This window comes from Cupriavidus sp. 2TAF22, from assembly GCF_052115045.1.
GTDB lineage: Bacteria > Pseudomonadota > Gammaproteobacteria > Burkholderiales > Burkholderiaceae > Cupriavidus.
In genome coordinates this window covers 57,047-111,107 of sequence record NZ_JBFRFX010000025.1, presented here as the reverse complement: position 1 = coordinate 111,107, position 54,061 = coordinate 57,047, and the positions used below count along the sequence as shown (strand labels likewise).

The following is a 54,061-nucleotide window of genomic DNA, read 5'->3' as shown; positions in this document are numbered from 1 at the left end:
AGTAATGCCATGACCCAATCCCAATACAGCCAAGCCCCCCGCCAGGCCCTGAGCGACCTCATCATCGACGCCAAGATCCGCAAGGGCCTGACGTTCGAGCAGATCAACGAAGGCACCGGCCTGAGCGTGGCCTTTGTCACCGCCGCGCTGCTGGGCCAGCACCCGCTGCCCGCGGACGCCGCCAAGGTGGTGGCCGCCAAGCTGGACCTGGACGACGACGCCGTGCGCCAGCTGCAGACCGTCCCCGTGCGCGGCAGCATCCCCGGCGGCGTGCCGACCGACCCGACCATCTACCGCTTCTACGAAATCGTGCAGATCTACGGCTCCACGCTCAAGGCGCTGGTGCACGAGCAGTTTGGCGACGGCATCATCAGCGCGATCAACTTCAAGCTCGACATCAAGAAAGTGGACGACCCCGAAGGCGGCCAGCGCGCGGTCATCACGCTCGATGGCAAGTACCTGCCGACCAAGCCGTTCTGAACGGCACGCCGGTGGCGGGATGGCCGCGGCACAAGCGGCATCCGTCCACCGCCCCCGGCGGCGCCCAGCGTAGTCGCCGGCCGGCGCCGCGATGCCCGGCACGCGAAGCGGCTAGCCTGCCGCGACGCGGGGGTCGAAGTCGAACTCGATGCGGATGCCGCCAGGCTCGCAGAGCATGGTGTGCCGCTTTGGCCCGGCGCCCAGCTGCTCGGGCGAAAACTCCACGACCACACCCGGCCATTTCGAGACACGCTCGAATACCTCGTTGAATTTTTCTTCCGTGGCGACGCGCAGCGCAAGGTGGTGCAGGCCCACGTTAGTCTTGCGGTCGAAACCGGTGAAGCTCGCTACATCGGCGACCTGCCACAGCGTCACCAGGACCTTGCCGTCCGAGACAAACGCCGCAGGGTAGTCCGGTTTCTCGCCGACCTGTTTCCATCCCAGGCACTGGATGAAGAAGTCTCGGGTACGCGCCAGATCCGGCACGCTCAGCCCAATATGGTCGATGCCAACGGTCATGGATTCTTCGTTCATGGTTTCGCCTTTTCAGGATGGTCGGAATCCCCCGGGGGGGACCTCTACATCCTGTCGCGCTGACGGGGAGGCGTCAAGGTGCATCAATGGCATTTCCGGAACTGACGAAAGCCTCCCCGCAGGCAATGAAGCCGATACCGCGCACCTGCCGGCGCAGCGCGGCGACGCTCAGTCCAGCGTGATCTTCAGGTCGCGGATCAGCTTGTGCCAGCGCAAGGTCTCGCTGCGCAGCAGGTCGGCATATTGCGCGGGCGTGCTGCCGACCGGCTCCACGCCGAAGTCCACCAGCCGCTTGTTGACGGCCGGCTCCCTGATGGCCGCCACGACCTGCTTGTTCAGCGTGGCGATTACCTCGCCCGGCGTGGCGGCCGGCGCCACCATTCCCACCAGCGCGGCAGCCTCCACGTTCTTGTAGCCGGCTTCGGCAAAGGTCGGCACATCCGGCAACTGCGGCAGGCGGGTCGGGCTGGCCACCGCCAGGGGCTTGACCTTGCCGCCCTTGATGAAGCCGGCGCCCGAGGCCAGGTCGACCATCATGGCCGGCACCTGACCGCCTGCCACGTCGGCCAGTGCGGGCGCCGCGCCACGGTAGGGCGCGTGGACCATGTTCAGCCCGGCCTCCACCTTGAGCAACTCCATTGCCAGGTGGTGCGGGCTGCCGGCGCCGGCGGAGGCGTAGTCGATGCCGCCCGCGCCGGATTTTGCCTTGGCCCTGGCGATGAATTCCTGCACGTTGTTGACCGGCATGCCCGGGCCGACCACGAGGATCATCGGGAACTTGCCCAGCAGCGTGACCGGCGCCAGGTCCTTGACCGGGTTGTAGGAAAGCGTCTTGTACAGCGCCGGGTTGAAAACCAGCGTGCCGTTGTCCGCCGACAGCACCGTGTAGCCATCGGCCGGTGCGCGCGCGGTCTCTGCCGCGGCGATCGCGGTGTTGCCACCCGGCTTGTTGTCGACCAGCACCGGCTGGCCCAGCTTGGCGGACAGCGCCTGGCCGATCGAGCGCGCCAGGAAGTCCGAGCCGCCGCCGGCCGGGTAGGGCACGATCCAGCGCACCGGCTTGGCCGGGAAGGGGGATTCGGCCGCAAGCGCGAAGGACGCCCAGGGCAGGACTGCCAGGCCGAGTCCGACGGCCAGGAATTTGCGGGTGGTGTTCATGTCTGTCTCCGGTTTCTAGTCATTTTTGGTTTCCTGCATCGCGCGGTGCCACGCCTGCGGTCAGTGCCGGAGCGGCCCCGCGGCGGCGGGCGGGGGTGCGCCAGCGCCCCCCGCCCGCCGGCCTCATACGCTCACGTGCCGCAGGTCGAGCACGCGTTGCGCCTTGCCGGTGGCGGTCGTCTTGATCTCACCGGCATTGAGCACGCGCACCGTCGTGGACACGCCGACGATCGTCTTCACCCGCTGCTGCAATTCCCTCGCAAGCTGGGCACGCTCGCTCTCGGCGAGGGCGTCGCAGAGTTCCGCCCGCGCTTCCACCGACACGGAGAGCGCATCCAGGTGGCCGTCGCGCGTGACGCACAGCTGGTAGTTCCCGCTGAGCCGCGCGATGCCGAGGATCAGCTCCTCGATCTGGCTGGGGAAGACGTTGACGCCACGGATGATCAGCATGTCGTCCGAGCGTCCCGTGATCTTCGCCAGCCTGCGCATCGAACGCGAGGTGGGCGGTAGCAGCGAAGTGAGGTCGCGCGTGCGGTAGCGGATCATCGGCATGGCTTCCTTCGACAGCGACGTGAACACCAGTTCGCCGTGGCTGCCGTCGGGCAATACCTCGCCGGTGATGGGGTCGATGATCTCCGGGTAGAAGTGATCCTCCCAGATGACCGGGCCATCCTTGCTTTCGATGCATTCGCACGCTACGCCGGGGCCCATGATCTCCGACAGGCCATAGATATCGAGCGCCTGGATGCCCGCACGCGTCTCGATCTCGCTGCGCATGCCCTGTGACCACGGCTCGGCGCCGAAGATGCCGAGCTTGAGCGAAGACGTCGCCGGATCCATGCCCTGGCGCGTCATCTCGTCGATCAGGTTGAGCATGTAGGAGGGCGTGACGAGAATGATGGACGGCTCGAAGTCGCGGATCAGCTGGACCTGCTTTTCGGTCTGCCCGCCGGACATCGGCACCACCATGCAGCCGAGCCGCTCCGCTCCGTAGTGGATGCCGAGGCCGCCGGTGAAGAGGCCGTAGCCGAAGGCGTTGTGCAGCGTGTCGCCGCGGCGCCCGCCCGCGGCCCGGATCGACCGTGCCGTCACGTTGGCCCAGGTGTCGATGTCGTTCGCGGTATAGCCCACCACGGTCGGCTTGCCGGTGGTGCCGCTGGAGGTGTGCACGCGCACCACCTCGTCGCGCGGCACCGCAAACAGTCCGAAGGGATAGTTGTCGCGCAGGTCCTTCTTCGTCGTGGTCGGAAATTTCGCCAGGTCCGAGAGCTGGCGCAGGTCGTCAGGGTGGACGCCGGCCGCGTCGAAGGCGCGGCGGTAGTGCGCCACGTTGTCGTAGGCGTGGCGGAGCGACCATTTGAGCCGCTCCAGTTGCAGCGCCTGGATCTCGTCGCGGCTGGCTAGTTCGATGGGGTCGAGTTCGCTCGGATGGGGAATGGGCTGGACCACGGTTGTCTCCTGGATATGACGCTACTGAATAGGATCGGACGGTGGCGGAGATGGGGGCGCCACGCAGCGGCCTGCCTCCTGGCGATGCGAGGCGACGGTCTGTGCCGTCGTCCGTCGCCAGGCTGGCAAGCGTCCGGTAGTACTTGTATCGATGGTTGGCGGACCGAAGCCGCTCAGGCGCCCGTAGCGGGCGCGCTGGCGGGCACGCTATGCAGGCGAGCGCTGCGCAACATGGCGGCGGCTCTGCACGACGCGGAACCGGTTGGCGACGAACGCCGAGTCGGCGAGGCTGGCGTTGGCCGCGGGATTCGCCCCGGTGGCATGGAAGTCGGAAAACGCTGCCGACTGGTTCACGAACACGCCGCCCGCGAGGTTCACCGACAAGGCGACACCGCCCGTCACCGCAGCCTCTTCGGCCGCTTCGAGCACCTGCTCATCGGTGCTGTAGACGGATAGCGTCAGCGCGCCGCGCGTGCGGGCGATGCGTGCGGCGAGTGCCAGCGAATGCGCGGTGGAGTCGGTGGCGACCACGAACGCGATCGGGCCGAACCATTCCTGCGTGAACGCGGCTTCGTCGCCGCTGGCGTCGAGCTTGCGCAGCAGCGGTGTGCTGACACGGGCTTCCGGATAGGCCGGATGCGCCAGGCTGCGGCTGTCGAGCAGCGGCGTGCCAAGCCGGGCTGCCTGTCCGATGCGGTCGAGCACGCCCTGGTTCTGGATCGCGCCCGTCAGTTCGACGGCCTTGGCCGGATCGGCGGTCAGCTTCTGCACGGCGTCGGCGATGGAGCGGGCGACGTCGTCGAACGACACCGTGCCTTCGGCCGTGCGGATGCCGTCGCGCGGCACATAGATATTCTGGGGCGCGGTGCACATCTGGCCGGAGTACAGCGCGAGCGAGAATGCGATATTGCGCGACACGGCCTTCAGGTCTTCGGCCGAGTCGATCACGATCTGGTTGACACCCGCCTTCTCCGTGTAGACCTGCGCCTGGCGGGCATGCGCTTCCAGCCAGTCTCCGTTGGCGGTGCTGCCGGTGAAATCGATCACGCGGATCTCGTCGCGCGTGGCCAGCGATTGCACGAGGGGCCCGTCGTTGGGGGCGGTCGCCAGCAGGGTCACCACGTTGGGGTCGAAGCCGGCCTCCGCCAGCACCTGGCGCGCGATGCGCACGGTGATGGCGAGCGGCAGGATCGCGGCGGGATGGGGTTTGACGATGACGGCATTGCCGGTGGCGAGATCGGCGAACATGCCGGGATAGCTGTTCCAGGTCGGGAAGGTGCAGCAGCCGATCACCAGCCCGATGCCGCGCGGCACGATGGTGAAGCGCTTTTCCATGGCCAGCGGCGGGTTCTTGCCTTGCGGCTTTTCCCAGTAGGCCGACTCGGGGACAGCGCGCATTGCGTCCCAGGCGTAGGCGATCGCCTCGAGCGCGCGGTCTTGCGCATGCGGGCCGCCGGCCTGGAACGCCATCATGAAGGCCTGCCCCGTGGTGTGCATGACGCTGTGCGCGATCTCGAAGCTGGCGCGGTTCAGCCGCTCGAGGATTTCCAGGCTCACGCCGATCCAGGCCTTCGGGCCTGCCTTGCGGTACTGCGCCTGCGCCTGCTGCACCGCCGGGATCAGTGCATCCGGGTCGGCCTTGGGATAGCCGATGTCCAGTGCGAAGCCGAACGGCGAGTGTTCCTGGCCAACGGTGCCGCTGCCGCCATGGCTGCCGGCCTGGTCGAGCGCGAAGGGCTGCCCGAGTTGCGCCTTGAATGCCGCTTCGCCGTCAGCCGCGGCGGTCTCGCCGTAGGCGCGCGGGCTGGGCATCTCGTTGAAGGGACTCCAGTAGCCGCGCGTGCGGATGGCTTCCAGGGCGTGTTCGAGGGTCTTTTCGTGTTTGGTAAACAGGGAGTGGTTCATCGCTGGGGGCCGCTTTTTCTGGTAGGTTGCAGTGATCGGATTACCGTTCGTCGTAGCTCACGACAACCCGGTCCGACACCGGATGGCATTGGCAGGTGAGCACGAAGCCATCGTCGATTTCATGCTGTTCGAGCGTGTAGTTCTTTTCCATCTTCACTTCGCCTTCGAGGACCTTCGCCCGGCACGTGCAGCACACGCCGCCCTTGCAGGCATAGGGCAGGGCGAGGCCGGCCTTGAGGCCGACATCGAGCACGCTGATTCCCTGGTACGGCAGGCGCAGCTTGCGCTTCTTGCCGTCGATGATCAGTTCCAGGTCAGCGGCCGGCATGTCGTCGGTGATCTCGACCGGTGGCACGCCGGCCTGGGGCAGCGGCGTGCCGAAGCGCTCGACGTGCACCTTCTCCGGCGCCACGCCGGCAGCCTTCAGGGCCGCTTCGGCGGCGTCCATCATCGGTCCGGGACCGCAGATGAATGCCTCGTCGATCTCCGTGGCCGGCGTGAGCGTCTGCAGGAAAGCGCGGCACTTGTCCTGGTCCAGCACGCCGTTGAACAGTTCGACTTCCTGCAGGTCGTCGGACAGCACGTGATACAGCGAGAACCGGCTCATGAAGCGGTTCTTGAGGTCTTCGAGTTCCTCGGCGAACATGATCGCGTCGACGCTGCGGTTGCCATACACCAGCGTGAAGCGGCTGGTCGGCTCGGTCTCGAGGGTGGTCTTGATGATGGCAAGGACGGGCGTGATGCCGGAGCCGCCGGAGAAGGCGACGTACGACCTTGACAGGTCGGCGTTCAGGTGCGTGAAGAAGCGGCCGTCGGGGGTCATCACTTCGATCTCGTGCCCGGGGCGCAGCGTATCGAACGCAAAGTTCGAGAATCGCCCGCCGCGCACCCGCTTGATGCCGATGCGCAGTTCGCCGTCGCGGTCGTAATCGGTGACGCCGACACAGATCGAGTACGAGCGGCGCGTCTCCTCGCCGTCAAGGTGGGTCTTCAGCGTGACGAACTGCCCTTGCGTGAAGCGGTACGCGTCGCGCAGCTCGTCGGGCACTTCGAACGAGACCGTGACGGCATCGGCGGTTTCGGGCCGTACCTCGCGGATACGCAGCGGATGGAATTGCGGAGTCGCCATGATGTCGGTCCAGGTCAGTACGGTTTGAAATAGTCGAACGGCTCGCGGCAGTCGATGCAGCGGTATAGGGCCTTGCACGCCGTCGAGCCGAATTGCGCCAGGCGCTCGGTGTGGTGCGAGCCGCATTGCGGGCAGGCCGGCGTGGCGCTGGCGGCGCGCGCCACGAAGCGGATCGTCGTTTCCCGGGGCGCCTGGTGGCTGCCGCAGTTGCCCATCGGTGGCGCGATGCCGTAGCGGCGCAGCTTCTCGCGCGCATCGGCGGTGATCCAGTCGGTGGTCCATGCCGGCGCGAGCACGGTGGCAATCCGGTGCGGCACGATGCCGGCCGCGCTGAGCGCCTGGCCGATGTCCTCCGCGATCTGCGACATCGCCGGGCAGCCCGAGTAGGTCGGCGTGATCACAACCTCGACGGCGCCGTCCGCGCCGCGCCGCACGTCGCGCAGGATTCCCAGTTCGCGCAGCGACACCACTGGGATCTCCGGGTCCGGCACCGCTTCCAGCACGGCCCAGGCGTGTTCCAGCGTGGCGTCCGGCGTCATCATGGCGTTGGCGTTCATCATGTCCTACCAGGTTGCACCAGGATGCTGGCGTGCCAGCGACTGCATTTCGGCCAGCAGGTAGCCCATGTGCTCGGAATGCTCGCCGTGCTTGCCGGTGGTGATGTACTGCACCGCGGCGGGGGCACTGAGCGTTGCCTCGGCCAGCGTCGCGGCGACGTCAGCCTGCCATGCGGGCTCGAGGTCCGCCATCAGCGGGCCGATGCCGGCCGCCGCGATCGCGGTTTCCACGGCGTCGGTCGCGAAGAACTCCTGTGTGTACGGCATCAGGTAATCGAGTGCCGCCTGCGCCCGCCGGTGCGATTCGTCGGTGCCGTCGCCCAGGCGGACCAGCCAGTCGCTTGCGTGTTGCAGGTGATAGCGCGTCTCCTTCAGCGACTTGGCCGCGATCGCCGCCAGTTGCGTGTCGGCGGACGACTCCAGGGCGGCCCACAGGTGGATCATCAGCGCCGAATAGAGGAAGTTGCGCGCGATCGTCACGGCGTAGTCGCGATCGGTGCGCACCGTGCCGGCAAGCGGGCCGGCGTGCGGCAGCTCGGCGATGGTGTAGTTGGCGAACTCGCGCTCGGTGCGGAAGTACGCGTAGCTGTCTTCGGTCTTCGTTGCGCCGCCGGCGGCTTCGTCGAGGGCCGCGGCATGCGAGTACAGCAGGCGGGACTGGCCGATCAGGTCCAGGCTGATATTGGCCTGCGCGATGTCTTCCTCGAGTGCCGGGCCCTGGCCGCACCACTCGCTGTTGCGCTGGCCGAGGATCAGGGCATTGTCTGCCAGCCGGAGCACATAGGAGAGGTGGGCGGACGCATGGGGGGAAGTATGGGGTGACGTAGTCATGGTCATGTCCCGCCTCACATGTGGTCGACTTCGGCCGGCAGCACGAAGAAGGTCGGATGGCGGTAGATCTTGTCGCCGGCCGGCTCGAAGAATGCCTCCTTGTCCGCCGGGTCGGACGCCGTGATCGCGGCCGACGGCACCACCCAGATGCTGACGCCTTCCTGCCGGCGCGTGTAGACATCGCGCGCCATGCGCAGCGCGGTGCTTGCATCGGACGCATGCAGGCTGCCGCAATGCTTGTGGTCCAGGCCCTGCTTGCTGCGTACGAATACTTCCCAGATCGGCCATTCCTTGCTCATCTTCGTCTCCTGTTCAAGCGGCTTGTTTGTGTGCGCGCGCCGCCTGCTTGGCGGCATGGGCGAGGGCGGCTTCGCGTACCCAGGCGCCGTCGTCGTGTGCCTTCACGCGGGTGGCGAGGCGTTCCTTGTTGCACGGCCCGTCGCCGTTCACCACGCGCCAGAACTCTTCCCAGTCGATCGCGCCGTAGTCGTGCGCCTTGCGCTCCTCGTTCCACTTAAGGTCCGGATCGGGCAACGTCACGCCGAGGATCTTGGCTTGCTCGACAGTCGCATCGACGAATTTCTGCCGCAGGTCGTCGTTGGAGATACGCTTGATGCCCCACTGGAACGACTGCCCGCTGTGGATCGAATCCTTGTCGCTCGGGCCGAACATCATCAGCACCGGCCACCACCAGCGATTCACCGCCTGCTGCACCATGTCCTTCTGCGCCTGCGTGCCCTTCATCATCGAGAGCAGGGCGTCGAAGCCCTGGCGCTGGTGGAACGACTCCTCCTTGCAGATGCGGATCATTGCCCGTGCGTACGGGCCGTAGGTGCAGCGGCACAGCGGGATCTGATTCATGATCGCCGCGCCATCGACCAGCCAGCCGATCACGCCGACATCCGCCCAGGTGGGCGTGGGGTAATTGAAGATGCTCGAGTACTTGGCCTTGCCGGCATGCAGTGCATCGACCAGCTGGTCGCGCGAGACGCCCATCGTTTCGGCCGCGCTATACAGGTAGAGGCCGTGGCCGCCTTCGTCCTGCACCTTGGCCAGCAGGATCGCCTTGCGCTTGAGGCTTGGCGCGCGGCTGATCCAGTTGCCTTCGGGCTGCATGCCGATGATCTCGGAGTGCGCGTGCTGCGAAATCTGCCGGATCAGCGTCTTGCGATATGCGTCTGGCATCCAGTCCTGCGCCTCGACCTTGCCGTCGGCCCGCATCAGCGCGTCGAAGCGGGCTTGCTCGGGAGAGACGTCGGCGTTCGCCGTATCGATGGGCTGGAGGCCGCCTGGGATATCAAGTGACTGGGTGTACATGAGATTTTCCTGGGGGATCTGGAGACTGAGTATATTAATAAACCGACCGGCCGGTCGATGAATTATAAGAATCGATTCGAAGATTTCAATAGGATTAGATTTGCGGGTGATGCCGGCGATGTTCGCGAGATCGGCAAGCGGACGGAAGGCCGCCAAATGCAGGTCGCGCATGGGACGCCGCTGACGCTTCGCGATGCCCTTGGCGCACATGCCGATGCGCGCCCGCGCGTATCAGGCACCCGGCGCGGGCATCTGCATCCGCGATGGCGGGATCGCGATACGCCATTTTGCAAGGGACCGCGAGCCAGTCACCATGGGAAAAGAGGTCGCTGCCGCCGCGAAGCACGCTGCCGGCGACCCTTTCCACCAAAGGAGACAAGGACATGGCACCACGGAAACTCTTGCAGGCCTGCCTCGCGTTCAGCGTGGCGACAACGGCGTTCGCCCAGGATCCCTATCCGTACAAGCCGGTGGCCGTCGTGGTCCCGCAGACGCCAGGCGGCGCCAACGACGCCATTGCCCGCATCGTCACGCAGAAGCTGTCGGAGCAGTTCGGGCGGCAGTTCATCGTGGAGAACCGGCCCGGTGCCGGCGGCAACATCGGCACGGCCTACGTCGGCAAGGCCGCCGCCGATGGCTATACGCTCCTGTTTACCGTAAGCAGCGCGCACCTTATCAATCCGGCGCTGTACAAGCGCACGGGCTTCGATCCGGTCCGCGATTTCGTGCCGGTGGGCAGTGTCGCGACGGCAGGGTATGTGCTCGTTGCCAATCCCGCCTTCGGGCCGAACAACGTCAGAGAACTGGTCGAAGCGGCGCGCGCGAAGCCGGACACGATCATGTATGCGTCCGCCGGCAACGGCACCTTGAACCACCTGATCGGCGAAATGCTCCAGCACAGCGCCAACATCAAGCTTGTCCATGTTCCTTACAAGGGCGCTTCGGCTGCCGTGGCGGACGTGGTGGGCGGACAAGTGCCGCTATCGGTGCAGAGCCTGCCGTCGGCGCTGCCCTTTATCCGCGCGGGCAAGCTCAAGGTGCTCGGCGTCACCAATGAAAAGCGGTTGCCCTCCATGCCGCAGGTACCCACCGTGGGGGAGACGCTGCCGGGCTTCGGAGCCACCCCCTGGTACGGGCTTTTCGCCCCCGCGCATACGCCCGGCGCGGTGGTCGGCCGCCTTCAGGCGGCCCTGAACAAGGTCATCGACAGCCCCGACGTGCGCGACACCCTCGCCCGGCAGGGATGCCAGCCCTTCGTGTCGGGCACGCCGCAGTTCGAGGCGCTGATCCGCGACGAGTTGCCGCGCTGGGCCGCCATCGTCAAGGCAGCCGGCGCGACCGTCGACTAAGCCCGGCGCGGCTGGCCGCTTGCGCTATGCGCGCAAGGCGGCCAGCGCGCGGGCCGACGGGCACAGGTGGTCTACCAGCAGCCGCGCCGCCACCGGCAGGCTGTCGTAGGAGCGGATGCACAGATTGAGCTTGCGCCGCGCCCATGGCTCCTTCAGCCCGACCGGCCGGATCTTCAGCACCCTGGCGTATCGTTGCGCCAGGCTCTTGGGAAGAATGCCGATGCCCATCCTGGACTCGACCATCAGGCAGACCGCGTCGTAGCTGTTGACCTGCATGCGGAATCTCACCGGCACGCCGAGCTCGCCGGCAGCGCGCATGAGCTGCAGGTTGATGAAGCTGCCGGTCTGCAGACCGATCAGGTAGTGCTCCAGCAGTTCGGCGCTGGTCAGCCATTTGCGGCCGCCCAGGGGATGGCCGGCAGGGACCACCACGACCAGTTGATCCTCGCGGTAGGGCAGCGTGAGGACATTCTGCGGCTGGCTGCCCAGGTCTGCATAGAAGCCCACATCCGCTGCGTTCTCGGCCACCCCGTGCAGGATGGCGCTGCTGATGCGTTCCTCCAGCTGGAGCTGCACGTGCGGGTATTTCTCGACAAAACCCTGCAGGTCGGCCGGCAGGAACTGTGCGATCGAGGACACGTTGGCGAAGATGCGCACCAACCCGCGAGTGCCGCTCGAATAGTCATGCATCAACGTGAAGATATTGTCGAGGTCGTTGATGATGCCGCGCGACAGGTTTTGCAGGGCGACACCCGCCGGGGTGGGGGAGATGCCCTTGTTGCTGCGCTCCAGCAATTGCGTATTGAGGACGTCTTCGAGATCGCTGATCCGCTTGCTGACCGCGGAGGCGGCGATATGCTCGCGCTCCGCGGCAGCGGCGATGGTGCCAAGCTCGGCTACCGCGAGGAACAGCTTGAGCGAAACCGGGTCGATTTTCATGGGCGGGGAGGAGTCTCCGGAACGGGGCCAGCCGCGACCGCACGGACCGCGCGGCACACGCGCCGCGCCAGGATCGTGCCCCGGGGTAGCTGCGGGCTTTGTCCTGCCGCAGCCAACAGGCGGCAAGCCGGTGTGGCGAGCCCGCCATCGTGCGTGGCGATGGCTATATTACGCTCCTGGCCACGCCATGGCGCGATGCCCGGCGCGGCGCCAGAGACACGGGCATGCCCGTGGCGGCGGTCGCTTCAGGGCCGGGCTGGCCACACCGGCCGCCGTGGCGGCCGGCGCAATCAGGGCCGCCAGGCGAGCGACAGGATCGCGCGCAGATCCGCCGCGGTCCTGATCGGGCGGATGTTGTTGCGCGTCACCATCGGGTGGGCCAGCGCGGGCGCGATCATATCGTCGACCTGCTGTCGCGTGAGACCGAGGTCGTCGAGCGTCGTCGGCATGCCCAGTCGCTCGAGGAGATTGCCGAGAATCGCGTGGAAGGGCCGGTCCGGCTGCCCCAGCGCGGCGCGAATCCGGTCGTGCTGTGGCACCGCCCAGCCCTCGAGCCACCTGGCCTGGGCCAGCATCAGCACACAGGCCGCATCGCTGTGCGGAACCCCGCCGCGGGGCCCCACGATGTGAACCATCCAGTGGCTGAAGCCATGGGGCACCGACATTTGCCCCATCCCCGTGTACCACGTCGCCAGCTGGCACTGGGTGAAGGCATCGAGCACGCCCCGCGCGAGCAGAGGCAGGTTTTCCATGTAAAGCGTGATGGCTTTCTCGGCCAGCACGCTCGCAAACGGATGCGTCGATGACGAACACGCCGTGTTGATGGCGTGGTCGAGGCCGCGGATTCCCGTCGACATCAGCAAGCGCACGGGCGTCTGGAGAAGGAGCGCGGGGTCGTAGATGATTGCCTGCGGCGAGCCGTCGGGCACGACAAAGCGCGCCTTCAGCCGGGTCTCGTCGTCGATCGGCGTGCTCACCGGTGTCCACTCCGACGTGGCCAGCGTGGTGGGGATCGCGATCTGGCGGATCGCCGCCGGCGCTTGCGAGGTCGTCAGCATCTCGGTGCCGTCGTCCGACAGGACGAACTGCAGCTCGAGCAGCCGCGCCCTGTCATACACGTTCTCGGAGAGGCAAAGTTGCATCGCCTTGCACATATCCATGACCGAGCCGCCGCCGACCGAGACAATCACGTCCGCGCGCGCATCCCTTGCCTGCCTTGCCGCCCTGAGCACATTGGACAGCGGGGAGTGCTCGCCGACGTCGTCGGTCAGGCCGACCAGGCGCTCGCCAAGGCATGCCCTGATCTGCCCGATGAACTCTGTCTTCGTGTTGATCGACCGCGAGCAGACGACGAACACGCGTCGATACCCGAACAGCGACAAGACGTCCGGCAGCGCCTCGGCTGCCGACACGTTGTGGAATACGCGCTCGTGTCCCGTGAAGCGGTAGCGAAACGCCCTGTGTCCGATGCTTTCCATCCTGGTTTCCTTGTGATCCCGGCGCGCGACGGAGCGCGGCGCCTGCAGGTCACCGAATCATGGCGCCAGGGTGTCGGCCCGAAAACAAGTGGTTCGCGAGCCTGCCATCGTGAATGGAGATGGCGGCAGCCGGGGCGCATGCCGGGGCTGCCTTGGATGCCTTATGGCATGGACCGCAGGACGGATCGCTTCGGGCGCGAGGACAGCCGGTCCACGGCCCTTCGTACTTCAGGAACGGTGCGGAAATGTCCAGTCGCTTTCCGGAGAGGATTTGGCCAGAAATGAGAACGATGTGTTCTCATCCGGCATGTTTATTCCCTGCGCCCGATTCCCTAGACTCTTGTCATGTCCATTGAGTCGAGAATAAGGACTCAATAAATAGGCAAAAACCAAGGCATCTGGGATGTTCCGAGAATTAATTTCCATAGTGTTGGCCGGATCGATTGTTGGCCATTCTCTGCCGGCCGTGGCCGGACCCGACTTCTACGTCATCGAGAGGGCCAGGGCGGAAAAGCGAGCCCTGGCGAAAAAGAGGGCGGATACGACGAAGGCATCCAGCCCTGGAGCCGGTGTTTCCATGCTTACGCCGCGTGGCGTCGAATACAGACCGGAGAGCAAGATGTCCGGTGGATAGGCGACTAGCGGCAGGCGCGAACCGGCAGCTGCCAGGCGGGTGGCGGGCTACCCCCTCGGATGGGGAGGGCGGTTGAAAACCATGGGGAAAGGCGCAAGATGACCGGCGTGATTGGATTAATCAGTTTTTTCCTGCCGGAGATTTAATTATGAAGCGCACATCCCTGTTTGTCTTGTCTCTTTCCTTTGTCGCGGGTATTGCCGCAGCACAGGCACAGAGGACGCCAGACCCATACACAGACGGCGCGCGCACCGGAAGCCGGGACCCGTACACGGAGGGCGCGAATTCCGGCAAGTTCGATCCGTACACCAGCGGCGCGAGGCAGTCCACCGCCGAAAAACTGAATCCGTCGCAAGCTACGGGGCCGGACAAGCCGAGCCGCGATCCCTATGGCAGCGGGGCCAGGAACGGCGCACGCGACCCCTACACCGACGGCGCCAGGAACGGCCCGCGTGACCCCTACACCGATGGTGCGCGCTCGGGCAAGYCCGACCCCTTTACGGACGGCGCGAAGTCGAAATAGGCGCGCAGTCGTGCCGTCCGTGTGATCAGTATCCGCTGGGGCACCTGGCCATGCATGATGAATCTGCAGTCCCGGCGGGTACATTTCCGGCTGGCAAGGTATTCTGGATCGGCCTGATCCGACAACCTATACTTGCGGTGATAATCACCAGGCAGCGTGGGGCTTCGGAAAATTAGCGGTGTGACCACGCGCCGGCCCCGCGCCCGGCGGTGACTTGCCACGGCGACGATCATGAGTCCGACTGGTTCCCGAGGAGCAATACGAGCGAGATGACGCAAGCCCAGACGCTACCCGGCCCGGCCTCGGCCCGCGACGCGAAATGGAGGCCAGCGCTGATCCGCACCAAGCTGGTTCCGCCATACACGCGCCATCAGATTGCCCGTCACAATGCGCTCCAGCTCCTGTCACGCGGCACCGAATGCAAGCTCACAGCCCTGGTTGCCCCCGCAGGCTTCGGCAAGACCACGCTTCTTTGCGAGTGGCGCAATGCACTTCTCGAGCAAGCGTACGCGGTGGCATGGCTGAGCATCGATCGCGAGGATGACGACCTGGTCCAGTTTACGGCCTACCTGCTGGCCGCAGTCCAGCAGGCGAGCGCCGAGGTAGGCGACCGCATGCAGCAACTCCTGCGCAATGACTATCTCGCACCCGTGGAGGCGCTTCTCGCTGAGCTGCTCAACGAGGTGGCGGCATGGGAGGGGAAGCTCGTCCTCATTCTCGACGACTTCGATCGCCTTCGCTCCGGCGATATCCATGAAGCCGTGTTCCGGCTCCTGCGCTATGCACCGGAGAACCTCCATATCGCTATAGCGGGGCGAAGCGAGCCACCAATACCGCTGAGTTATTTTGCGTCCCGGGGCCAGCTGCTGCGCCTGGGGCCGGAAGACCTGCGTTTCGATCCCGCGGAAACGCAGGCCTTCTTCTCGAAGACGGCAGGGGTGACGCTGGACGGCGAACAGACCCGGAAGCTTCTGAGCGCCACCGAGGGTTGGGTCGCAGGGTTGCAACTCGCGTCGCTGGCGCTCAAGCAAGGCGGGGAGGGCGAGGATCTTGCGGCACAGTTGCCGCGCGCCCGGCGCGACATCGCTTCCTACCTGAGCGAGAACGTCATGGCGCACGTGCCTGGCGAGATGCTGGACTTCCTGCTGGACATATCGATCCTGGACCGGCTCTCGGCGGCCCTGTGCAACGCCGTGACCGGCAGGGACGATGCGCGCAAGAACCTCGAGTGGTTGCTGGCCGGCAATATGTTCCTGCGCCCGCTTGACGCGGAATGGGAGTGGTACCGGTTTCATGCGCTGTTCACGGATTACCTGCGCAAGCGCCTGCAGGAGGAACGGGCGGAGGATATCGCCGGCCTGCATCGCAGGGCCAGTGCATGGTATGCCGGCCAGTCCCTGTGGCCGGAGGCCGTCAAGCATGCGCTCGCCGCGGGCGATGTGGACCAGGCCGCGAGCTGGGTCGAGCGCTGCGCCATGACGCTGGTCGAAGCCAGCGATGTACGAACAGTACTGACCTGGCTGGCCAAGCTTCCGCACGAGGCAATACAAGGCCGGCTGCGCCTGCGCCTGGTTCATGCCTGGGCGCTCGCGCTTTCGCTGCAGACGGTGCTGGCGCAGCGGGAACTGCGCGCGGTCGAAGCCGACATCGCTCGCGACCGCTCCGTTGCCGACAGCATCGGCGTGGAACTGGCCGCCGTGAAAGCGTTGATTGCTGGCCTGTCCGATGCGAGCCGGGATTCTCTCGAGCTCGGACGGAGTGTGCTGGACATGCGGCCGGAACCGAACTCGTGGGAGGAGGGCATAGGGCTGACCACGCTCGTGTTCGGGTTGGCATATGCGTCCGAGTTCGACGAAGTGCAGCGCCTGCGCGACCGTGTCTCCCATGGTGCCGAGCGGGGTGCGCCCCTCTATGCCACCGTCTATCGGCAGAGCATGGTCGGCCTGAGCCTCTTTGTGGAGGGCAGACTGGAAGAGGCCGTGACCACCCTGGAGCACGCGCTTGGCCAAGCCAACGCAAGCGCCGGCAGCCAGTCCGCGGCCGCCGTACTGCCGGTTGGCTACCTTGCCGCGATCCGCTATGAGTGGAATCATCTCGAGCGGGTCGCCGAGATCCTGCGTGGGCGGCTCGATATCGCGCTCCAGGCCTGTTCCCTGGGTCCCCTGGCGGGCTTCTGCATCACGCTGGCGCGGCTGGCGTTCCTGAACGGCGACGTGGATGAAGCGAACGGGATCGTGGAACGCGCCGAAGCCGTCGCGAAGGAACGCGGCTGGCTCCGCCTGCAGGTGGCCTGCAAGGCCGAGGCCATCCGGCTGGCCATTCGCGCCGGCAATCTCGGGCGCGCCGCCAGCATGGGGCATGCGCTTGAGACGCTGCTGCCAGGCGAGAATCCACAGGCACTGTCAGGCAGCCAGCGCGAGACATGGCAGCGGCGCGAAGCCGCACTGTGCCGGTTGCTGATTGCGCGTGGGCGCGCCACGGAGGCGCTGCCACGTCTGCGCGCCATGCAAGCGGAGGCGCGCGTCGCGGGCATGCGCTATGTCCTGTCCCAGGTGACCGTGCTGCTGGCCGTGGCCACCCTGAGCGCGGGCCAGCCCGAGGACGCTGCCGCGGCGATCGGGGAAGCGGTGATCTATGGCCAGGACAACGGGCTGTGCAGGGTGTTCCTCGACGAAGGCGAACCGGCGCGCGAGATCCTTCACGCGTTGCGCAAGCGCCCCGACGCCTTTCCAGGTGTCGAGTCCTGGTATATCGAGAAGGTTCTCGCCGGGCTGGACGCGACGGGAAACGCCGCGGCCGCGCCGGTGCGGCCCGCCGCGGAGCGCCCGCCCGAGCGAACGGCGGCCAGCAGGCTGAGCGCCCGCGAAGTCGAGATCCTCGACTACGTCGCCCGCGGCCTTTCGAACAAGGAAATCGCCCGGGCGCTCCGGGTAGCCCCCGAGACCATCAAATGGCATCTCAAGAACATCTATGAGAAGCTGAGCGTGACGTCCCGCATTCAGGCCATCCAGAGCGGACTGGGCATGGATCTGCCCCGCCACGACCGGCCGAAGGGGCATGCCTGACGCAGGCGTTCAAACGCCGCCTCTCCGGCGGCGCTTTATCTCGTCGGACACCGCGCCGGACACCTCGCTCGCGCCGGCCATGATACGCGCGCGGTGTTCAGCCGGAGCGGGCTCCGGCTGAACATGCATACCCGCGGATACGGGCAAGCTGCTAGGCAGATGGCGTCAGAACGATCTTCCCGATATGCGTACCGGAGTCCATCAGTTCATGCGCCTGCGCGGCGTTCTCGAGCGGGAAGGTCCTGTCGACGAGCGGCTTGATCGTGCCGCCTGCCATCAGGGGCCAGACATGTTCCTCCAGTTCGCGGATGATCTGCGACTTCTCGGCTGCGGTGCGGGAGCGCAGCGTCGAGCCGATATGGGTCAGGCGCTTGGTCAGCATCGGGAAGAAGTCCACGTTCTGCGCCGCCCCCTTGATGACACCGATCTGCAGGATGCGCCCGTTCAATGCGGCCGCGGCGTAGTTGCGCGCTACGTAGTCGCCCGCGATGATATCGACAATCACGTCCACGCCGTTGCCGTCGGTGTGGCGCATCACCGCCTCGACAAAATCCTCTTCGAGGTAGTTGACCGCGTGGTCGGCGCCGAGCCGTAGACTGGCGTCGCGTTGCGCCGCGGAACCGACCGTCGTGATGATCTTGCTTGCGCCGAAGGCTCTGCTCAGCATGGTGGCGGTGGTGCCGATGCCCGATGCGCCGCCGTGGATCAATACGGTATCGCCCTTTGCGAACTTGCCGCGCTGGAACAGGTTCAGCCACACCGTCATGAAGGTTTCCGGCATCGCCGCCGCCTCGATCAGCGTCAGGCCGGGCGGAATGCGCAAGGTGTTGCTCTCGTTGGCGACAGCAAACTCCGCGTAGCCGCCGCCGGGGATCAGGGCGCACACCAGATCGCCCGTCTTGAATTGCGTGACGCGGTCTCCCAGTGCGACGATTTCGCCTGCCACCTCGAGTCCGGGGATATCGGATGCACCCGGTGGCGGGTCATACAGCCCTTTGCGCTGGAAGACGTCCGGGCCGTTGACGCCGGCCGCAATGATGCGAATCAGCACTTCGTCGGGTTTCGGCCGGGGAACGGGACGCTGTGTCGGGACGAGAACCTCCGGACCGCCCGGACGGACGATTTCGACCGCGATCATGGAATCACGAAGGGTTGACGGATTGATGGACATGAAAAATCTAAAATAAACCTAAAGGATTGATGAATTTTCGTTTAATCATATTTCAATGAGAAATTGAAAAAACGATAAGAGAAAGTATAGGTTCTTCCGAATATTCCATGTGATGCGCTTGCTCAGTGCACGAATGCGAAAATGCATCAGTGGGAGGCGCAGTGGGACTTGCCGCGTGATGTCTTGTGCCGATACGCACTACGCGCCACGCGCGCGCGGGCACTTCTCTGCCCATAAGCCGCGCGCCGGAACGCATTGTGCGTGCGTTGTCACCTTCGAGTTGCGTTCATTCCCGATGCCCCCCGGATGGGGAGGCGGCTTGCATGGCCGTGGCAGATCCGGATGATGCTTGCTGTCGGTGGCAGGCTGGCCGCGCGTGAAGCGTGATGCCGACCGCAACTTCATGAATCGCGATAGCCGGCAGGCCCGTCGCCAGAGGTCGACCCACCTGACGTTGCGGCGGGGGCGCCGTTATCGGCGGCCGCCGCCGCGTTGTATCTCGTGTCCCCCGCGGCCGATGCGCGATCAGACGCACACGCTGGCGCGATGCCGGAGCGGGTTGTGCATGACTATCTGGCGTAAGGCGCGTGTGCGCGCCATACGTCGCTGAGAAAGGCGCCTCGCGGCCATGCACCGGCGGCGGGTGCGCACGTAGATGCCATGAAACTGATTGACTGGAAGGATTGGGAAGTGTTTTGCCGCGTGGTCGAGGGGGCTGGCTTTACCGCCGGCGCCACCTTGATGGGAATCCGCAAGTCCGCGGCGAGCGCCGCCGTTTCCCGGCTGGAGGCCGAACTCGGCGTGCGCCTGCTGGAGCGCACGACCCGCAGGGTCAGGGTGACGGATGCCGGCCGGCAATTCTATGACCGTATCGCCCCGCTTTTCGGGGAGCTGCGGGAGATTGGCTCCGACTTGTCGTTGGCCAACAGGGTGGTGCACGGCACGCTGAAGATCGCAACGCCCTACGAGGTGGGTGCGCAATACCTTTCTTCCAGCCTGGCGCGGTTGATGTCAATGCATCCCGGGCTCGAAGTGCAGGTCGATGTCACCTGGGACCAGCCGGATCTGGTGCGCGATGACTACGACGTGGCTTTCGTCATGACCAGTGATTCCCTTCCCGACAGCTCCCTGGCGGGAAAGCGCGTACTGCGCATGGAGCGAGGCTTCTATGCCGCGCCAGTCCTGGCCGACAGGCTGGGCCCGGCGCGCACGCCGGACGAGCTTGTGGCGTGGCCGGCCATCGGGGCTCCGGACGAGAAGAACTGGGAGTTCGTGGCGGCGGGCACGCTCGAGGACAGGCGCCTGGCCGTAGCGCCCCGCCTGCGCACGGATAACGCCGAGATCCGCAAGCGGGCCGCGCAGGACGGCCTTGGCGTGGCGCGCTTCACTTGTCCGTTCGTTCATGACGAAGTAAGGAACGGTACGCTGGTGCGGGTACTCCCCGACTATGCGTCCGCTCCCGTGAAGGTGTACGCCCTGATGTCGACGCGAAAACACCGGACCGCCAACGTGCATGCATTTCTCGGCCTCCTTGAAGCGGAACTTGGTGCGGCAGGCGCCGCGTTGCAGGGAAGCCCCGCGGCCGCGCATGCCCTCGCAGCCCGTCGGAAGGCCTAGCAGGCCAGGGGCGGGCATCGCGCATGGTGCGGTCCAGCCGCGGTTCCTTCCCGCCCGGAGCCGTCACCGGCGCGCCGGGCGTCGGCGCCCCGATCAGTGCCGGCTCGCTTCGGCCGCGCCGAAACCGGTCTGCGCGCGCACGAACTGAGCGTCGAAGGCCTGCCGTTCCGCCGTCGCGCGGGCACTGCCGTCCAGCCTGGAAGCCGCCCAGGTCACGAGGAACGCCAGTGGCATGGAGAACAGTGCAGGGTGGTCATAGGGGAAGATTGCCGCGGGATGGCCCAGTACGGATTTCCAGACCGCCGGGCCCAGCACCACCAGGCCGACGGACGATACCAGGCCGGTCAGCCCGCCCCACACAGCCCCGCGCGTGGTCAGCCCCCGCCAGTACATCGAGAGGAACAGCAGCGGGAAGTTGGCTGACGCAGCGATATTGAATGCCAGCGCCACCAGGAAAGCGAGGTTCTGGCCCTTGAACAGCATCCCCAGCGCAACGGCGATGGCACCGATCACGAGCGTTGCCCGCTTGGTGACCGATACCTCCTCGGCTTCGGTCGCGCGGCCGCGGCGTATCACGCTGGCGTAGAGATCGTGCGAGATGGCGCACGCGCCCGACAGGGCGAGACCAGACACCACCGCGAGAATCGTGGCGAAGGCTACCGCGGCAAGGAAGCCAAGGAACAGGCTGCCGCCGGTGGCGTTCGCCAGGTGCATGGCGACCATGTTGCCGCCGCCGAGGAGCTTTCCTCCCACCTTGCCCGCTTCGAAGAAGCGAGGATCGGTTCCCACGATGACCATGGCGGCCAGGCCGATCACGAACATCGCCACGAACATGTACCCGATGAAAGTGCTGGCAACCAGGACACTGCGGCGTGCCTGCCTTGCATCGGGCACCGTGAAGAACCGCATCAGGATGTGCGGCAGGCCGGAGAGGCCGAAGATGGTCGCCAGAGACAGCGACAACGCGGAAACGGGGTCCGCGAACAGGCTGGCCGGGGACAGCAGGGCGATGCCGCTCGGGTGGACGGAGACGGCCCTGGCAGCCAGGCTTTCGAAGCTGAAGCCGAAGCGCGCGAAGGCGAGCGCGGCAAGCAGTGTGCCGCCCAGCATCAGGAGCACGGCCTTGATGATCTGCACCCAGGTGGTGGCGATCATGCCGCCAAACGTGACGTAGACGATCATCAGGCAGCCGACGCCGATCACGGCGTAGTGGTAGTCGATCCCGAACAGCAGCTGGATCAGCTCCCCGGCCCCCACCATCTGGACGACCAGGTAGAAGAAGACAACGATCAGCGAGCTGATCGCCGCCACCCACCGCGTACTGACCGGATCGAGCCGGTGGGAGACGATATCCACGAACGTAAACTTGCCGAGATTGCGCAGGCGTTCGGCCATGAGGAAGAGCATGACGGGCCAGCCGATAAAGAACCCCACGATGTAGAGCAGGCCGTCGAAGCCGCGCGCGTAGACCAGGCTGACGACGCCCAGCAAGGTGGCCGCCGACATATAGTCCCCGGCCACTGCCAGTCCGTTCTGGAGGCCGGTGATGCCGCCGCCGGCCGTGAAGAAATCGCTGGCCGTCCTCGTGCGCTTCGCGGCCCAGTATGTGATGCACAGGGTGATGGCGACAAACACCAGGAACATCGCAATGGCGACCGGGTTGAGCGGCTGGCGGGCGGCGGGCTCGACAGCAGGACCGGCCCAGGCGGGTCCCGCTGTCGCGGCAAGCTTGGTGGCGAGGGCGGCAGCCAGCAGGCGCAGGCGAGCGTATCCGGTCACGAGAGCACCTCCTGCAGGATCTGGCTGGCAAGCCTGTCCAGGCCGCGATTGGCACGCGCCACGTAGATGCATGTCGCGGCCCAGCCGATCACGATCACGGCGATCGCCAGGACGATGCCGAGATTCGTCATCGCGCCCGCCGCGATGGGCCTGGCCAGCACGGCCGGCCGCATCGTCACCATCGCCATCAGCAGCAGGTAGGCGCAGAGGACAATGCATAGCAGCGTCCAGGATAGCCTGGCCCGGCGTGCCGCCAGTTCCCTGAAGCCCGGGTGTTCTTGTATGCGGCGTGTAGCCGACGCAGTGGTCATCGTTGTCTCCTCGTGGGTTGTCCGCCTGGGCGGACCTTGGTTTTGCCGTTCGTGCGGCGGCATTGGTGCATGGGCTTGCGGTGGGCTACTGGTACTTGTCGCGCAGCAGGCGCTTGTTGATCTTCCCGACGCTGGTCTTCTCGATGGCATCGACGAAGACGACCCGCTCCGGCACCGCGTACTTCGAGATCACGCCGCGGCGCGCGCAGTCCCCCAGGTGCTCCCGTATGGTTGCTTCGTCGGCGCTTTCACCCGGCTTGAGCACGACCAGGGGCAAGGGACGCTCGCCCCATTTGGGGTCCTTCACGCCAATGACCGCGACTTCGCGCACCGAGGCGTGGCGCGAGATCAGGTCCTCCAGTTCGAGCGACGAGACCCATTCGCCGCCCGTCTTGATCACGTCCTTGATGCGGTCGGTGACCTGGAGGTAGCCGTCGCTGTCAATCGTGCCGATGTCATTGGTATGCAGGTAACCGCGCGCCCACAGTGCCCGGGATGCCTCGGGGTCCTTGTCATATCCCTGCGTCAGCCACGGCGCGCGCACCACGATCTCCCCGCTTGCCTTGCCGTCGTGCGCGACATCGCGCATTTCCTCGTCGACGATGCGCAAGTCGACCAGGGGAATCGGCAGGCCGGTCTTGGTCCGTATGTCGAGCTCGCGCGACGCTTCGCCCGCCATCGACGTCTTGACCTGGGCGAGCGTGAGGATCGGGCAGGTCTCTGACATGCCGTAGCCGGTGAAGACATCGATGCCCCGGTCGATGGCCGCTTGCGCGAGGCCGCGCGGCAGCGCCGAGCCTCCGACGATGACCTTCCAGCCCGCCAGGTCCGCCGCTTGCGCGGCGGGACAGGAGAGCACCATCTGCAGGATGGTGGGCACGCCGTGCGAGAACGTGACCTTCTCCCGCCCGAGCAGCGCGAGGAGCGTTTCAGGCGCGTAGCGTCCGGGGTAGACCTGCTTCATCCCCATCGCCGTGGCGACGAACGGCATGCCCCACGCATGCACGTGGAACATCGGCGTCATCGGCATGTACACGTCGTCGCGGTGCACCCGTCCCTGCGCCGGCGCGCTTGCGAGAGCGGCCATCGTGGCCAGCGTATGCAACACGATCTGGCGATGGCTGAAGTACACCCCCTTTGGCTGCCCGGTGGTGCCGGTGGTGTAGAAGGTGGTCGCCCTGGTGTTCTCGTCGAAATCGGGAAACGGGTAGTCGGGCGAGGCCGAAGACAGCAACGACTCGTACTCGTCGGCGAATCCGTCGGGCGGGTCGGTGGCCTGCGGGCTACCCTGGGCGTCTTCGAGCAGGACGAAGGTGTCGACGGTGAGAAGGTGGGAGCGGATGAGCGCCAGCACCGGCAGGAAGTCGGCGTGGATCAGCAGGGTCTTGGCGCCGGAATGATTCAGGGTGTAGATGATCTGTTCCGGCGCAAGCCTGACGTTGACGGTGAGCAGCACCGCGCCCATCATCGGCACGCTGAAGTAGGTTTCCAGGTAGCGATGGYTGTCCCAGTCCATGACCGCCACCGTATCGCCGGGGACGACGCCGATGGAACCCAGGCCGCTTGCCAGCAGGCCGATCCGGTGGCGCATGGTCCAGTAGCTGTGCCGGGTCTGGTCGCGATAGACGATCTCTTGCTCGGGGTGCACGGCGAGCGGCGCGTGCAGCAGTTGCTTGATGAGGAGCGGGTAGGCGTAAGCAGACGACGTACGCTCGTTCGGGGAAGGCATGGGCACGGTTTTCCTTTGTTGTCCTGGCGGCAGAATCAATGCGAGTCTTGATGGAAGGCGAGGGTGCCGGCCGCGCCCGCCATGACGGTCTGGCCGAGCCCGGTGACCTGTGCCAGCAGGTGATCGGCATAGAAGCGGGCCGTGGCGCGCTTTGCCTGCAGGAACGCGGCATCGCCTTCGCCGCGCAGGAGCCGGCCCTGCGCGATGCGCAGCGCGCGGGCCATCTGCCAGCCGCCGCAGACGAGCCCTGCGAGCTTGAGGAAAGGAGTCGCGCCGGCGTACACGGCTTGCACGTCTACGCTGTGATTGCGCACCACCCATTCGACGCAAGCCTCCAGCACGCCGACGGCCGCGGTCACTTGCTCATGTACCACCCGCACATCGTCCTGACTGCCGAGTTCAGCAAGCAGTGCGAGATCGGAGCGCATCATCGCGACCACGGCGCGTGCCGTGCGCCCATTGTCCCTGGCGATCTTCCTGCCGACCAGATCGTTGGCCTGGATGCCCGTGGTTCCCTCGTAGATCGTGGTGATCCGGGCATCGCGCAGGTGTTGCGCGACGCCGGTCTCCTCTATGTATCCCATGCCACCGTGGACCTGAAGCGCGGTGTTGGTGACTTCGACAGTCATTTCGGTGGCCCAGCCCTTGTTGATCGGGGTGAGGAAATCCACGAGGGCCTGCTGGCGGGCACGCTCTTCAGGGTCGCTGGCGGCATGCAACATGTCGCCCGCGGCGGCCAGGACGTAGGCAACCGCCCGGGCCGCTTCGGTCAGGGCCCGCATGGTCATCAGCATGCGGCGGACGTCAGGGTGGCGGATGATGGCCGCGGCGCCGGTCTCGCGGTCGCCGACCGGCCTGCCCTGGGTGCGTTCACGCGCGTAGCGCACGGCTTGCTGGTAGGCGCGTGCGGCGATGCCGATGCCCTGCAACCCGACTGCGCCACGCGCTTCATTCATCATGACGAACATGGACTCGAGTCCGCGGTTTGCCTCGCCGACCAGGTATCCCACCGCGCCTTGCGCATCGCCATAGGCCATCACGGCAGTCGGGCTGGCGTGAATTCCGAGCTTGTGCTCGATGGACACGCACCTGACATCATTGCGTGCGCCTAGCGTGCCGTCAGGCATCACCAGGAACTTCGGGACCAGGAACAAGGAAATGCCCTTGACGCCAGGGGGCGCATCGGGCATCCGCGCCAGCACGAGATGCACGATGTTCTCGGACAGGTCATGTTCACCGTGGGTGATGAAGATCTTCTGCCCGTAGATGCGGAAGTGATCGCCTTCGGGGACGGCTCGGGTGCGCACCGCGGCGAGATCGGAACCGGCCTGCGGTTCGGTCAGGTTCATGGTGCCGGTCCAGCGTCCCTCGATCAGCGGTGGCAGGTAGCGCTGCTTCTGTGCATCGGAGCCACACAGCATCAGTGCCTCGATGGCGCCGCCGGTCAGCATCGGGCAAAGCGAAAAGCCCATGTTCGCCGCGGCGAGCATCTCGAAGACCGCAGCCGCGACCACCCTCGGCAGGCCTTGGCCGCCGTACTCCTGCGGAAAGCGCAGTCCATTCCATCCCGCGGCTACGAACTGGCGATACGCTTGCTTCACCCCGGGTGGTGTGGTGACCTTTCCGTCGGCGAGCGTACAGCCGACCACGTCACCCTCGCGGTTGATCGGCGCGAGCACTTCGCCGCTGAACTCCGCGGCGGCGTCGAGGATGGACGCGACCGTATCCGCCGTGGCGTCCCCGAAGCCGGGCAGGGCGGCGATATCAGCCAGCCCGGCCAGTTCGGTGAGGACAAAATTCATGTCGCGCAGTGGCGCGCTGTAGTGACTCATGGTGTCTGATGGTCTGGCAATGCCGCGAGGGACTGGTGGAGGGAATTGCGTCAAGCGTAGGCGTCCTTCCTTGCGCTTTCAGCCCCTCCGCCGGGGAGCCCGGCGCAGGCGCCACGCCTCCCCATCCGAGGGGCTGGCACGTGCGGGGAACGCCCTTAGTCTTCTGCAGGCTGATGCACGGGCGCTGGCGCCCAGCAGCGTTCGTGCGCAATAGGAGCGCCGGCCCGGCTAGACCCCTGAGGAGACATATTCATGGCAGTCACGCATTCCATCCCGCAACCGTTTTCCGACCTGGAGGGGAAAGTCGCACTGGTGACCGGGGCTTTCAGCGGCCTGGGACGTCATTTCGCACTCACGCTCGCCCGTGCCGGCTGTCGCGTCGCGCTGGCCGGGCGGCGGCTGGCAGCGGGCGAGTTGCTGCTGTCGGAGATCCGGGAGGGCGGTGGCGAAGGCTGTGTCGTACCACTCGACGTGTGCGAATGGAGGTCGGTATTCGCGGCGTTCGATATCGCCAGCCAGGCGCTGGGCCCGATAGATATCGTGGTGAACAATGCCGGCATTGCGACGACAGGGCCGGCCATGGAGACCACGGAGGACGAGTGGCAACAGGTCATTGAAACCAACCTGAACGGCGCCTGGCGGGTCGCCCTGAGCGCGGCGCGCCATATGCGCGATGCGGGTAGCGGAGGAAGCATTGTGAATATCGCATCCATCCTCGGCATGCGCGTTGCACAACAGGTGCCGGCCTATTCCGCCGCCAAGGCGGGCCTGATCCACCTGACCCGCTCGCTGGCGCTCGAGTGGGCGCGCTACGGCGTGCGCGTCAACGCCCTGGCTCCAGGCTACTTCGAAACGGATATCAATCGCGAGTTCTTCGAGACGCAAAGCGGCTCGGCGCTGATCCGGCGCATCCCCCAGCGCCGCCTCGGCCAGGCTGGCCAGCTTGACGGGGCGCTGCTGCTGCTGGCTTCCGATGCCTCGGACTACATCACCGGAACGATCCTCCCGGTGGACGGCGGACACATGGTCAGCTCGCTCTGAACGGGCGTGGCCCGGCGAGATGACCCCGATGGGCGGTTCCCCAAGGAATCAGGAGCATTTCAAGCAATGAACACAACAAATCCGGACCTGGATATCCACGTCCTGGCCGAACTGCTGCATGGCGTCGGCCTGACAGACTACCGGTGCCTGAAGGCGCACCGCCTGACCGGCGGCCAGTCCAACCCGACCTACCGCATATCGTGCGGCCCTCGCCAGTATGTCCTGCGCACAAAGCCGCCCGGGCAATTGCTGGCCTCGGCGCATGCGATCGACCGCGAGTACCGCGTGCTGCAAGCCTTGCAGAACAGCGAGGTGCCGGTTCCACGTGTCCACTTCTACAGCGACGATACCTCGGTCGCGGGAAGCCCGTTCTACATCATGGATTACCTCGATGGCCGGGTCATGGTCGATCAGTCGCTGCCGGGCCTGGCTGCTACGGAACGCAGTGCCATCTACGCGGAGATGAATCGCATCATTTCCACGCTGCACATGGTCGACTATGCCAGCCTGGGGCTGGGCGACTTCGGCAAGACCGGAGACTACCTGGCGCGCCAGATTGCCCGCTGGACCCGCCAGTACCGGCAGTCGGAGCAAAGCATCCGGGCGATGGACGCGCTGGCCGACTGGTTGCCGGGCCATGTTCCGCCGGAACATCTCGCTTGCCTGGTGCATGGGGACTTCCGGCTCGACAACCTGGTCTTCCACCCCACGCAGCCGCGCGTGATCGGCGTGCTGGACTGGGAACTGTCGACGCTGGGCAATCCCCTGGCGGACTTCGCATATCACTGCATGAGCTGGCATATCCCGCCGCAGCTCTGGCGCGGCATCGCGGGTCTCGACCTGGCAGCGCTCGGCATTCCCGATGAGCTGTCCTACGCCAGGTCGTACTTCGGCGCCACGGGGAACGACGCAACGGAGCACTGGACCTTCTATCTCGCGTACAACTTCTTTCGCCTCGGCGCAATCATGAGCGGCATCGCACAGCGCGCGCAAGCTGGCAATGCCGCCTCGGCAGACGCGGTGGAGACCGGCCGCAAGGCCGGGCCGATCGCCGAGATCGGCTGGGCATACGCACAGCGCAATCACTTGCCAGGGCGGTAGCGCCGAGGCTCCCATCGAGTGCCTGCGGGCACTCGCCTGCGTTGCGCGGGCAGATCACGCGCAGCTTGCGGGGGGATCACGTGTGGACCGCGCGCCTTGATTGCCTGCAGGACCGGTGGTGAGCAGAAATGACGCGCGCCGCGGGCCAGATCCTGGGCCGCGGCGCGTCCGGCCGCATGGCTCGCGCCATGCCGCGGGTTTATCCGTTGAGAGTCACATCGTTGCCAGAGTCGGTGCGCGCCCCATCCGTGAAGGGATCGCGCTTGCCGAGGCCGGCGACGACAGACGTGCCGGACAGGCTATTGATTTCGGCGCCATGCGCTCCATCCGTGAAGGGRTCGCGCTTGCCGAGGCCGGCGACGACAGACGTGCCGGACRGGTTATTGATTTCGGCGCCATGCGCACCGTCCGTGAAGGGGTCACGCTTGCCGAGGCCGGCGACGATGACGATCGCAGGGAGTCGCCCGTGAGCGGAGCCCAACAGTCGTGCGGCAGCGGGGGCGCGCTGGCTGGTCTTGGCCGCATGGGCTGACTGGAACGGCAGCCGCGTCGTGGCGGGCCCGGCATTGCCCGCGAACACGGGGGAGGCAGCGAACGTGGCGGTCAGGGCCATCGCCACGCCGGCGATGGTGGAACGAGTAACGGTCTTCATGTTGGTACGTCCTTTGAACAATCAGAACACGGGGGTATCCGCCGCACCTCGCGAAACGGATAGCGTGTTCGGTGATCTGATGTTAGTAGTCACCCTGTACGGGATAAATACCTACATGAGGAACAGATTGTTCTCTGATACGTGCCAATCGGTCGGGGCTCGGTATCCGCGGGCTTCAGCCCGGTGCCGGTCGAGCCCGTCCTGGCCTCAATGGCGCGGCTCGCCCTTTGGCACGCCCAGCCACATCGCCGCGCCGCTGGCCAGCAGCAATGCCGCGAGCAGATAGAGCGCATTGTCCATGCTGCCGGTGTGCGTCTTGATCTGGCCGATGACCCAGGGGCTGACAATGCCGCTGGTGATGCCGATGCTGCTGATGAAGGCAATGCCGGCCGCGGCCGTATGCGCCGGCAGATGGCTCGGCGGCAAGGACCAGAAGATGGGCAGCGCGGCGAAGATCAATACCGTTGCGGCGGACAGCAGCGCGAGCATCGCCGGAAAGCTCGGCAGGTGCAGGGTCAGCAGCGCCAGTGCCAGCGCCCCGCCGGCCGTGCAGGCAATGAAATGGCGGTGCCGCTCGCCGCGCCGGTCCGAGTTGCGGGCGATCAGGATCAGGCCCACCGCACCGATGGCGTTGGGGATGACCGAATACAGGCTGATCGACATCACGTCGGTGATGCCGAAGTCCCGGATCATCAGCGGCATCCAGAAGCTCAGCGTCAACGAGCCGCAGGTCAGCGCGAAGTAGATAAAGGCGAACAGATAGATGCGGGGATTGCGCAGGGCCTGCATCAGCGCGGCGAAGGAGTGCGCATGGGTGCCCCGTTCGCTCTCGCCGTTGTGCGCGGCCAGGTAGGTTTTCTCCTGGTCGGTGAGCCAGCTGGCCTGTTGCGGCTTGTCGACCAGGAATGCTGCGGCCACCAGTCCCAGGACGACCGCGGGCGCGCCTTCGATGGCGAACATCCACTTCCAGCCCTGCAGGCCGAGCACGCCGGCCATGTCCCGCATGATCCAGCCCGATACCAGTCCGCCCAGCACGCCGGCCACGGCCACCCCCGCAAAGAAGATGGCCATGACCGCCGCGCGCCGGCGCGCCGGAAACCAGTAGGTCAGGTACAGCACGATGCCCGGGAAGAATCCGGCCTCGAATACGCCCAGCAGGAAACGCAGCGTATAGAAATGGGCGGGGGTCGACACCATCATCATGCCGACCGAGGCCAGTCCCCACAGCACCATGATGCGGGTAAAGGTGCGGCGCGCGCCAAAGCGGGCCAGCAGCATGTTGCTGGGCACTTCGCACAGCACGTAGCCGACATAGAACACCGCGGCGCCCAGACCGTACATCGCATCGCTGAAGCCGAGATCCTGCTTCATCTGCAACTGGGCGAAGCCGATATTGATGCGGTCCAGGAAGGAAATGACGTAGCAGACAAAGAGGAAGGGAATGATGCGCAGCCATATCTTCCGGTAGAGTGCGTCTTCTTCGCGCGCAGCGGTACCTTGGGGCGCAATGGCCCCCGCATAGGATTGGGTCATGGAATGTCTCCGGGAACGCGGGCCTGGCGGGCCCTGGATGCCGACGTCTTTTGGGTCTTGCGTATGTGAGCGTCTTGGCAAAGAGTGGATGCGCGAGCGGGCCGGGCCCGCTGCGCTCAGGGTTGCGCGACGCGGCCTGGTGCCGTGCCGTCGCGCGCCATCTCCATGGCCGCGAGCAGCGTGCCATGGTCGCCGATATGGTTGGCGAGCAACAGGATCAGTTGCGCGTTGACGGCCTGACTCTGGCTGTCGTCCAGATCGCGGTGCATCTCGATCAGGGCTTCGTAGAAGTCGTCGGGGCGTGCCAGGTTAGGCTGGGTATTGAGGGTCATCGCTCTGCCTCCTTTTATCGGGATGTCGCCTTGAGATTCATGCCGGCACCAGGCCAGCGGGAGCCGGATCCGAAACCACCGCGGCTGGCCGCTGCGCGCCGGGCGCGTTGCCGGTCGCGCGCGCCATGGCCGCCGCGACGCCGGCGGCATCGATTCCCCGCCAGCGCGCGCAGACATGCTGGTCCGGGCGGATCAGGTACAGCGTGCCGGGTTGCGCGTCATAGCGCCGCGTGGCCAGCCCCTCGGTGTCTTGCAGTACCGTCACGCCGGCCGGCTGGCCGGCCTGGTCCGTGAGGCCCGTATCGAGCAGGACCACCCTGAGCGGCAAGCTGCCTTGCTGCAGGCGGAGCAGCGCCTGCAAGGCCTTGCCATCGGGCGCGCCGAACACCAGTGCGGTGAACTGCCCGCCCAGGTGCGGCAGCAGCCAGCCGGGGCCTTGCTCGCCGATGACCGGGGCGTCCACGCAGGCAGCGCCCGGCAGCATGTCGCCGGCAAAGTCGCCTGCATCGGCAGTGTTCAACGGCGAATCGCGCAGTACCGAGGGCACGGAAAGCCGCCCGCTGTTGACCAGCCGGCGCGCGAACGCATGCTGCTTCGACAGGTTGAGCACGGCGTCGCGGAACACCTTGCTGACGGCGCTCTTCGGCGTGATGAAATCGGTGGAGCGCGTCGAGTTGCGGATGTTCTCGTCGGCGGCGTACTCGCGTTCGCTCGCATAGGTATCGAGCAGGCTGTCCGGCGCATGGCCGCCGATCACGTAGGCCAGTTTCCAGGCAAGGTTCTCCGCATCCTGCACGCCGCTGTTGGCGCCGCGCGCCCCGAACGGCGACACGCCATGGGCCGAATCGCCGGCGAACAACACGTTGCCGTGGCGGAAGCTGTCCATGCGCAGGCAGGAGAAGGTATAGACGCTGACCCATTCCAGCTCGAACTTCACGTCCGCCCCGAGCAGCGCCTGCACGCGCGGGATGACGCGCTCGGGCGCTCTCTCCAGCACGGGATCGGCGTCCCAGCCGAGCTGGAAGTCGATGCGCCAGACATTGTCGGGCTGGCGATGCAGCAGCACGGACTGGTTCGGGTGGAAGGGCGGATCGAACCAGAACCAGCGCTCGGTCGGAAACTCCGCCTCCATCTTCACGTCGGCAATCAGGAAGCGATCCTTGAAGGTGCGGCCCTTGCTGTCGAGGCCGAGCAGGTTGCGCAGCGGGCTGCGCGAGCCGTCGGCGGCCACCACGTAGCGCCCGGCAAGGGCATAGGGGCCGTCGGGCGTGTCGATGGTCAGCACGACAGACGCATCGGCTGCGCCGGCATGGCGCTGCTCGATGCCGGTGACCTTGTGCTTCCAGCGGATGTCCAGGTTCGGCAACTGGCGTGCGCGGTCGAGCAGGAAACCCTCGACGTAGTACTGCTGCAGGTTGATGAAGGCGGGGCGCTGGTGGCCCGCCTCCGGCAGCAGGTCGAAGGCGTAGACCTGTTCGTCGCGCACGAATACCTTGCCGACGTTCCAGCACACGCCCTTGTCCACCATGCGCCCGCCGCACCCCAGGCGGTCGAAGATGTCCAGGGTGCGCTTGGCGAAGCAGATCGCGCGCGACCCGCTCGACAGCGTGCAGTCGTCGTCCACCAGCACGACCGGCACGCCATGCTGGGCCAGGTCGATCGCGGTGGCCAGGCCGACAGGGCCGGCGCCGACGACGATGACCGGGTGAGGGTTGCCGGCGTGCCCCTGTCGCTGCTCGGGACAGGGCTGATACTCAAATGACAGGTTCTGGTAGTCGTTGTTCATGCGTGTGTCTCCATCCACTCTTCCCGGCTGTTCCCGCTCGCTACGGTTCGCGCTTATTCCTGCAGCGCGGCCCACATTTCCTTGTCGCGCTGGGCGGTCCAGATGCGCGGATGGGCGATGCCACTGGCTTCGTCGAAAGCGCGCGACACGTCGAACGGCAGGCAGTGTTCGTAGATGAAGACATGGCCGAACTTCGGGTCCATCGACTCGCGCGTATGGGCCATGGCGCGCTTCAGGTCCAGGCGATCGGCCACGGCCTCCTTGCCGGCCTGGAACAGCGTGCTGACGAAGTCCTTCGTATAGGCGATGCCTTGCCTGACCTCTTCCGGGTTGGTAAGGGCGGGGCCGCGGCCCGGCACCAGCTTTTCGGCGCCCAGCGCCTGCAGGGCGTCGAGCGTGGCCGGCCATTGCGCGAGCTGCGCGTCGCCGCAGTAGCAGGCCGCGTCGTATTCGACCAGGTCGCCGGAGAACAGCACCTTCTGCGACGGCAGCCAGACCACCGTATCACCCTTGGTGTGCCCGGAACCCAGGTGCGCGATGCGGACTTCCAGCTTGCCCAGGTACAGCGTGATCTCCTTCTCGAACACCAGCGTCGGCCAGGTCAGGCCGGGCACGGTCTCGACGCCGGCGAACAGGCGCGGGAAGCGCTCGATCTCGGACTTCATGTCGGCCTCACCGCGCTCCACGATCATCTCGTAGGTGCCGCGGCTGGCGATGACCTGCTCTGCGCCCTCGGCAAAGTACGCCGAGGCACCCAGCACGCGCACCGCGTGGTAGTGCGAAAGCACGACGTACTTGATCGGCTTGTCGGTGACCGAGCGGATCCTGGCGATCAGATCCTGGGCCATGGCAGGGGTGGCCGTGGTATCGACGATCAGCACGCCGTCGTCGCCGATGATCACACCCGAGTTGGGGTCGCCCTCGGCGGTGTACGCGTAGGCGTTCTCGGAGAGCTGGGTAAAGGTGACTTTCTTGGCTTCCAGGTCGGCCTGGGATGCGAATGCCTTGCTCATGCTTGCCTCTTTGCTTGTCTGTCGTTTTGTGGGGGGACGAGACGGCGCAAGCCATGGCGATCGGCTGCAATGGTGGAGGCTGTCTCGCCCCGTCTTGACTCTGTGCTCTGTGGTTGCACCGGTTGCGGGGTAAGGCCATCTTAGGAATGCCGGTTAAATTAGTCAAGAGCAAAACATATTGCCATTGACTAATCTTGAGGCGAGCAATGAATGGGGCACCGAATCTAGGGGAAAACCCGATATCTTCTAGGGCGCATGAGGCCCGTCCATTACCATCTGGTCTTTCAAAGGAAAACGAATGGCACGATCAGCGGACGCCACGCCGGATGAAGGCGCGGCGGAGAAGGCGCAGCGCGGTATCCAGAGTGTCGAGGTCGGCGGGCGCTTCCTGCGGGCGCTGGCCGATGTGCGCGCGCCGATGACGCTGGTCGACCTCGCCGCCAGCGTGCAGATCGCGCCCGCGCAGGCTCACACTTACCTGGTCAGTCTGGTGCGGCTCGGGCTGATCAAGCGGGACCACCTGTCGGGCCGCTACGAGCCGGGCCCGCTGGCGCTGCAGCTCGGCATGCTGTACCTCGACCACGACGCCGCCTACCGGGCTGCCGTGCCGCGCGTGGCCGGGCTTGCCGCGTCCTGCGGGTTCAGCGTGGCGATCTGTGCCGCGGGTCCGCAGGGGCCCACCATCGTGCGCTATGCGCATGCCGGCTCGCCGCTGCACGTGAACTTGCATGTCGGCACGGTGATGTCGCTGTCGGCAACCGCAACCGGCCGCGTGTTCTGTGCTTTCCTGCCGCCCGGGCAATGGCAGGCGATCTGGCAGCGGCAGCAGGCGGCGGATACCGCCGCGGCCGGCGCCACGGCGCAGGCCGGCGCCTTCGCCGCCACGCTCGCCGCCATCCGCGAGCGCGGCATCGAGCGCAGCATCGATGCGCCGAGCCCCGCCGTCAGCAGCCTGAGCGTGCCGGTGCTCGACGAAGCCGGGCAGCTGCGCCTGGTCCTGACCGTGGTCGGGGCGACCGGCGTCATCGACGTGGACTGGGGCGGCCCCGTGGCCAGCGCGCTGCTGGCCACCGCCGCCGCCATCCGCGAGGCCGTTGCCGGCACCACCGAATGACCGAATGACAGGCCCATCCTTGCCAATCGACGACAACCAGGGCGACGCCGCCAAGCCCCAGCGCGGCATCCAGTCGCTCGACAACACCGGCCAGCTGCTCGCGGCGCTGGTGGCCGCGGGCCGGCCCTTGCCTTTGCGCGACCTGGCTCGCGCGGCCGGCATGGCGCCCGCCAAGGCGTTTCCGCATCTGGTCAGCCTGCAGAAGATCGGCTTGCTGGCGCGGGATGCGGCGGGCAATTTCCGCGCGGGCCCGCTGGGGCTGGAACTCGGGCTGATTGCCCTGCAACGGCTTTCGCCCACGCGCGAGGCCGAGCCGGAAGTCATCGAGCTGGCCGGCACGACCAGCCTGAGCGTGGCCATGGCCGTGCTCGGCCCGCTGGGGCCGACGGTGGTGCGGCTGGAAGAGGCGGCGCGCCCGCAGCACGTCAGCCTGCGCGTCGGCACGGTGCTGTCGCTGGTCAATACGGCGATCGGCCGGCTGTTCGCCGCGCATCTGCCGGAACACGTGCTGCTGGGTTTGCTGGAGCAGGATGCGCTTCGGCTGGCCGGCGTGCCGAAGGCGGAAGTCGTCGAAGCCGGGGGCGGGAAGGGCGAAACGCTTGCCCCGGCCTATGCGGCGCGGCTGGCGCAGATCCGCACCGCGCGCATCGACAATGCACTGGGCAGGCCCGTGCCCGGCATCGACACGCTGGCCGCGGCCGTGTTCGACCATACCGGCAGCATCGCGCTGGTCGTCGCCCTGATCGGCACCTCGGGCAGCTTCGACAGCCACACCGATGGCGAGACGGCCCGGGTGCTGCTGCAAGCGGCGCGGCGATTGTCGTGGCGGTTTGGCGCGATGGAGCCGGCAGCGGCGAACGGCTAGCCGCGCGGGCTTCGCGCCTTACTCTTCTTTCGCCGCGCGCCGGGATCGCTTGACCGGCGCCGGCGATGCCGGCTCGCCTGCTTCCACCTGCACTTGCGGATAATGCTCGAAGGTGCGCTTCATCAGCTCCCGCAGCCAGATGATCGCCGGGTCATGGTGGAAGCGAGGGTGCCAGTGCTGCCTGATGGCGAATTCCGGCAGCGCCACCGGCGGCTGCATGACACGCACCGTGCCGTACCTGGCGAACACATTGGCCAGCTCCAGCGGCACCGTCGCAATCAGCTCCGGCTGCTGTTCCATCAACAGCGGCACGACCAGGAAGTGCGGCGTCGACAGGTAGATATTGCGCTTGATGCCGTGATCGTCGAACGCGCTGTCGTAGGCTGCGCTGGCGCGCCCCGAGAGCGTGACGACGATCTGCGGCATGCGCTGGAACTGCTCGAGCGTCAGCGCTTCGCCCACTTCGTGGTTGCGCGCGCTGACGATGGTCACGAACGAATGCATGAACAGGCGCTGCTGGAACAGGCCCTCCGGCGCAGCGCGGATGGAGCCAAGCGCCAGGTCGGCCTCGCCGGAGCCGAGCATGCCCTCGATCTGCTGGAGCGGGACCTGCAAGGTGCGCAGCGTGCAAAGCGGTGCCTCGCGGCGCAGCCGGCTGATGAGCGGCGGCAGGAACACCAGCTCGCCCATGTCGGTCATGCAGAGATTGAATGTGCGCCGCGCTGTGAGCGGATCGAACCGCGCCTGCGACAGGACCTGCTGCCTGACCGTGGCCATCACGCCCACGATGGCTTCGGTGAGTTCGGCCGCCTTGTGCGTGGGCATCATGCCCTCCGGCGCCTTGACGAAGAGCTGGTCGTCGAAGAAGGCGCGCAGCCGGTTCAGGGCGTGGCTCATCGCGCTCTGGGTCAGGCCAAGTTCCTGCGCGGCCTTGGTGACGCTGCGTTCGCGCAGCATCGCATCGAACACCGCCAGGAGATTCAGGTCCAGGTCCGTCGCATGCATGGCGTACATTCTCGCTATTAGGTGGATGACGTTGACGCATGTTTCCCCGAAACCTATTCTGCAGTCAAGGGCCCCGCAGACGGGCCCTGGCAACGGAGACAAGGCATGACCCCCGACCTGCAACCGCATTTCCATGTGCACTTCTTCGTGCGCATCCTCGTGCGCATCCTTGTGCATATCCACGCCCACCGGCACACGCCTGCGCACGGCGCATGGCTTTCATCCTGATGCTTTCCCCGCTGCCGGGCGCAGCACACTAGCCAGCCGATCCGCCTCGCGCGTCCCGCACATGCTTCGCTGCCCAGCGATGCGTGCGTGGCAAGCCGCGCCCGGGATTCCCGCGGCGCACGCGCAACAGCCCTTCAGAAGGAATACGAGCATGTTTATCAAGAACACCTGGTATGTCGCCGCCTGGGACAAGGAAATCCCTCGCGAAGGCATGTTCTCCCGCACCATCATCGGCATGCCGGTGGTGATGTATCGCAAGGAAGACGGCAGCATCGTCGCCCTGGAAGACCGCTGCTGCCATCGCGGCGCGCCGCTGTCGGTCGGGCGCAGGGAAGGGGACTGCATCCGTTGCATGTACCACGGCCTGAAGTTCGACAGCGCCGGTAAGTGCGTCGGGGCGCCGGCGCAGGAGCGCATTCCGCCGCAGGCAAAGGTGCGCAAGTTCCCCATCGTCGAGCAGCACCGCTGGGTGTGGATCTGGATGGGCGATCCGGAGAAAGCCGATCCGTCTCTCGTGCCGGACACACAGTGGCTGGACCACCCGGACTGGCGCAGCCTGGATGGTTATATCCACTACGACGTGAATTACCTGCTGATCTGCGACAACCTGCTCGACTTCTCGCACCTTCCCTTCGTCCATCCGACCACCCTGGGCGGCGGCGAGGACTATGCAGCCGTGCAGCCGAAGGTGGAGCGTATCGATGGCGGTGTCAAGATCACGCGCTGGGCGCTTAACACCGACGCGCCCGCATTCGCCAAGGCGGTCAAGGCGTGGCCCGGGAAGGTCGACCGCTGGAATATCTACAACTTCACGCTTCCGGCCATCCTGCTGATGGACTCGGGAATGGCGCCCACCGGCACCGGAGCGCCGGAGGGCACGCGCATCGATGCCGCCGAGTTCCGTGGCTGCCAGGCGATCACGCCGGAGACGGAGAATTCCACGCATTACTTCTTCGCGCATCCGCACAACTTCGCCATCGACAAGCCGGAAGTCACCGCCTCGATCCACCAGAGCGTGGTCACCGCATTCGACGAGGACCGCGACATCATCTCGGCCCAGCAGCGCAGTCTCGCGCTCGCTCCGGACTTCAAGATGATGCCGTTCTCGATCGATGCCGCGCTGTCGCAGTTCCGCTGGGCGGTCGCCCGCAGGCTCGAAGAGGAGTCGGCCCAGGCTGCCGCGCCTGCCGAAGCCAGAACGATTGCCTTGCAGAGGTAGTGCAGATGCTCGAACTCATCGTATCCAGGCTGACCGCGGAGGCCGAAGGCGTACGCGGCGTCGAGCTGCGCCGCCCGTGCGGCGGCGCCTTGCCGGCGTTCAGCGCGGGCGCGCACATCGACGTCCAGCTGCCCGGCAACATCGTCAGGCAGTACTCGCTGTGCAACGACGCCGCCGAAACCGACCGCTATTGCCTTGGCGTCGGCCTTGCGCAGGCATCGCGCGGCGGCTCGCGCTTCGTTCACGAAGGACTCAGGGAGGGCGACTCGCTTGCTGTCAGCGCGCCGCGCTCGCTGTTCGGCATCGAAGCGGCTGCCAGCACCCATGTCTTCATCGCCGGCGGCATCGGCATCACGCCGGTTCTCAGCATGATCCGCTGGTGCGAAGCCAACCACAGGCCATGGAAGCTGTTGTATTGCGTGCGCTCGCGCCAGCGCGCGGCGTATCTGGCGGCGTTGTCGCGCTTTGGCCAACGGGTGCAGGTTCACGCCGACGACGAACGCGGCGGGGATCTGGCCGATATCTCGTCCTTTCTCGGCGGACTGGCCGAAGGCAGCCATGTGTACTGCTGTGGTCCTGCACCGCTGATGGACGCGGTGGCCGCGACGGCGGCAGCAGCAGGCGTGCCCGGCGCGGCGACCCACTTCGAGCGCTTCAATGCCGGCCCGCAACGGACCGGCGCGGATGCGGAGCAGGGATTCACCGTGGTCCTGCGCCGCCATGGCGGCCGCTTCGCGGTCCCCGGTGGCGTCTCCATCCTCGAAACCCTGGAGCGCAACGGCGTCCCCCTGCCTTTTTCCTGCCGGGAGGGACTGTGCCGCAGTTGCGAAGTGCCCGTGCTGGCCGGCGTGGCGGACCACCGCGACTATGTGCTGGGCGACGATGAGCGGCAGGCCAACACGAGCATCATGATCTGCGTCTCCAGGGCGCTGACGCCCGAGCTTGAACTCGATATCTAGCCACTTGTCACCGCGCGGGCCCGCCTTCGCGCACCGGCTTGTCGTCCAGCAGCCGGGCGGGGATGGCAAGCAGCAGGGTGAGCGCCCCGCCAACCAGCAGCACCGCAAGCATGTCGAAGGCGAAATAGAGATCGCCGGTGCGGGTCTTCAGCGCGCCCACGACGATGGGGCTGAGCAATGCCGCGAGGCCGCCCAGGCTGCTGATGAAGGCGATGCCCGCGGGGGCCTGGCCGCGAGGCAGGTAAGCCGGCGGGATGGTCCAGAACACGGGTAGCGCGGCCAGGCACGCCGCGGCGCCGGCAGTCATGCAGATCACCGACGGCAGCAGCGCGCCGCGCACAAGGCCCAGCAGCAGGAAGCTGGCGGCGCCGACCAACATGGTGCCGGCGACGTGCCAGCGCCGCTCGAGGCGTCGGTCCGAACTGCGCGCCAGCAGGAACATGGCAGCCAGGGCGAGCAGGTAGGGCAGGCTGGAGATCCAGCCGATGCGGGCGACCTGGTCCACACCGAAGTCACGGATCAGTGTCGGCATCCAGTAGGCAATGGTGTTGGTGGCCGCGTAGATGGAAAGGAAGGCCAGCCCGATCGCATAGATGCGCGCATCCCCGAGCAAGCTCCGCAGGCCGCCGTGCCCCTGCGGGCGGCTTTCGGTGGCGAGCTGGCGCCGCAGCATGGCCTTCTCGGATACGCTCAGCCACGGCGCGGAGTCCGGGCCGTCATCGAGCCATCGGTAGGCCAGCAGGCCCAGCAACACGGCGGGAATGCCTTCCACCACGAACAGCACCTGCCAGTCCCGCAGCCCCAGCCAGCCATCGAGATGCGACATGATGGCCGCCGCCAGCGGGCCGCTGATCATGCCGGCGACCGTTCCCGACATCAGGAACAGCGAGGTGATCCGGCCCCGGCGTGCGGCGGGGAACCAGTATGTCAGGTAGAGAATGACGCCGGGAAAGAACCCCGCTTCGGCGACGCCCAGCAGGAAGCGGGCGGCGTAGAGCGCCGCGGGCGAATTGACCTGGCTGGTGGCGATGGTCGCGACGCCCCACAGCAGCAGGATGCGGGTGATGGTCAGGCGCGCGCCGATCTTCTGCATGTACAGGTTGCTCGGCACTTCGAACAGGATGTAGCCGGCAAAGAACGCCGCCGCCCCGATGCCATAGGCCGCATCCGACAAGCCCAGGTCGTGCGCCATGCGCAGCTTGGCGAAGGAGATGTTGATGCGGTCGATGGTGTTCAGCACATAGGCCAGGAACAGGAACGGCAGCAAGCGCCACATGATCTTCCGATAAAGGGCGGCAAGCGTGCCCGCGTCTTCGCTCAGCGTTGCGGCGGGGGGGAGTTGGGCCAGTGATTGCACTGTGGCCTCCTGTACGTTCCTGGGGATGGGGGACGGCGGGCACTGCCATGCGGCGCCCGCTGGCGCTAGGCTTCGATGGCCCGGCAAGCCTGGTCGAGCAGCGGCACCGCCAGTTCGCAGGCCTCGATCCCCTGCAGGCTGACGATCTTGAGCACGGCCAGGATCTGCTCGCGCGTCGCGCCGAGCTTGAGTGCCGCCTCGATATGCCGTTGCGTGCCATGGCCGTACATATGGGTGATGGCGGCATCGCCGGCGATGCAGAGAAACTCGATCCAGAGCGGCGGCAGGATGTTGTCGCGCCACAGGCCGAAGCCCATCGCCAGGAATTTCTCCAGGTACAGCGGATCCCAGCGGTACAGCGTTTCCCACAGCGGGTTGAACATCCCGTTGGCGCGCACGGCGTCGCATACCGGCGTGGCGCCGGCCGCCACCGGCTCGTCGGGCAGGCCCGCGCGGGCCAGTTCCTCGGCGAGCGCCGGCACGCCGACCGCGCAGGCGTGGATGCCAACCACGCTGGCCAACTTGAAGACTTCGAGGATTTCGGCACGGCTCGCGCCGAGCTGGAGCGCCTCGCGGACGTGGCGCGACACGCCGGGCTTGTAGAGATGGGTCGCCGTCACGTCGATATTCAGGCGGATCAGCGCGACGAGCTTGGGGTCGAGCACGCCCTCGGCCTGTGCGTCGCGGGCCAGCGCGACCCAGGAAGCGATCCACTTGGGATCCCATTGCGTGAGCGGGTCGAGCTCGCTGCCGAGCACGCCGTTGTCCCGCAGCGCCTTGTAGTGGGGGAAGAGATTCATTTGCATATCTGTCGAAGCTGTTGCGGTGATCAGATCACCGAGCCCCCGTTGGGGCTGATCACCTGGCCGACCAGGTAGTGCTCGTCGCTCGCAAGGTGCAGCACCGTCGCGGCATACTCTTCGACCGTGCCGAAGCGCCCCGAGGGGCAGCCCTGCCAGAGCCGGTTGCGGCCGGCATCGCCGATCTGCTCCAGGTATTGGTTGAAGGCGGGCGTCGCGACGCCGCCCGGCGCCATCGCGTTGACGAAGATGTTGGCGCCGGCCACTTCCATGGCCACCGACCGGGTGAACGCGATCACCGCGCCCTTGGTGGCGCTGTAGTGCGGGCTGTGCGCGCTCTTCGACGAGATGCCGGCGATCGACGCGACGTTGACGATGCGCCCGAAGCGCTGCGGCTGCATCAGCTTCAGCGCTTCGCGCGTGCAATAGAAGACACCGTGCACATTGACGCCCCAGTAGCGCAGCCATTCGTCGTCGCTGATTTCACTGGTGAACCCCAGCGAGTCGCGCGCCACCGGCGTTTGCATGTACTCGTAGAGCTGGTTGCGGCGCCCGGTGTCGATTGGCCTGTTGGGCGTCAGCGCGGCGTTGTTGACGAGCGCGTGCACCGTGCCGAAGCGCGCCACGGCGGCCGCGAACATGGCGCTGACCTCGGCGCTGGACGAGACATCGCAGTGCAGTGCCAGGCAGGCGCCGCCCGCGGCTTCCACCGCTTCGCGGGCCTCGTGCAGCGATGTCTGGTTCACGTCGCAGATCACGACGTCTGCGCCTTCGCGCGCCAACGTGACGGCGATCGCCTTGCCCAGGCCCGGCCCGACGCCGGTCACGAGCGCAACTTTGTCTTTCATTCGCATGGCAGTACCACTGTTGCTGAGGTGAGGCCGGCCCTCGTGCGCGTGGCTGGCGAGGGCCGGTGGGTGATGCGGCAAGCGCGGGATCAGGCCGCTTGCGGCACGGGGAAGCCGCGCTGGCCCGGCTTGCGGTTGGGCACCATGCCGAGGTTGCGGATGGTCTCGTCGGCGCTGTCGTACCACTCGTCGATCTTGTAGATGCGGCGCGCATCCTTGCCATCGGCCACATCGCGGCCCAGTTCGCGCGCCAGGCGCACGGTCTGCTCGATCTGCTGCACCGAAGTCATGCGTTCGCCCTTGCGGCCCCACAGGTTGTCCTCGATGCCCACGCGCACGTGCAGGCCGAGCGCGATCGCCATGGCGTTCATGGGCAGCACGGCGCGCATGGCGCTCTCGATCGTCAGCACGGCACCGTCGGGCGTGCGGCGCACGAACTCGATCATGTCGGCCGGGTGCAGGCCGGCCGCGCCGCCGCCGATGGCGACATAGTTCAGGATCAGCGGACCACGGTACAGGCCCTTGCGGATCAGGCGCTCGACGGTTTCGAGCTGCGCCACGTGGCCGAGCATGAAATGGGGCTGGATGCCCGCCTTCGTCAGCCGCTCCAGGTGCTCGAGGAAGAACGAGGGCTTCGAGTCGACCACCATTTCACTGTACGCCTTGACGTACTCGGGCTTCTCCAGGATGGTGCCCTTGACGTCGTCCTCGGTCAGCATCTCGCAGATGTTCATCTGGCTGGTGTTGATGGCGATGGTCACCTGGTCCGGCTTCGGGTTCAGATCGGCCAGCATGTGGCGGGTGTCATAGTCCAGCCATTCGGCTGCCTTGCCTTCGCCCTCCGGCGCGAAGGAGATCGAGCCCCCGACCTGCAGCACCATGTCGGGCACGGCTTCGCGCAGGCGGGCCAGCATCTCGTTGAACATCGAAAGGCGCTTCGAGCCCTTGCCGTCGGATTCACGCACATGCACGTGCAGCACGGTGGCGCCCGCGTTGTAGCAATCCACGGCCTTCTGGACCTGGGCATCCATGCTGACCGGGATGTCGTCGGAATCGGTGGGCAGCCATTGCGGGCCGTAGGGCGCCACCTGGATCACCAGTTTTTCCTGGTTTTCGGGAAGCAGGCTGTCGTCGAGAAAATGCATGGGTCGTCTCCTGGTTGGTCGGGAATATCAGCGCGGGGCGCATGGCGATATTCTGGACGGCATCGAGACCTTTTGTTTATCCTTGCGTCACTCCTTAATATACTGGTGTCACACTTGGTGGAAACCCTGAATTTATGAAGCCGGTCAACCGTTCCGTACCCATGGGCACCCTGGCGCGCGTGATCGAAGTCCTGCGGGAACTTGGCGTGGATCCCTGGCCGGTCCTGGGCCGCCATGGCGTAACCGCGGCGGCGCTGGAGGAGCCCATGGCACCGCTGGCGCTGGCGGTGTGCGCGCGTATCCTCGCGGACGCCAGCGATTCGGCTGCCTGCCCGCACCTCGGCGTGCTGGTGGGTGCCCGGGCGAACATGGAGAATGCCGGCCCCCTGCGGCTGCTGCTGCTGTCCTCGAAGACGGCGCGCGATGCCGTGGAGGGCATCCTGCGCTACGGCCGCATCTGGTACCGGGGCATCGATACGGCGCTCACCGTGCGTGAGGGTTACGCGGCATTCTCGGTCGAGATCGACGGCACCTTCGCTGGCCGCGAGGAATTGCTGACGGCCTACCTGGCGGCCAACCTCCAGTTGTTCCGCCTGCTGCTCGGCAAGATGTGGACGCCCGCGGCGGTTCACCTGTCCCGGCCGCTCCCTGCCGGGCTGGGGCCGTACGCCTCGCACTTCGGTCCCCATGTCCTGTTTGGCCAGCCGCGCGACGAATTCACCTTCGCCTCGGCCACCCTCGACCAGCGCTGCGGCGTGGCCGACGAGGCGCTCGAATCGTCGGTGGTCCGCTACCTCAGCGAGCTGGAATCCCATGTCATGCCTGATTTTCTCGGCCAGGTCCGCCATGCGCTGCGCGACCTGATGCTGCTGGGAGAGTGCACCGCGACCCGGCTGGCTTCGCTGTTTGCCGTGCACCGCTTTACCCTGCATCGTCACTTGCAGGATCACGGCACGTCTTTCGCCGTGTTGCTCGACGAAGAACGCCGCGCGCTTGCGCGGCGCTTGCTGGCCAATACGGATCTGCCCGCGGGCGATATCGCCCAGGCCCTGGGTTTCAAGACGCAGGCGGGATTCAACAAGGCCTTCCAGCGTTGGGAAGGCGTGCCTCCCGGGGCGCTGCGCACCGAGCGCCGCCGGCGGCCCCGCCTCACCGTCCACCGCGCATAGCGCCGGGGCGCGCCGCTCCCATCTTGCGACATTACCGATTGCTCATGTATCTGAGGTATTAATTCATTAGTGTTCCGGGCCTGAGCGTGGGCAGAATTCACCGGCACACACGCCTCCGATAGCCAGACACTCATAGAAACGGCGTGTGCTTCCCAGGAGACAACATGAAGCAGAAATGGGCAGGCCGCGCCGGCCTTGCATTGAGCATCACGGCACTGACGGCTGCAGCACTGGTTGCGGGTTCCGCCCTGGCCCAGGACAAATGGCCGTCGCGGCCGATCCGCCTGGTCGTTCCCAGCCCTGGCGGCAGCGGGCCGGACGTGCTGGCCCGCGTTTTCGCCGAGCAGATTTCGCAAGCGCTGAAGCAGCCCGTGGTGGTGGACAACAAGCCCGGCGCCAACGGACAACTTTCGGTGGATACCGTGGTCCGCGCGCAGCCCGACGGCTATACCGTCCTGTTCGCCAGCGCGTCCGCCACGGTGATGAACCAGGCCATCCAGCCGAAGCTGCCCTACGACATCGTGAAAGACCTGGTTCCCGTTGCGCAGATTGGCGCGGGCGGGGTATTGCTGGTCGTCACGCCCGATTTTCCGGCGAAGAACGTCAAGGAGTTCGTCGCCACCGTCAAGGCCAGTCCGGGCAAGTATGACTACGGCAGCTGGGGCGTCGGCTCGGGCGGCCACCTCGCCATGGCGCAACTCCGCACGCTGGCGGGGCTGGAGCTGACCCACGTGCCGTACAAAGGCGTGCCGCCGATCATGACGGACCTGCAGGGCGGGGTGCTGAAGGTCGCCTTCGTCGACATCACCACCTCGGTACCCCTGGTCAAGAGCGGCAAGATCCGCGCGCTGGGCATCACCGGAAAGCACCGCGCGCCGGCCTACCCCGATGTGCCCACGATGGCCGAGCAGGGCTTTCCGATGCGCAACGAAGGCTGGTATGGTGTGTTCGTCCCCAAAGGCACGCCGCGCGATATCGTCGCCGCGCTGAATACGGAGATCAACAAGGCCTTGCGCTCGCCGACGCTGGCCGCGCGCTTCCAGCAGCTCAACATGATGGCGGATCCGCCGCTGACCAGCCCCGACGAGTTTGCGCGCACGGTCAGGAATGACTACGCCACCTGGGCGGACGTCGTGAAGGCCAACGGCATCAAGCCGGAGTAGCCGCGCCGCTCAGCCCGCCACGGCAAGCTCCGCGCAATGCTGGAAGGCCTCGATGGCGGGCGAGGGCGCCTGCCCTAGCAGGGTGAAGGTCGAGATCGACAGCAGCACGCCTGGAATCTCGAGCGGCAGGATGCGGGCAAGCCCGCGCTCTTCATAGGTTCGCGCCAGGCGTCCCGTCACTACCGCCACCGCCTGTATTTCTTCGAGCAGCCCCAGCACCAGCCCGGCCGATACGGATTCGACATGGTGCGGCGGGCTCTCGACCTTCATGCGCCTGAGCGCGGCGTCCAGGCTCTGCCGCAGCCTTGCGGTGCGCGGCGGCAGCACCCACGGGAAATCGGCCAGGTCGCGCCAGCCCACGTCCGCACGCGTGGCGAGCGGATGGCCGGGGCCCACCACGACGCGCATGACCTCTTCGTAGAGATGGTGCTGGCCGACGTCCTGCGGCGTGGCCCTTTCCGACAGCGCGCCGAGCACCACGTCGAGCCGGCCGGTGCGCAACTGCCCCATCAGGATATCCATCGGCGCCTCGTACACCGCGATGTTCAAGGTCGGCATGCGCGCCTTGGCCAGCGCCACGATGCGCGGCGCGAGCGACAGCGTGGTGCCCGGCATCGTACCCACGGCGATCGTGGCGGAAGCCCCCTGGCCCAGCGCCAGGAGTTCATCGCCGGCCCGGTCCAGTTCGTCGAGGATCGACTGCGCGTAGCGGACAAAGCACAGGCCATGCGGCGTGGGCTCGATGCCGCGCGGCCGGCGCACGAACAAGGCATAGCCGAGGCCGTCCTCGATTTCCGCCAGCGCCTTCGAGACGGCCGGCTGCGTGATGTTCATCGCATGCGCCACCCGCCCGACCTGCCGGTATTCCTCCAGCGCTATTACCAGACGGAGATGGCGCAACTTCAACCCAGTGCGTAAGAAACTAATGGCATCCATCGGTGCAGACCCTTAAAACTCTGGTGAGTATTTGAATTTTCGCCGCATGAGAGGACGGTTCACATATCGGATATTACCTTTTGGTTTTGTCGTGAGCATCATTTTTCATTAGCCATCCGGTGCGTCTCTTCGCACAATGTATTCAACGGCCGGCGCCTGGCAACGGCCACTAAAACAAGGAGACGAAGATGCAAGCTGTGCATGAGATTGCTACGCCGAAGCCCGTCGAGACGCCGGCCAGCTGGACGGCGGCGGAGATGGCTTCGAGAGAGTCCGAATGGGTGATGTGGCTGAGCCAGGACGATGTCGCGCAGCTGGATGCCGCACTGGGCCATGCCAAGGGGCTGGGGCTGGCAGTGCCCGCCATCACCAGGGAAACCTTTCCGCTCGGCAGCCTCGCCACGAAGCTCGCCGACCTGCGCCAGCGCCTGGAGCGTGGCATGGGCGTCGTGCTGCTGCGCGGCCTGCCGATGGAGCGCTACTCGAAGATGGATGCCGGCGCGATCTATTGGGGCATCGGCATGCACATGGGGCGCGCCGTGGCGCAAAACGCCTTCGGCGACGTGCTTGGGCATGTCTGGGATCTTGGCAAGAACCCCAAGGACGACATGACCGCGCGCGGCTACCAGTCACGGCATCGACTGCCGTTCCACACCGATGGCGCGGATGTCGTCGGCCTGCTTTGCTTGCGCACGGCGAAAGAGGGCGGGGTCAGCAGCATCGCCAGCTCCATGGCCATTCACAATGCCATGCTGCAAGAACATCCGGACCTGCTGGCGCGCCTGTACCAGCCTTTCGCCTTCGATCGCCGGCATGAGGAAGCGCCCGGCCAGGCGCCGTTCACCATGACGCACGTGTTCACGTGGCATGGCGGCCGGCTGTTCAACCGGTATATCCGCAGTTTCATCAACACGGCCCAGCGCTTTCCCGAGGCGCCGCGCCTGGCGCCGGAAGACATCGCCGCGCTGGACCGCTTCGACGCCTACACGCAGGATCCGCGCTTTCGCATCGATATGGAACTCGCGCCGGGCGACATGCAGTTCCTGAACAACTACGTAATCCTGCATTCGCGCACCAGCTACGAGGATCATCCCGATCTGGACCGCAAGCGCCACCTGCTGCGCCTGTGGCTGTTCACGCCGGGTTTGGCCGACGTGCCCGAGAGCTTCAGGCTGCGGTACCTGCTCACGGATGCCTGGGCGAAGAATCCCCGGCCGCCGATCTATGACGTGAACCAGATCATGGGCGTGACCACGCACTGAATCGCGCCGCATGCGGCGGGTGACACCGTGCATCGCCATGCGGGCGGATGAATCCATCAAGACATCAAAGCATCGAAGCATCGAAGCATCGAAGCATCAAGGCGAAGGAGTACAACCATGAAGTCTCTGCACGGAAAAACGGCCTGGATCACGGGCGGCTCCAGCGGCATCGGGCGGGCCTGCGCGCTCTCGCTCTGGCAGGCCGGCGCGACCGTGGTCATCTCCGCGCGCAGCCAGGAGGCGATCGACGCCCTCGTGGCCGAGTGCGGGAACGAGCGGATCATCGCGCTGCCTCTCGACGTGGCGGACCGCGCAGCGGTGGAAGCGGCCGGCCGGCAGTTGCAGGAGCGCATCGGCGCGGTGGACATCCTGGTCAACGCGGCGGGCATCAACGTGGCCAACCGCAAGCTGTCGAAGCTCACGCCGGCGGACTGGGACCAGGTGATCGACATCAATCTCAACGGCGCGTTCTACTGCATGCACGCCGTGCTGCCCGGCATGCGGGAGCAGGGCGGGGGCACCATCGTCAATATTTCGTCCTGGGCCGGCCGCTTCGCCTCCGCGCTGACCGGCGCCGCCTACGGTGCAAGCAAGCATGCGATGGCCGCCATGACCCTGTCCGTGGCGATGGAGGAATGCGCCAACGGCATCCGCGCCTGCGCGATCTATCCGGGCGAGACGGCCACGCCGATCCTGCTCAACCGTCCCACGCCGCCCTCGGAGGAAGACCTTGCGCGCATGCTGCAGGCGGAAGACGTGGCGGCAGCGGTCGATTTCGTGATCTCGATGCCGGCGCGCGCCACCATCAATGAACTGGTCATCAGCCCGACCTGGAATCGTGCCTTCCTCGGGTTCCAGCCGCCCCCGAAGCAAGGCTAGTACAGCGGCGGTTCCGGGGCGCGCGCCGCCGCGAACCGCTGCCTTTGCGCATGACCGGTGCTTACCCGGCACGGATTCCAGGAGACAACGATGAACCGACGCATTTGGATGGAAGGCCTGCTGTCCACCGCCATGGCAGCGCTGATTGCCGGCCCGCTCCAAGCCCGGGCCCAGCCGGCGCCGCCGTGGCCGTCCCAGCCCGTGCGCATGATCGTGCCGGGCGGGGCCGGCTCGGGCACCGACCTGATGGCGCGGCTGTTTGCCGAGCCCCTGTCGAAGGCCCTCAGGCAGCCCGTCATCGTCGAGAACCGGCCCGGAGCCAACGGCCTGATCGGCAACGACATGGCCGCCAAGGCGGCGCCTGACGGCAACACCATCCTCTTCAGCAATGCCTCGGCGGTGTCGGTCAACGCCGCGCTTCGCGCTACGCTGCCCTACGATACGCTCAGGGACCTGGCGCCGGTCATCCAGGTCAGCGCCGGCGGCGTGCTGCTGGTGGCAGCCGCGGGCGTGCCGGTACGTGACTTCAGCGAATTCCTCGAATACGTGCGCGCGAATCCCGAGATCGCCTACGGCACGTGGGGAGTCGGCTCGACCGGGCACCTCGCAATGGAAGCCATTGCGCACGACAGGCAGCTCCGGATGCGGCATATCCCCTACAAGACCATGGGGCAACTGCTCACGGACCTGCAGGGCGGCGTGGTCAAACTTGCATTCGTCGATGCGCGCTCGCCCGTCGCCCTGGTCCAGGCCGGCAAGCTGCGGCCGATCGCCATGACCGGCACGCGCCGCGCGCCCATGCTGCCAAATGTGAAGACGCTCAAGGAGCAAGGATTCAGCTTCGACCTCGATGGCTGGTATGGCTTTTTCGTGCCGGCACGCACACCGGCCGGTATCGTCAGCCGGCTCAATGGCGAGATCACGCGGGTCATGCTCGACCCCGGGCTGCAGCCCGCGTTTGCGCAGCAAGGCCTGGCATGGGTGGGGCGGAACTCGCCCGAACAGTTCATGCAGGTGATCCGCAACGACATCCGTGCATGGAAGGACGTCGTCGTGGCGGCCCAGGTCAAGGCGGATTGAGCGGGGCATGGCCCGCCCCGCACGGCGCATCCGTCGCCGGCGGGCACCGTGGTGCCGGCTGCTGGCTCAGGTGGCGCAGGCGACCCTTGCCTGGCATCGGGTGTCGCGGCACTCACTTTGACGCTCAGCGGCCTTCAACGTAGAGAAAGAACTCAACCCGCTCGCCCGCGGACTCCATCGACTGGCCAAACGTGATCCAGCCATGTCCCCTGAGCGCGACTTCGTCGCGGCGCAGGACGAATTCATCTTCGCCATCGATGGTGACATGCGTGCCGTTCGAACTTCGATCGGTCAGCACATACCTGCCCGCGCGCGACTCGACCGTCGCCTGGAATCTCGACGCCTGCCGGTCCGCCACGACAATATTCATGGCGCTGTCGCGGCCAATGCTGACCGGCGTGGAGGTGGCGTTCATTTCGAGCAGCGTTTCCCGGTACCTCAGCGTGAGCAGCGCGCTGCGCAAGGCGCGCGGACTCGCCACGGCCATGACGGTCATGTCGGCGTTCTGCTGCCATATCGCTTCGAACAGATCGACGGGCGGTTCCTTGCCGCGCACCTGTATCGGGTACAGGTAGCGGGTCATCTGGCGCAACCTCTCCGGCAGGCGCTCCACGGAGGTCCTGCTGGTGATGATCTGTCCACGCGAGGCGAGCTTGGAGAGGCGGGCGGCGAGATTCACGGTGTCGCCGAACACGTCGCCCGATTCATCGGACAACACCTGGCCATGATGAAAGCCGATATGGACCGACATGGGCACGCCGGCAATGGGCGGAAGTTCAGAAACCGCCACCTGCATGTCGAGTGCTGCCTGCATCGCCTGTTCGGCCGATGCAAACACCACCATGATCTCGTCGCCGATGGTCTTGACGACGCGGCCCTGGACGGCCCCGGAGCAGGATTTCATGACGGCGATGCAGCGGGTGATGGCACCGAAGGCGACCGTATCGCCGGCCGTTTCATATAGCCTTGTACTGCCGCTGACATCCGCGAACAATACCGAGCCGTCGGACGCCTGAGGTACTGGTTCTCGGTCCATATGCATCAATCCGTCCGGTCGATCGGCTGGCCGTCAAAACGTCGTCGGCAAACTGCGCTTGCACTTTGGGCATTCTGGCACCGTCGCCGGGGTTGCTCAACTTGAATTCGCGCGCCGGCTGCGCCGCGATAGTGCGGCAGAGTACTTTGGAGGCGATCCTTTACCGCCTCACCGGCGCGGCCGTGGCGCATACTCATGCTGATCCGGGGGACGCGCGTGACGCGAATGAGACCCGCCCCGGGGCTCCGTGGCGGGGGAGGCCAGATGAACCAGACGCAAGCGCGCTTCCTGGCGTTGTGGTCGCGCTGTGGCGGCATCCACGGCGAGGCCACCTATGCGGACCTGGCACGCCACTACGCCGAGCCGGCGCGTCACTATCACACCCTGCACCATGTGCGCCGCTGCATGCGCGACCTCGACCGGGTGCGCGACGCGGTCCCCGACCCCGATGCCGTGGAATTGGCGCTCTGGTGCCACGACGTGATCTTCATTCCCGGAGCCAGGGACAACGAGCAACGCAGCGCCGAGTGGTTCGTGCAGCGGGCCGGGGGGCGCATCGCGGCGGCGGGGCGCATCGCCGACATGATCCTGGCGACCCGGCATGCCGTTGCGCCGCCCGATCCGGACGCCGCCTTCACCGTTGACATCGACCTGGCGGTTCTCGGTGGCGGACGTACGCATTTCCGCCAGGACGGGGCGCGCCTGCGGGCCGAGCGCCCCGATCTCGACGAACGGACCTACGATGCGCGCGAGCGTACCCTGCTGGGTGCGCTGCTGGCGCGTCCACGCATCTACTACACGGACATATTCCACGCCCGCTGCGAAGCCAGCGCCCGTCGCAACCTGACGTGGCGGCTCAGCCTCCCGGCGCCGCATTGAGCCCCGGCAGCCATCGATCGAGGAGACGCCAATGTCCCAACCAGCGCGAGCCGCAGCAAGCGGCCCCCGGCGCAACGCCAGGCGGGCAGCGCCAGCGACGCCGGCAACCGAGGAGGGCGCCGTGCACGGGACGTCATCCTCCCCGGTCCGCCGCATCAATATCGCGCTGCAGGGAGGCGGCAGCCACGGGGCGTTCAGCTGGGGCGTGCTCGATCGCCTGCTCGAGGATGACCGCATCGAGATCGACGGCATCAGCGGCACCAGCGCCGGAGCGGTCAACGCTACCGTGCTCGCCTACGGCCTCGTCAGCGGTGGACGGGAGGGGGCGCGCCGGATGCTTGAGGCATTGTGGCGCGGCGTCGCCGACTGCGCCCGAATGAGCCCGCTACAGCCCTCTTGGCTCGACCGGATGATGGGCTTCGACCAGTTGAACCTTTCGCCGGGGTGGCTGATGTTCGACTATGTCACCCGCTTCTTTTCGCCCTACCAGCTCAACCCGTCCAACCTGAACCCGCTGCGCGACATGCTGGCCCGGATGATCGATTTCGAGATACTGCGCAATTGCCGTAGCCCCAGGCTCTTCCTGTGCGCCACCAATGTGCTGAGCGGCCGCATACGGGTGTTCGGCAATCACGAAATCAGCATCCAGACCGTGCTGGCCTCGGGCTGCCTGCCCAGCCTGTTCCAGGCCGTGGAGATCGAGGGGGAGTACTACTGGGACGGCGGCTACATGGGCAATCCGCCCATCTACCCCTTGATCTACGAGACCGACGCCCGCGATGTGCTGATCATCCGCATCAATCCGATCCGCATTCCAAATGTACCGACTACGGCACGGGAAATCCTCGACCGGGTCAACACCTTGAGCTTCAACTCGTCGCTGATGCGGGAGATGCGCGCGATCGAGTTCGTCTCCAGCCTGATCGACGAAGGCGCGCTGGATCCCGCGCGCTACCGGCGCATGTTCATCCACAGCATCGATGCCGAGACCGAGATGGCCAGGCTCGGCGTATCGAGCAAGTTCAACGCGGACTGGCACTTCCTGAGTGAGCTCTGCGCGCTGGGACGCGAGCGCGCCGATGGCTGGCTGAAGGCAAACTTCAGCGCGCTGGGACAACGCTCCTCGACGGACATCGTCAAGACCTTCCTGTGAGTGCAACCATGACAGCAACCGTGGCGTGGCAATCAAGGTAGCAGCGGAGTCACGAGCCTGCCGCAGACRCCGCCACCTTGTGTCCGGCCATATGATGCAGATACGCCAGCAAGTCCTTCAGGTCGGCGTCAGACAGCGTTTTCCTGTCGATCGCTGACATGCGCGCGTTGGGCCACCAGCGCAGCGCCTGCGGGTCACGGATCAGTTTGGTCAGCTTGTCGTCGCCCAGGTACTCGACCGGGCTGTATGGCACGTTCAGATCGGGGCCAAGCTGTGCATCGCCGACCCGGTTGAGGGAGTGGCACGAGAAGCAAACGCGCTGGAACGTCGCAAAGCCGCGCATGACAGGGCCGTCGGCAGGCAGGCCGGCGGCGGGCCGGATGGCCGCGAAGCGCTCGGCAGGCGAAGCCGTGATGTCGATGCGCACGATGTTGTATGTCCAGAGACTCTCGTTGACCACGGAAGCGGCGTGGCCCGACGGAACTGTCCAGATCAGGCGAAAGGGCCCGATGTCCTGGCCCTTGAGCGTTGGCCACGGCGCGGCCGGGTTCTCCACCGCCAGCCAGGCGCGCGGCTCGTCGGCGCTGTCAGCCAGCAGCAGGCGCATCGGCAGGTGCGAAATATAGCCATCGCCGGCTGCAGTCGTCGCACTCGCGTCGGGCGTCACCGGCATGCCGCGCAGCAGGACCGCCAGGGGAATGGCCTTGAACGTCAGGCGGCGTTTCAGATTGTCGTCGTCCACCGTCACATCGGTCAGGCGACGGTCATTCAGCAACCCGTCGCGCGTCCAGTTGCGCTGTTGCGTGCCAGCGGAAATGGTCAGCGTCGCCGTGTCCGCGGCGCACGCCTGTCCTGCCAGGAACGCTATTGCACAAGCAAGCGCGCCGGCGGCCTTTGCGATCCAGCTTTTCATGCGTCTTTCTCCAAAGCGCAGGAGATAGGTACGGCACGGCTGCCATCAACACGCGTCCCGCGCGATCGGGCTCCCGCAAAACACCGCGCAAGCCGGGAGCGCCTAGGCAAGATGAGCGACAGACGAATGTGCCCGTTTTTGTCCGAGCGCACAGTGTATTCGAAAGCGTGGAGGCGGAGTAGGCGATCCGCGCCTGCGTCGCCGCGGCGGAACGCGGCGGGCAGGTCGAAGCCGCAGGGAATGCCTATTCGGACCACGCCAGGGTCGGGCCGAAGTCGGCATGGGTGTCGCGGAAGACGAATCGACGGCGAGCCTACGCCGGCACTGGCGCCATGTCCCTAGGGATAGCACCGAGGACATGGAGATCGGTTCCTTCTTGACCATGCGGATATGCCTGACTACCATGTAGACGCTGGTTACATTGATGCTTGCGACAGCCGGGAGTGAAGGGCGGAAAAGCCCACCGCTGCCGTTGATCGTTCGCCTCATGATATGACGAACATCATTTCATTGGCATGAGCTCGCAAAGACGCGAAGCGCAAGGGACGACACACGACAGAAAAGCTCGGACAACGAGTTGAAGGCAGTCGCATGAATCCACAGCAAGGAGGGGAGAAAACCGCCAGCTTCCCTTGCGGCAGGCTGTACCTGCATCCCGCAACACGGCTTGCATCAAACCAACAACAACGAAGGAGATCCCGCATGGCTGTCCGTCATAACGCATCCCGTTCCACCACCCGCATTGCCCTCGCCAGCGTCGCACTCGCCGCCGGCCTGCTCTGCAACGCCGCGCTGGCGCAGACCGC

49 protein-coding genes (1 of these 49 only partly in view) are annotated in these 54,061 nt (G+C 66.2%); 20 read left to right on the top strand and 29 right to left on the bottom strand.

The annotated features are described in order from the left end of the window. Positions 1–9: 9 nt before the first annotated feature. Entirely contained in the window at positions 10–480 is a 471-nt protein-coding gene (gene cynS / locus AB4Z48_RS27040; RefSeq protein WP_441619659.1) for a cyanase, read from the top strand. Between the two features lie 111 nt (positions 481–591). Here cynS and AB4Z48_RS27035 read toward each other — a convergent pair whose 3' ends face one another. The 9 genes from AB4Z48_RS27035 to paaA all read right to left on the bottom strand — a co-directional run bounded on the left by AB4Z48_RS27035 (position 592) and on the right by paaA (position 9,360). Beyond that, on the bottom strand, positions 592–1,014 hold the full coding sequence (locus AB4Z48_RS27035) for a VOC family protein (RefSeq protein ID WP_441619653.1): 423 nt from the start codon (positions 1,012–1,014) through the stop codon (positions 592–594). 168 nt (positions 1,015–1,182) lie between these two features. After that, on the bottom strand, positions 1,183–2,172 hold the full coding sequence (locus tag AB4Z48_RS27030; RefSeq protein WP_441619651.1) for a Bug family tripartite tricarboxylate transporter substrate binding protein: 990 nt from the start codon (positions 2,170–2,172) through the stop codon (positions 1,183–1,185). Between the two features lie 123 nt (positions 2,173–2,295). Then, complete coding sequence (gene paaK, locus AB4Z48_RS27025; RefSeq protein ID WP_441619649.1) at positions 2,296–3,621, bottom strand: phenylacetate--CoA ligase PaaK; 1,326 nt, start codon at positions 3,619–3,621, stop codon at positions 2,296–2,298. A gap of 207 nt (positions 3,622–3,828) precedes the next feature. Next, positions 3,829–5,526, bottom strand: coding sequence for a phenylacetic acid degradation protein PaaN (gene paaN, locus AB4Z48_RS27020; RefSeq protein WP_441619647.1), 1,698 nt, complete (start codon positions 5,524–5,526; stop codon positions 3,829–3,831). 40 nt (positions 5,527–5,566) lie between these two features. Then, on the bottom strand, positions 5,567–6,655 hold the full coding sequence (gene paaE / locus AB4Z48_RS27015; RefSeq protein ID WP_441619645.1) for a 1,2-phenylacetyl-CoA epoxidase subunit PaaE: 1,089 nt from the start codon (positions 6,653–6,655) through the stop codon (positions 5,567–5,569). A 14-nt stretch (positions 6,656–6,669) separates the two neighbouring features. Beyond that, positions 6,670–7,215 (bottom strand): 1,2-phenylacetyl-CoA epoxidase subunit PaaD, encoded by a 546-nt coding sequence (paaD, locus tag AB4Z48_RS27010; RefSeq protein ID WP_441619643.1) that lies wholly within the window; start codon positions 7,213–7,215, stop codon positions 6,670–6,672. A gap of 3 nt (positions 7,216–7,218) precedes the next feature. Next, positions 7,219–8,043 (bottom strand): 1,2-phenylacetyl-CoA epoxidase subunit PaaC, encoded by an 825-nt coding sequence (paaC, locus tag AB4Z48_RS27005; RefSeq protein ID WP_441619641.1) that lies wholly within the window; start codon positions 8,041–8,043, stop codon positions 7,219–7,221. A 14-nt stretch (positions 8,044–8,057) separates the two neighbouring features. Beyond that, positions 8,058–8,342 carry a 1,2-phenylacetyl-CoA epoxidase subunit PaaB gene (paaB, locus tag AB4Z48_RS27000; protein ID WP_441619639.1) on the bottom strand — a complete coding sequence of 95 codons (285 nt, stop codon included), beginning with the start codon at positions 8,340–8,342 and terminating at the stop codon, positions 8,058–8,060. Positions 8,343–8,355: 13 nt separating this feature from the next. Further along, complete coding sequence (paaA, locus tag AB4Z48_RS26995; RefSeq protein ID WP_441619657.1) at positions 8,356–9,360, bottom strand: 1,2-phenylacetyl-CoA epoxidase subunit PaaA; 1,005 nt, start codon at positions 9,358–9,360, stop codon at positions 8,356–8,358. 383 nt (positions 9,361–9,743) lie between these two features. On the opposite strand from paaA, the gene AB4Z48_RS26990 reads away from it, so the two are divergent. Next, the gene (locus AB4Z48_RS26990) at positions 9,744–10,709 is read left to right on the top strand and encodes a Bug family tripartite tricarboxylate transporter substrate binding protein (protein WP_441619637.1); all 966 of its coding nucleotides are present in this window, start codon (positions 9,744–9,746) and stop codon (positions 10,707–10,709) included. Positions 10,710–10,733: 24 nt separating this feature from the next. Here AB4Z48_RS26990 and AB4Z48_RS26985 read toward each other — a convergent pair whose 3' ends face one another. Next, positions 10,734–11,648, bottom strand: a complete 915-nt coding sequence (locus AB4Z48_RS26985) for a LysR family transcriptional regulator (protein ID WP_441619635.1) — start codon at positions 11,646–11,648, stop codon at positions 10,734–10,736. 290 nt (positions 11,649–11,938) lie between these two features. After that, entirely contained in the window at positions 11,939–13,126 is a 1,188-nt protein-coding gene (locus tag AB4Z48_RS26980; RefSeq protein WP_441619634.1) for an iron-containing alcohol dehydrogenase, read from the bottom strand. 782 nt (positions 13,127–13,908) lie between these two features. Between AB4Z48_RS26980 and AB4Z48_RS26975 the strand changes: the two genes are divergently transcribed. Together AB4Z48_RS26975 and AB4Z48_RS26970 are read left to right on the top strand one after the other, a co-directional pair. Continuing rightward, positions 13,909–14,283 (top strand): hypothetical protein, encoded by a 375-nt coding sequence (locus tag AB4Z48_RS26975; protein WP_441619632.1) that lies wholly within the window; start codon positions 13,909–13,911, stop codon positions 14,281–14,283. 269 nt (positions 14,284–14,552) lie between these two features. Next, positions 14,553–17,348, top strand: coding sequence for a LuxR C-terminal-related transcriptional regulator (locus AB4Z48_RS26970; RefSeq protein WP_441619630.1), 2,796 nt, complete (start codon positions 14,553–14,555; stop codon positions 17,346–17,348). A 151-nt stretch (positions 17,349–17,499) separates the two neighbouring features. On the opposite strand, the gene AB4Z48_RS26965 is transcribed toward AB4Z48_RS26970, so the two are convergent. Then, on the bottom strand, positions 17,500–18,519 hold the full coding sequence (locus tag AB4Z48_RS26965; protein WP_441619628.1) for an NAD(P)H-quinone oxidoreductase: 1,020 nt from the start codon (positions 18,517–18,519) through the stop codon (positions 17,500–17,502). 660 nt (positions 18,520–19,179) lie between these two features. Between AB4Z48_RS26965 and AB4Z48_RS26960 the strand changes: the two genes are divergently transcribed. Beyond that, positions 19,180–20,136, top strand: a complete 957-nt coding sequence (locus AB4Z48_RS26960; RefSeq protein ID WP_441619626.1) for a LysR family transcriptional regulator — start codon at positions 19,180–19,182, stop codon at positions 20,134–20,136. A 93-nt stretch (positions 20,137–20,229) separates the two neighbouring features. On the opposite strand, the gene actP is transcribed toward AB4Z48_RS26960, so the two are convergent. The 4 genes from actP to AB4Z48_RS26940 all read right to left on the bottom strand — a co-directional run bounded on the left by actP (position 20,230) and on the right by AB4Z48_RS26940 (position 25,787). After that, a complete protein-coding gene (gene actP, locus AB4Z48_RS26955; protein ID WP_441619624.1) occupies positions 20,230–21,915 on the bottom strand; it encodes a cation/acetate symporter ActP in 1,686 nt (561 codons plus the stop codon). Continuing rightward, entirely contained in the window at positions 21,912–22,226 is a 315-nt protein-coding gene (locus AB4Z48_RS26950; protein ID WP_441619623.1) for a DUF485 domain-containing protein, read from the bottom strand. The genes actP and AB4Z48_RS26950 overlap by 4 nt, the downstream gene beginning before the upstream one ends. Positions 22,227–22,311: 85 nt before the next feature. Next, positions 22,312–23,955, bottom strand: coding sequence for a fatty acid--CoA ligase (locus AB4Z48_RS26945; protein ID WP_441619621.1), 1,644 nt, complete (start codon positions 23,953–23,955; stop codon positions 22,312–22,314). 35 nt (positions 23,956–23,990) lie between these two features. After that, positions 23,991–25,787, bottom strand: coding sequence for an acyl-CoA dehydrogenase (locus AB4Z48_RS26940; protein WP_441619619.1), 1,797 nt, complete (start codon positions 25,785–25,787; stop codon positions 23,991–23,993). A gap of 252 nt (positions 25,788–26,039) precedes the next feature. Here AB4Z48_RS26940 and AB4Z48_RS26935 point away from each other — a divergent pair, with 252 nt between their 5' ends. After that, positions 26,040–26,828, top strand: a complete 789-nt coding sequence (locus AB4Z48_RS26935; protein ID WP_441619618.1) for an SDR family NAD(P)-dependent oxidoreductase — start codon at positions 26,040–26,042, stop codon at positions 26,826–26,828. Positions 26,829–26,894: 66 nt separating this feature from the next. Beyond that, positions 26,895–27,929: a phosphotransferase gene (locus AB4Z48_RS26930; RefSeq protein ID WP_441619616.1), complete on the top strand. Its 1,035-nt coding sequence runs from the start codon at positions 26,895–26,897 to the stop codon at positions 27,927–27,929. A 199-nt stretch (positions 27,930–28,128) separates the two neighbouring features. Here the strand turns inward: AB4Z48_RS26930 and AB4Z48_RS26925 are convergent, their stop codons facing one another. From AB4Z48_RS26925 to AB4Z48_RS26905, 5 genes are all read right to left on the bottom strand, one after another. Then, the gene (locus AB4Z48_RS26925) at positions 28,129–28,581 is read right to left on the bottom strand and encodes a hypothetical protein (protein ID WP_441619614.1); all 453 of its coding nucleotides are present in this window, start codon (positions 28,579–28,581) and stop codon (positions 28,129–28,131) included. A 207-nt stretch (positions 28,582–28,788) separates the two neighbouring features. Next, positions 28,789–30,114, bottom strand: a complete 1,326-nt coding sequence (locus AB4Z48_RS26920; RefSeq protein WP_441619612.1) for an MFS transporter — start codon at positions 30,112–30,114, stop codon at positions 28,789–28,791. A gap of 116 nt (positions 30,115–30,230) precedes the next feature. Next, the gene (locus tag AB4Z48_RS26915) at positions 30,231–30,446 is read right to left on the bottom strand and encodes a DUF2783 domain-containing protein (RefSeq protein ID WP_441619610.1); all 216 of its coding nucleotides are present in this window, start codon (positions 30,444–30,446) and stop codon (positions 30,231–30,233) included. 37 nt (positions 30,447–30,483) lie between these two features. Continuing rightward, positions 30,484–32,232, bottom strand: a complete 1,749-nt coding sequence (locus AB4Z48_RS26910; RefSeq protein WP_441619608.1) for an FAD-dependent oxidoreductase — start codon at positions 32,230–32,232, stop codon at positions 30,484–30,486. Positions 32,233–32,285: 53 nt separating this feature from the next. Further along, on the bottom strand, positions 32,286–33,245 hold the full coding sequence (locus AB4Z48_RS26905) for an MBL fold metallo-hydrolase (protein WP_441619606.1): 960 nt from the start codon (positions 33,243–33,245) through the stop codon (positions 32,286–32,288). Between the two features lie 298 nt (positions 33,246–33,543). Between AB4Z48_RS26905 and AB4Z48_RS26900 the strand changes: the two genes are divergently transcribed. Both AB4Z48_RS26900 and AB4Z48_RS26895 read left to right on the top strand, forming a co-directional pair. Next, the gene (locus AB4Z48_RS26900; protein WP_441619604.1) at positions 33,544–34,359 is read left to right on the top strand and encodes an IclR family transcriptional regulator; all 816 of its coding nucleotides are present in this window, start codon (positions 33,544–33,546) and stop codon (positions 34,357–34,359) included. Positions 34,360–34,363: 4 nt separating this feature from the next. Then, complete coding sequence (locus AB4Z48_RS26895) at positions 34,364–35,224, top strand: IclR family transcriptional regulator (RefSeq protein ID WP_441619602.1); 861 nt, start codon at positions 34,364–34,366, stop codon at positions 35,222–35,224. Between the two features lie 18 nt (positions 35,225–35,242). On the opposite strand, the gene AB4Z48_RS26890 is transcribed toward AB4Z48_RS26895, so the two are convergent. Then, the gene (locus AB4Z48_RS26890) at positions 35,243–36,229 is read right to left on the bottom strand and encodes a LysR family transcriptional regulator (protein WP_441619600.1); all 987 of its coding nucleotides are present in this window, start codon (positions 36,227–36,229) and stop codon (positions 35,243–35,245) included. Positions 36,230–36,334: 105 nt separating this feature from the next. On the opposite strand from AB4Z48_RS26890, the gene AB4Z48_RS26885 reads away from it, so the two are divergent. The 3 genes from AB4Z48_RS26885 (at position 36,335) to AB4Z48_RS26875 (ending at position 38,635) form a co-directional block, all read left to right on the top strand. Next, positions 36,335–36,457 (top strand): hypothetical protein, encoded by a 123-nt coding sequence (locus AB4Z48_RS26885; protein WP_441619598.1) that lies wholly within the window; start codon positions 36,335–36,337, stop codon positions 36,455–36,457. Positions 36,458–36,608: 151 nt separating this feature from the next. Further along, on the top strand, positions 36,609–37,676 hold the full coding sequence (locus tag AB4Z48_RS26880; protein WP_441619596.1) for an aromatic ring-hydroxylating dioxygenase subunit alpha: 1,068 nt from the start codon (positions 36,609–36,611) through the stop codon (positions 37,674–37,676). Between the two features lie 5 nt (positions 37,677–37,681). Then, positions 37,682–38,635, top strand: coding sequence for a PDR/VanB family oxidoreductase (locus tag AB4Z48_RS26875; RefSeq protein WP_441619594.1), 954 nt, complete (start codon positions 37,682–37,684; stop codon positions 38,633–38,635). A 7-nt stretch (positions 38,636–38,642) separates the two neighbouring features. On the opposite strand, the gene AB4Z48_RS26870 is transcribed toward AB4Z48_RS26875, so the two are convergent. The 4 genes from AB4Z48_RS26870 to AB4Z48_RS26855 form a co-directional block, all read right to left on the bottom strand. Further along, entirely contained in the window at positions 38,643–39,992 is a 1,350-nt protein-coding gene (locus tag AB4Z48_RS26870) for an MFS transporter (protein ID WP_441619592.1), read from the bottom strand. 65 nt (positions 39,993–40,057) lie between these two features. After that, positions 40,058–40,792 (bottom strand): carboxymuconolactone decarboxylase family protein, encoded by a 735-nt coding sequence (locus tag AB4Z48_RS26865; protein ID WP_441619590.1) that lies wholly within the window; start codon positions 40,790–40,792, stop codon positions 40,058–40,060. Between the two features lie 29 nt (positions 40,793–40,821). Next, on the bottom strand, positions 40,822–41,640 hold the full coding sequence (locus AB4Z48_RS26860) for an SDR family NAD(P)-dependent oxidoreductase (protein ID WP_441619589.1): 819 nt from the start codon (positions 41,638–41,640) through the stop codon (positions 40,822–40,824). 89 nt (positions 41,641–41,729) lie between these two features. Further along, positions 41,730–42,785, bottom strand: a complete 1,056-nt coding sequence (locus tag AB4Z48_RS26855; protein ID WP_441619587.1) for a 3-keto-5-aminohexanoate cleavage protein — start codon at positions 42,783–42,785, stop codon at positions 41,730–41,732. Positions 42,786–42,919: 134 nt separating this feature from the next. Between AB4Z48_RS26855 and AB4Z48_RS26850 the strand changes: the two genes are divergently transcribed. Both AB4Z48_RS26850 and AB4Z48_RS26845 read left to right on the top strand, forming a co-directional pair. Next, on the top strand, positions 42,920–43,954 hold the full coding sequence (locus AB4Z48_RS26850; protein ID WP_441619585.1) for an AraC family transcriptional regulator ligand-binding domain-containing protein: 1,035 nt from the start codon (positions 42,920–42,922) through the stop codon (positions 43,952–43,954). A gap of 164 nt (positions 43,955–44,118) precedes the next feature. Further along, complete coding sequence (locus tag AB4Z48_RS26845) at positions 44,119–45,117, top strand: Bug family tripartite tricarboxylate transporter substrate binding protein (protein ID WP_441619583.1); 999 nt, start codon at positions 44,119–44,121, stop codon at positions 45,115–45,117. 9 nt (positions 45,118–45,126) lie between these two features. On the opposite strand, the gene AB4Z48_RS26840 is transcribed toward AB4Z48_RS26845, so the two are convergent. Next, on the bottom strand, positions 45,127–46,017 hold the full coding sequence (locus AB4Z48_RS26840; protein ID WP_441619581.1) for a LysR substrate-binding domain-containing protein: 891 nt from the start codon (positions 46,015–46,017) through the stop codon (positions 45,127–45,129). Positions 46,018–46,241: 224 nt separating this feature from the next. Between AB4Z48_RS26840 and AB4Z48_RS26835 the strand changes: the two genes are divergently transcribed. From AB4Z48_RS26835 to AB4Z48_RS26825, 3 genes are all read left to right on the top strand, one after another. Beyond that, positions 46,242–47,315 (top strand): TauD/TfdA family dioxygenase, encoded by a 1,074-nt coding sequence (locus tag AB4Z48_RS26835; protein WP_441619579.1) that lies wholly within the window; start codon positions 46,242–46,244, stop codon positions 47,313–47,315. A 117-nt stretch (positions 47,316–47,432) separates the two neighbouring features. Further along, positions 47,433–48,194: an SDR family oxidoreductase gene (locus AB4Z48_RS26830; RefSeq protein ID WP_441619577.1), complete on the top strand. Its 762-nt coding sequence runs from the start codon at positions 47,433–47,435 to the stop codon at positions 48,192–48,194. A gap of 90 nt (positions 48,195–48,284) precedes the next feature. Beyond that, on the top strand, positions 48,285–49,274 hold the full coding sequence (locus AB4Z48_RS26825) for a Bug family tripartite tricarboxylate transporter substrate binding protein (RefSeq protein WP_441619575.1): 990 nt from the start codon (positions 48,285–48,287) through the stop codon (positions 49,272–49,274). Positions 49,275–49,398: 124 nt separating this feature from the next. Here the strand turns inward: AB4Z48_RS26825 and AB4Z48_RS26820 are convergent, their stop codons facing one another. Further along, complete coding sequence (locus AB4Z48_RS26820; protein WP_441619573.1) at positions 49,399–50,310, bottom strand: adenylate/guanylate cyclase domain-containing protein; 912 nt, start codon at positions 50,308–50,310, stop codon at positions 49,399–49,401. 264 nt (positions 50,311–50,574) lie between these two features. Between AB4Z48_RS26820 and AB4Z48_RS26815 the strand changes: the two genes are divergently transcribed. Together AB4Z48_RS26815 and AB4Z48_RS26810 are read left to right on the top strand one after the other, a co-directional pair. Further along, positions 50,575–51,189: an HD domain-containing protein gene (locus AB4Z48_RS26815; protein WP_441619571.1), complete on the top strand. Its 615-nt coding sequence runs from the start codon at positions 50,575–50,577 to the stop codon at positions 51,187–51,189. Between the two features lie 121 nt (positions 51,190–51,310). After that, on the top strand, positions 51,311–52,342 hold the full coding sequence (locus AB4Z48_RS26810; RefSeq protein ID WP_441619569.1) for a patatin-like phospholipase family protein: 1,032 nt from the start codon (positions 51,311–51,313) through the stop codon (positions 52,340–52,342). A 49-nt stretch (positions 52,343–52,391) separates the two neighbouring features. On the opposite strand, the gene AB4Z48_RS26805 is transcribed toward AB4Z48_RS26810, so the two are convergent. Continuing rightward, on the bottom strand, positions 52,392–53,255 hold the full coding sequence (locus AB4Z48_RS26805) for a c-type cytochrome (protein WP_441619567.1): 864 nt from the start codon (positions 53,253–53,255) through the stop codon (positions 52,392–52,394). Between the two features lie 702 nt (positions 53,256–53,957). Here AB4Z48_RS26805 and AB4Z48_RS26800 point away from each other — a divergent pair. After that, positions 53,958–54,061, top strand: the 5' end (the start) of a protein-coding gene (locus AB4Z48_RS26800) for an amidohydrolase (protein ID WP_441619565.1). Its footprint extends 1,276 nt past the window's final position; the window shows 104 of its 1,380 coding nt (coding positions 1–104); it begins with the start codon at positions 53,958–53,960; the stop codon falls past the right edge of the window.

Bases quoted from the DNA above. Each gene is read 5' to 3' on its own strand.
- cynS (WP_441619659.1), top strand. From the start codon at position 10: ATGACCCAATCCCAATACAGCCAAGCCCCCCGCCAGGCCCTGAGCGAC.
- AB4Z48_RS27035 (WP_441619653.1), bottom strand. From the start codon at position 1,014: ATGAACGAAGAATCCATGACCGTTGGCATCGACCATATTGGGCTGAGC.
- AB4Z48_RS27030 (WP_441619651.1), bottom strand. From the start codon at position 2,172: ATGAACACCACCCGCAAATTCCTGGCCGTCGGACTCGGCCTGGCAGTC.
- paaN (WP_441619647.1), bottom strand. From the start codon at position 5,526: ATGAACCACTCCCTGTTTACCAAACACGAAAAGACCCTCGAACACGCC.
- paaE (WP_441619645.1), bottom strand. From the start codon at position 6,655: ATGGCGACTCCGCAATTCCATCCGCTGCGTATCCGCGAGGTACGGCCC.
- paaD (WP_441619643.1), bottom strand. From the start codon at position 7,215: ATGATGAACGCCAACGCCATGATGACGCCGGACGCCACGCTGGAACAC.
- paaC (WP_441619641.1), bottom strand. From the start codon at position 8,043: ATGACTACGTCACCCCATACTTCCCCCCATGCGTCCGCCCACCTCTCC.
- paaB (WP_441619639.1), bottom strand. From the start codon at position 8,342: ATGAGCAAGGAATGGCCGATCTGGGAAGTATTCGTACGCAGCAAGCAG.
- paaA (WP_441619657.1), bottom strand. From the start codon at position 9,360: ATGTACACCCAGTCACTTGATATCCCAGGCGGCCTCCAGCCCATCGAT.
- AB4Z48_RS26990 (WP_441619637.1), top strand. From the start codon at position 9,744: ATGGCACCACGGAAACTCTTGCAGGCCTGCCTCGCGTTCAGCGTGGCG.
- AB4Z48_RS26985 (WP_441619635.1), bottom strand. From the start codon at position 11,648: ATGAAAATCGACCCGGTTTCGCTCAAGCTGTTCCTCGCGGTAGCCGAG.
- AB4Z48_RS26980 (WP_441619634.1), bottom strand. From the start codon at position 13,126: ATGGAAAGCATCGGACACAGGGCGTTTCGCTACCGCTTCACGGGACAC.
- AB4Z48_RS26970 (WP_441619630.1), top strand. From the start codon at position 14,553: ATGACGCAAGCCCAGACGCTACCCGGCCCGGCCTCGGCCCGCGACGCG.
- AB4Z48_RS26965 (WP_441619628.1), bottom strand. From the start codon at position 18,519: ATGTCCATCAATCCGTCAACCCTTCGTGATTCCATGATCGCGGTCGAA.
- AB4Z48_RS26960 (WP_441619626.1), top strand. From the start codon at position 19,180: ATGAAACTGATTGACTGGAAGGATTGGGAAGTGTTTTGCCGCGTGGTC.
- AB4Z48_RS26950 (WP_441619623.1), bottom strand. From the start codon at position 22,226: ATGACCACTGCGTCGGCTACACGCCGCATACAAGAACACCCGGGCTTC.
- AB4Z48_RS26940 (WP_441619619.1), bottom strand. From the start codon at position 25,787: ATGAGTCACTACAGCGCGCCACTGCGCGACATGAATTTTGTCCTCACC.
- AB4Z48_RS26935 (WP_441619618.1), top strand. From the start codon at position 26,040: ATGGCAGTCACGCATTCCATCCCGCAACCGTTTTCCGACCTGGAGGGG.
- AB4Z48_RS26930 (WP_441619616.1), top strand. From the start codon at position 26,895: ATGAACACAACAAATCCGGACCTGGATATCCACGTCCTGGCCGAACTG.
- AB4Z48_RS26920 (WP_441619612.1), bottom strand. From the start codon at position 30,114: ATGACCCAATCCTATGCGGGGGCCATTGCGCCCCAAGGTACCGCTGCG.
- AB4Z48_RS26915 (WP_441619610.1), bottom strand. From the start codon at position 30,446: ATGACCCTCAATACCCAGCCTAACCTGGCACGCCCCGACGACTTCTAC.
- AB4Z48_RS26910 (WP_441619608.1), bottom strand. From the start codon at position 32,232: ATGAACAACGACTACCAGAACCTGTCATTTGAGTATCAGCCCTGTCCC.
- AB4Z48_RS26905 (WP_441619606.1), bottom strand. From the start codon at position 33,245: ATGAGCAAGGCATTCGCATCCCAGGCCGACCTGGAAGCCAAGAAAGTC.
- AB4Z48_RS26900 (WP_441619604.1), top strand. From the start codon at position 33,544: ATGGCACGATCAGCGGACGCCACGCCGGATGAAGGCGCGGCGGAGAAG.
- AB4Z48_RS26895 (WP_441619602.1), top strand. From the start codon at position 34,364: ATGACAGGCCCATCCTTGCCAATCGACGACAACCAGGGCGACGCCGCC.
- AB4Z48_RS26890 (WP_441619600.1), bottom strand. From the start codon at position 36,229: ATGCATGCGACGGACCTGGACCTGAATCTCCTGGCGGTGTTCGATGCG.
- AB4Z48_RS26885 (WP_441619598.1), top strand. From the start codon at position 36,335: ATGACCCCCGACCTGCAACCGCATTTCCATGTGCACTTCTTCGTGCGC.
- AB4Z48_RS26880 (WP_441619596.1), top strand. From the start codon at position 36,609: ATGTTTATCAAGAACACCTGGTATGTCGCCGCCTGGGACAAGGAAATC.
- AB4Z48_RS26875 (WP_441619594.1), top strand. From the start codon at position 37,682: ATGCTCGAACTCATCGTATCCAGGCTGACCGCGGAGGCCGAAGGCGTA.
- AB4Z48_RS26865 (WP_441619590.1), bottom strand. From the start codon at position 40,792: ATGAATCTCTTCCCCCACTACAAGGCGCTGCGGGACAACGGCGTGCTC.
- AB4Z48_RS26860 (WP_441619589.1), bottom strand. From the start codon at position 41,640: ATGAAAGACAAAGTTGCGCTCGTGACCGGCGTCGGGCCGGGCCTGGGC.
- AB4Z48_RS26855 (WP_441619587.1), bottom strand. From the start codon at position 42,785: ATGCATTTTCTCGACGACAGCCTGCTTCCCGAAAACCAGGAAAAACTG.
- AB4Z48_RS26850 (WP_441619585.1), top strand. From the start codon at position 42,920: ATGAAGCCGGTCAACCGTTCCGTACCCATGGGCACCCTGGCGCGCGTG.
- AB4Z48_RS26845 (WP_441619583.1), top strand. From the start codon at position 44,119: ATGAAGCAGAAATGGGCAGGCCGCGCCGGCCTTGCATTGAGCATCACG.
- AB4Z48_RS26835 (WP_441619579.1), top strand. From the start codon at position 46,242: ATGCAAGCTGTGCATGAGATTGCTACGCCGAAGCCCGTCGAGACGCCG.
- AB4Z48_RS26830 (WP_441619577.1), top strand. From the start codon at position 47,433: ATGAAGTCTCTGCACGGAAAAACGGCCTGGATCACGGGCGGCTCCAGC.
- AB4Z48_RS26825 (WP_441619575.1), top strand. From the start codon at position 48,285: ATGAACCGACGCATTTGGATGGAAGGCCTGCTGTCCACCGCCATGGCA.
- AB4Z48_RS26820 (WP_441619573.1), bottom strand. From the start codon at position 50,310: ATGGACCGAGAACCAGTACCTCAGGCGTCCGACGGCTCGGTATTGTTC.
- AB4Z48_RS26815 (WP_441619571.1), top strand. From the start codon at position 50,575: ATGAACCAGACGCAAGCGCGCTTCCTGGCGTTGTGGTCGCGCTGTGGC.